General features: G+C 67.8%; 49 protein-coding genes (2 of these 49 only partly in view). 26 read left to right on the top strand and 23 right to left on the bottom strand.

The genetic code is table 11. From position 1 onward, the window contains the following. Window positions 1-151, top strand: partial view of a helix-turn-helix domain-containing protein gene (locus tag ACSVC7_RS13390; protein WP_448204694.1) — the 3' portion only. It extends 89 nt beyond the left edge of the window; only the last 151 of its 240 coding nucleotides appear in the window; the start codon falls outside the window, past its left edge; its stop codon occupies window positions 149-151. An 87-nt stretch (window positions 152-238) separates the two neighbouring features. Next, window positions 239-670, top strand: a complete 432-nt coding sequence (locus ACSVC7_RS13385; RefSeq protein WP_448204695.1) for a DUF29 domain-containing protein — start codon at window positions 239-241, stop codon at window positions 668-670. A 231-nt stretch (window positions 671-901) separates the two neighbouring features. Here the strand turns inward: ACSVC7_RS13385 and ACSVC7_RS13380 are convergent, their stop codons facing one another. Continuing rightward, the gene (locus tag ACSVC7_RS13380; protein WP_448204696.1) at window positions 902-3016 is read right to left on the bottom strand and encodes an ATP-binding protein; all 2115 of its coding nucleotides are present in this window, start codon (window positions 3014-3016) and stop codon (window positions 902-904) included. A gap of 262 nt (window positions 3017-3278) precedes the next feature. Between ACSVC7_RS13380 and ACSVC7_RS13375 the strand changes: the two genes are divergently transcribed. Next, the gene (locus ACSVC7_RS13375; RefSeq protein ID WP_448204697.1) at window positions 3279-3488 is read left to right on the top strand and encodes a cold-shock protein; all 210 of its coding nucleotides are present in this window, start codon (window positions 3279-3281) and stop codon (window positions 3486-3488) included. Window positions 3489-3869: 381 nt separating this feature from the next. Here the strand turns inward: ACSVC7_RS13375 and ACSVC7_RS13370 are convergent, their stop codons facing one another. After that, entirely contained in the window at window positions 3870-4382 is a 513-nt protein-coding gene (locus tag ACSVC7_RS13370) for a MarR family winged helix-turn-helix transcriptional regulator (protein WP_448204698.1), read from the bottom strand. 139 nt (window positions 4383-4521) lie between these two features. Between ACSVC7_RS13370 and ACSVC7_RS13365 the strand changes: the two genes are divergently transcribed. Both ACSVC7_RS13365 and uvrB read left to right on the top strand, forming a co-directional pair. Further along, the gene (locus ACSVC7_RS13365; RefSeq protein ID WP_448204699.1) at window positions 4522-5394 is read left to right on the top strand and encodes a branched-chain amino acid aminotransferase; all 873 of its coding nucleotides are present in this window, start codon (window positions 4522-4524) and stop codon (window positions 5392-5394) included. A gap of 101 nt (window positions 5395-5495) precedes the next feature. Further along, window positions 5496-7634: an excinuclease ABC subunit UvrB gene (gene uvrB / locus ACSVC7_RS13360; protein ID WP_448204700.1), complete on the top strand. Its 2139-nt coding sequence runs from the start codon at window positions 5496-5498 to the stop codon at window positions 7632-7634. A 217-nt stretch (window positions 7635-7851) separates the two neighbouring features. Here the strand turns inward: uvrB and ACSVC7_RS13355 are convergent, their stop codons facing one another. Further along, window positions 7852-8760, bottom strand: a complete 909-nt coding sequence (locus ACSVC7_RS13355) for a LysR family transcriptional regulator (protein WP_448204701.1) — start codon at window positions 8758-8760, stop codon at window positions 7852-7854. A gap of 106 nt (window positions 8761-8866) precedes the next feature. Here ACSVC7_RS13355 and ACSVC7_RS13350 point away from each other — a divergent pair, with 106 nt between their 5' ends. Next, window positions 8867-9547, top strand: coding sequence for an SDR family NAD(P)-dependent oxidoreductase (locus ACSVC7_RS13350; RefSeq protein ID WP_448204702.1), 681 nt, complete (start codon window positions 8867-8869; stop codon window positions 9545-9547). On the opposite strand, the gene ACSVC7_RS13345 is transcribed toward ACSVC7_RS13350, so the two are convergent. Genes ACSVC7_RS13345 through ACSVC7_RS13335 form a run of 3 tightly spaced genes read right to left on the bottom strand, consistent with a single transcriptional unit; the run spans window position 9538 to window position 12521 of the window. Further along, on the bottom strand, window positions 9538-10347 hold the full coding sequence (locus tag ACSVC7_RS13345; protein ID WP_448204703.1) for an aminotransferase class IV: 810 nt from the start codon (window positions 10345-10347) through the stop codon (window positions 9538-9540). The genes ACSVC7_RS13350 and ACSVC7_RS13345 overlap by 10 nt on opposite strands. Before the next feature lie 2 nt (window positions 10348-10349). Beyond that, window positions 10350-11699, bottom strand: coding sequence for an aminodeoxychorismate synthase component I (gene pabB, locus ACSVC7_RS13340; RefSeq protein ID WP_448204704.1), 1350 nt, complete (start codon window positions 11697-11699; stop codon window positions 10350-10352). Window positions 11700-11732: 33 nt separating this feature from the next. Then, window positions 11733-12521 carry an SDR family oxidoreductase gene (locus ACSVC7_RS13335; protein ID WP_448204705.1) on the bottom strand — a complete coding sequence of 263 codons (789 nt, stop codon included), beginning with the start codon at window positions 12519-12521 and terminating at the stop codon, window positions 11733-11735. Window positions 12522-12722: 201 nt separating this feature from the next. On the opposite strand from ACSVC7_RS13335, the gene ACSVC7_RS13330 reads away from it, so the two are divergent. The 6 genes from ACSVC7_RS13330 (at window position 12723) to ACSVC7_RS13305 (ending at window position 19150) form a co-directional block, all read left to right on the top strand. Next, window positions 12723-13982: a GTP cyclohydrolase II gene (locus ACSVC7_RS13330; protein ID WP_448204706.1), complete on the top strand. Its 1260-nt coding sequence runs from the start codon at window positions 12723-12725 to the stop codon at window positions 13980-13982. Continuing rightward, window positions 13979-15181, top strand: coding sequence for a URC4/urg3 family protein (locus ACSVC7_RS13325; protein ID WP_448204707.1), 1203 nt, complete (start codon window positions 13979-13981; stop codon window positions 15179-15181). The genes ACSVC7_RS13330 and ACSVC7_RS13325 overlap by 4 nt, the downstream gene beginning before the upstream one ends. 23 nt (window positions 15182-15204) lie before the next feature. Beyond that, on the top strand, window positions 15205-15840 hold the full coding sequence (gene upp / locus ACSVC7_RS13320; RefSeq protein ID WP_448204708.1) for a uracil phosphoribosyltransferase: 636 nt from the start codon (window positions 15205-15207) through the stop codon (window positions 15838-15840). Between the two features lie 76 nt (window positions 15841-15916). Beyond that, on the top strand, window positions 15917-16105 hold the full coding sequence (locus ACSVC7_RS13315; RefSeq protein ID WP_448204709.1) for a hypothetical protein: 189 nt from the start codon (window positions 15917-15919) through the stop codon (window positions 16103-16105). An 84-nt stretch (window positions 16106-16189) separates the two neighbouring features. Next, entirely contained in the window at window positions 16190-16759 is a 570-nt protein-coding gene (locus tag ACSVC7_RS13310) for a GNAT family N-acetyltransferase (protein WP_448204710.1), read from the top strand. A gap of 51 nt (window positions 16760-16810) precedes the next feature. Further along, window positions 16811-19150, top strand: a complete 2340-nt coding sequence (locus ACSVC7_RS13305) for an Orn/Lys/Arg family decarboxylase (RefSeq protein ID WP_448204711.1) — start codon at window positions 16811-16813, stop codon at window positions 19148-19150. Window positions 19151-19206: 56 nt separating this feature from the next. On the opposite strand, the gene ACSVC7_RS13300 is transcribed toward ACSVC7_RS13305, so the two are convergent. The 3 genes from ACSVC7_RS13300 to ACSVC7_RS13290 all read right to left on the bottom strand — a co-directional run bounded on the left by ACSVC7_RS13300 (window position 19207) and on the right by ACSVC7_RS13290 (window position 20391). Continuing rightward, window positions 19207-19623, bottom strand: coding sequence for a hypothetical protein (locus tag ACSVC7_RS13300; RefSeq protein WP_448204712.1), 417 nt, complete (start codon window positions 19621-19623; stop codon window positions 19207-19209). Further along, window positions 19620-19856 carry a hypothetical protein gene (locus ACSVC7_RS13295; protein WP_448204713.1) on the bottom strand — a complete coding sequence of 79 codons (237 nt, stop codon included), beginning with the start codon at window positions 19854-19856 and terminating at the stop codon, window positions 19620-19622. The genes ACSVC7_RS13300 and ACSVC7_RS13295 overlap by 4 nt, the downstream gene beginning before the upstream one ends. A 124-nt stretch (window positions 19857-19980) precedes the next feature. Then, window positions 19981-20391, bottom strand: a complete 411-nt coding sequence (locus ACSVC7_RS13290; protein ID WP_448204714.1) for a group III truncated hemoglobin — start codon at window positions 20389-20391, stop codon at window positions 19981-19983. Window positions 20392-20566: 175 nt separating this feature from the next. Between ACSVC7_RS13290 and ACSVC7_RS13285 the strand changes: the two genes are divergently transcribed. Both ACSVC7_RS13285 and ACSVC7_RS13280 read left to right on the top strand, forming a co-directional pair. Beyond that, entirely contained in the window at window positions 20567-21421 is an 855-nt protein-coding gene (locus tag ACSVC7_RS13285) for a phosphate/phosphite/phosphonate ABC transporter substrate-binding protein (protein ID WP_448204715.1), read from the top strand. Beyond that, window positions 21418-24045, top strand: coding sequence for a hybrid sensor histidine kinase/response regulator (locus ACSVC7_RS13280; RefSeq protein ID WP_448204716.1), 2628 nt, complete (start codon window positions 21418-21420; stop codon window positions 24043-24045). Before ACSVC7_RS13285 ends, ACSVC7_RS13280 begins: the two co-directional genes overlap by 4 nt. On the opposite strand, the gene ACSVC7_RS13275 is transcribed toward ACSVC7_RS13280, so the two are convergent. Continuing rightward, the gene (locus ACSVC7_RS13275) at window positions 24042-24416 is read right to left on the bottom strand and encodes a response regulator (RefSeq protein WP_448204717.1); all 375 of its coding nucleotides are present in this window, start codon (window positions 24414-24416) and stop codon (window positions 24042-24044) included. The two genes, ACSVC7_RS13280 and ACSVC7_RS13275, sit on opposite strands and share 4 nt — an antisense overlap. Before the next feature lie 304 nt (window positions 24417-24720). Here ACSVC7_RS13275 and rpoH point away from each other — a divergent pair, with 304 nt between their 5' ends. Further along, window positions 24721-25593, top strand: coding sequence for an RNA polymerase sigma factor RpoH (gene rpoH / locus ACSVC7_RS13270; protein WP_448204718.1), 873 nt, complete (start codon window positions 24721-24723; stop codon window positions 25591-25593). Between the two features lie 339 nt (window positions 25594-25932). Further along, a complete protein-coding gene (locus ACSVC7_RS13265) occupies window positions 25933-28062 on the top strand; it encodes a putative bifunctional diguanylate cyclase/phosphodiesterase (protein WP_448204719.1) in 2130 nt (709 codons plus the stop codon). Window positions 28063-28121: 59 nt separating this feature from the next. Here ACSVC7_RS13265 and ACSVC7_RS13260 read toward each other — a convergent pair whose 3' ends face one another. Beyond that, the gene (locus tag ACSVC7_RS13260) at window positions 28122-28361 is read right to left on the bottom strand and encodes a hypothetical protein (RefSeq protein WP_448204720.1); all 240 of its coding nucleotides are present in this window, start codon (window positions 28359-28361) and stop codon (window positions 28122-28124) included. Window positions 28362-28500: 139 nt separating this feature from the next. Continuing rightward, the gene (locus ACSVC7_RS13255; protein WP_448204721.1) at window positions 28501-30396 is read right to left on the bottom strand and encodes a potassium/proton antiporter; all 1896 of its coding nucleotides are present in this window, start codon (window positions 30394-30396) and stop codon (window positions 28501-28503) included. A 271-nt stretch (window positions 30397-30667) separates the two neighbouring features. Here ACSVC7_RS13255 and ACSVC7_RS13250 point away from each other — a divergent pair, with 271 nt between their 5' ends. Next, window positions 30668-30847: a hypothetical protein gene (locus tag ACSVC7_RS13250; RefSeq protein WP_448204722.1), complete on the top strand. Its 180-nt coding sequence runs from the start codon at window positions 30668-30670 to the stop codon at window positions 30845-30847. A 12-nt stretch (window positions 30848-30859) separates the two neighbouring features. Here the strand turns inward: ACSVC7_RS13250 and ACSVC7_RS13245 are convergent, their stop codons facing one another. After that, window positions 30860-31861, bottom strand: a complete 1002-nt coding sequence (locus ACSVC7_RS13245; RefSeq protein WP_448204723.1) for a patatin-like phospholipase family protein — start codon at window positions 31859-31861, stop codon at window positions 30860-30862. Window positions 31862-32007: 146 nt separating this feature from the next. Between ACSVC7_RS13245 and ACSVC7_RS13240 the strand changes: the two genes are divergently transcribed. Continuing rightward, window positions 32008-33801: an ABC transporter ATP-binding protein gene (locus ACSVC7_RS13240; RefSeq protein WP_448204724.1), complete on the top strand. Its 1794-nt coding sequence runs from the start codon at window positions 32008-32010 to the stop codon at window positions 33799-33801. 58 nt (window positions 33802-33859) lie between these two features. Beyond that, entirely contained in the window at window positions 33860-35638 is a 1779-nt protein-coding gene (locus tag ACSVC7_RS13235) for a tetratricopeptide repeat protein (RefSeq protein WP_448204725.1), read from the top strand. A 240-nt stretch (window positions 35639-35878) separates the two neighbouring features. On the opposite strand, the gene ACSVC7_RS13230 is transcribed toward ACSVC7_RS13235, so the two are convergent. The 5 genes from ACSVC7_RS13230 to ACSVC7_RS13210 all read right to left on the bottom strand — a co-directional run bounded on the left by ACSVC7_RS13230 (window position 35879) and on the right by ACSVC7_RS13210 (window position 40373). Further along, window positions 35879-36601 carry a protein tyrosine phosphatase family protein gene (locus ACSVC7_RS13230; RefSeq protein ID WP_448204726.1) on the bottom strand — a complete coding sequence of 241 codons (723 nt, stop codon included), beginning with the start codon at window positions 36599-36601 and terminating at the stop codon, window positions 35879-35881. A gap of 79 nt (window positions 36602-36680) precedes the next feature. Next, the gene (locus tag ACSVC7_RS13225) at window positions 36681-37682 is read right to left on the bottom strand and encodes a hypothetical protein (RefSeq protein WP_448204727.1); all 1002 of its coding nucleotides are present in this window, start codon (window positions 37680-37682) and stop codon (window positions 36681-36683) included. A 32-nt stretch (window positions 37683-37714) separates the two neighbouring features. Further along, window positions 37715-38707 (bottom strand): hypothetical protein, encoded by a 993-nt coding sequence (locus ACSVC7_RS13220; protein WP_448204728.1) that lies wholly within the window; start codon window positions 38705-38707, stop codon window positions 37715-37717. A gap of 87 nt (window positions 38708-38794) precedes the next feature. Continuing rightward, on the bottom strand, window positions 38795-39634 hold the full coding sequence (locus ACSVC7_RS13215) for a 23S rRNA (adenine(2030)-N(6))-methyltransferase RlmJ (RefSeq protein WP_448204729.1): 840 nt from the start codon (window positions 39632-39634) through the stop codon (window positions 38795-38797). A gap of 79 nt (window positions 39635-39713) precedes the next feature. Then, window positions 39714-40373 carry a transglycosylase SLT domain-containing protein gene (locus ACSVC7_RS13210; RefSeq protein WP_448204730.1) on the bottom strand — a complete coding sequence of 220 codons (660 nt, stop codon included), beginning with the start codon at window positions 40371-40373 and terminating at the stop codon, window positions 39714-39716. A 480-nt stretch (window positions 40374-40853) separates the two neighbouring features. On the opposite strand from ACSVC7_RS13210, the gene ACSVC7_RS13205 reads away from it, so the two are divergent. Beyond that, complete coding sequence (locus tag ACSVC7_RS13205) at window positions 40854-42206, top strand: tetratricopeptide repeat protein (RefSeq protein ID WP_448204731.1); 1353 nt, start codon at window positions 40854-40856, stop codon at window positions 42204-42206. On the opposite strand, the gene ACSVC7_RS13200 is transcribed toward ACSVC7_RS13205, so the two are convergent. Then, window positions 42203-43675 (bottom strand): alkaline phosphatase D family protein, encoded by a 1473-nt coding sequence (locus ACSVC7_RS13200; protein ID WP_448204732.1) that lies wholly within the window; start codon window positions 43673-43675, stop codon window positions 42203-42205. The genes ACSVC7_RS13205 and ACSVC7_RS13200 overlap by 4 nt on opposite strands. Window positions 43676-43942: 267 nt before the next feature. Beyond that, window positions 43943-44170, bottom strand: a complete 228-nt coding sequence (locus ACSVC7_RS13195) for an anti-sigma factor family protein (RefSeq protein ID WP_448204733.1) — start codon at window positions 44168-44170, stop codon at window positions 43943-43945. Window positions 44171-44522: 352 nt separating this feature from the next. Between ACSVC7_RS13195 and ACSVC7_RS13190 the strand changes: the two genes are divergently transcribed. Next, entirely contained in the window at window positions 44523-45383 is an 861-nt protein-coding gene (locus ACSVC7_RS13190; RefSeq protein WP_448204734.1) for an SDR family oxidoreductase, read from the top strand. Between the two features lie 62 nt (window positions 45384-45445). Here ACSVC7_RS13190 and ACSVC7_RS13185 read toward each other — a convergent pair whose 3' ends face one another. The 3 genes from ACSVC7_RS13185 to rimI form a co-directional block, all read right to left on the bottom strand. After that, complete coding sequence (locus tag ACSVC7_RS13185; RefSeq protein ID WP_448204735.1) at window positions 45446-45919, bottom strand: sigma-70 family RNA polymerase sigma factor; 474 nt, start codon at window positions 45917-45919, stop codon at window positions 45446-45448. A gap of 419 nt (window positions 45920-46338) precedes the next feature. Further along, on the bottom strand, window positions 46339-47814 hold the full coding sequence (locus ACSVC7_RS13180; protein ID WP_448204736.1) for a RimK family ATP-grasp domain-containing protein: 1476 nt from the start codon (window positions 47812-47814) through the stop codon (window positions 46339-46341). Then, on the bottom strand, window positions 47814-48977 hold the full coding sequence (gene rimI, locus ACSVC7_RS13175) for a ribosomal protein S18-alanine N-acetyltransferase (protein WP_448204737.1): 1164 nt from the start codon (window positions 48975-48977) through the stop codon (window positions 47814-47816). The genes ACSVC7_RS13180 and rimI overlap by 1 nt, the downstream gene beginning before the upstream one ends. Before the next feature lie 207 nt (window positions 48978-49184). Between rimI and ACSVC7_RS13170 the strand changes: the two genes are divergently transcribed. From ACSVC7_RS13170 to ACSVC7_RS13150, 5 genes are all read left to right on the top strand, one after another. Then, window positions 49185-51683, top strand: coding sequence for a glycogen/starch/alpha-glucan phosphorylase (locus tag ACSVC7_RS13170; protein ID WP_448204738.1), 2499 nt, complete (start codon window positions 49185-49187; stop codon window positions 51681-51683). 278 nt (window positions 51684-51961) lie between these two features. Next, window positions 51962-52990 (top strand): aspartate-semialdehyde dehydrogenase, encoded by a 1029-nt coding sequence (locus ACSVC7_RS13165; RefSeq protein ID WP_448204739.1) that lies wholly within the window; start codon window positions 51962-51964, stop codon window positions 52988-52990. Between the two features lie 160 nt (window positions 52991-53150). Beyond that, entirely contained in the window at window positions 53151-54758 is a 1608-nt protein-coding gene (locus tag ACSVC7_RS13160; RefSeq protein WP_448204740.1) for a peptide chain release factor 3, read from the top strand. Window positions 54759-55024: 266 nt separating this feature from the next. After that, the gene (locus ACSVC7_RS13155; RefSeq protein WP_448204741.1) at window positions 55025-56608 is read left to right on the top strand and encodes a sensor histidine kinase; all 1584 of its coding nucleotides are present in this window, start codon (window positions 55025-55027) and stop codon (window positions 56606-56608) included. After that, window positions 56601-56630, top strand: partial view of a response regulator gene (locus ACSVC7_RS13150; protein ID WP_448204742.1) — the beginning only. 366 nt of this gene lie beyond the right edge of the window; only the first 30 of its 396 coding nucleotides appear in the window; it begins with the start codon at window positions 56601-56603; its stop codon lies off the right edge, out of view. The genes ACSVC7_RS13155 and ACSVC7_RS13150 overlap by 8 nt, the downstream gene beginning before the upstream one ends.

Raw genomic sequence — 56630 nt, 5'->3', positions numbered from 1 at the left:
GGTCGCGGAGAGGCTTGGGCTTCCGCAGTCGTACATCAGCAAATACGAATCCGGCGAACGCCGCCTCGACGTGATCGAATTCATCGACCTGTGCGCCGTCCTGGGCGTCGATCCGCGCGAGATCATCGGCCGGCTGCTGGACGGTGAGTGAGCCGACGGCGCGAAGGGTCGTTTGAAGTTCAGGTCCGTGCTAAGTAAAATTTAGTTTTGGTCCGGTGATGACGCCAGGGTGACGGCAATGGCAACCTACGACGGCGATTTCTACGCCTGGGCGATCGAACAGGCGGCTCTGCTGCGAGCCGGCAAGCTGGATGCTGTCGACATTGAGAACATCGCCGAGGAGATCGAGAGCATGGGCCGGAGCGAGAAGCGCGAGTTGGTCAACCGGTTGACCGTGCTTCTTCTGCATTTGTTGAAGTGGCAGTTCCAGCCGGCACTCCGGGGCAGCAGCTGGCGTCTGACCATCAAGGAGCAACGGATTCGGCTGGCAAGCCATCTGGCCGATAACCCGAGCCTGAAAGGCAAGCTTCCGGAGGCGATGACGGATGCGTATCGGCTGGCGCTGATCGAGGCCGAGCGGGAGACGGGGCTGGACGAAAGCACCTTTCCGGCATCCTGCCCCTGGACGTTCGCGGACCTCATGAACAACAACTTCTGGCCGGAGACGTAATACCGCCGAGCCGAAACGCTGAGACCCGCGCTTTCTCTTCACCACCATGCCCTACCATAAAGAGCGTTTAGCGTATCAATTGGTAGGTTGTGTTGAGGCAAAGCCGAAACACAACGATTCGGCACAGGAACGGGCTTCCAGGGCCGTTCCATGCAGCGACGCCTTGCGTATATGGGCGGGCTGCGTTGGGTTTCGCTGCGCTTAACCCAACCTACGGGCGTCGATAGGCGGCTAAGCCACCTCCTCCACCACCGCCAACTCCGCCAGCGCTCCCAGGATTCTTGCGGGTGGGGCGGGCTTGGTCAGCACGGTGCAGCCGGCGGCCTTTGCCGCGCGGGCCACCTCGGCGGACAGTTCGCCGGTCAGCAGCACGGCGGGTAGCGCGGTTCCGAAGGCGCGGCGCAGGCCCTGGATGCCGCTGAGGCCGTCCGTGCCGCCGGGCAGGCGGTAGTCGCTGAGCACCGCCGAGGGCAGGCGCAGGGTCGCCCGCGTCATCGCCAGCGCGGCGTCAAAGCTGTCCGCCGCTACGACCGTCGCGCCGGCGTGCTCCACCAGCAGCGTCAGGGAGCTGCGCTGCAGCGGGTCGTCTTCCACCACCAGGATCAGCCGTCCGCTCAGCGGGCCACCGGTCGTGCCGGGGGCCGAGACGCCCGCGGCCGGGGCGGGGGCGGCCGGCGGGACCGTGCGGGGCAGGCTGACCGCGAAGACGGAGCCACGGCCCACCCGCGACCGCACCTCCAGCGGGTGGTCGAGAAGGCGGGCGGTGCGCTCCACGATGGACAGGCCCAGGCCGGCCCCCCGCGAGCCGTCGCGGGCGGGGTTTCCGATCTGGTAGAACTCCTCCCAGATGGTGGCGAGTTCCGAGTCCGGGATGCCCGGGCCGCTGTCCCACACCTCCACCCGCACCCGGTCGCCGCGCCGGCGCACGCCCACCACGACGCCGCCGCGCGCGGTGTATTTGACCGCGTTGGACAGCAAGTTGCGCAGGATGGGTTGCAGGCGCGCCGGGTCGCTGCGCACCCAGGCGCCGGTCGGCACGACGGTCAGCCGCAGCCCCTTGGCCTCGCCCTCCGCCCGCAGCTCGGCGGCCAACTGCTCCAGCACGGGGCCGAGCGCCAGGGGACCCACCTCCACCGGCATCACCCCCGCCTCCAGCCGGGACAGCGTCAGCAGGTCGTCCAGCAGGCGCTGCCCGGCCTGCAAGGAGGCCGTGGCCATGCCGCCCAGCCGGCGCAACTCCGGGTTGGTCGTGTCCTTCAGCAGCAGCTCGTGGAAGGCCGCCACCCCCTGCAAGGGCTGGCGCAGGTCATGGCTGACGGTCGCCAGCACCTTCATCTTGGCGAGGTTGGCGGTCTCCGCCACGCGCAGGGCCGACTCCAGCTCCTCCGTGCGGCGGCGCACCCGCTCGTCAAGGCTCTGGTTGGCGCGCAGAAGGGCGAACCGCGTGTCCTCCTCCCGGCGCAGGCTGGCCAGGGCGTAGAGGAACAGCAGCAGCGCGCCGCCCAGCAGGCCGCCGCCGATGGCCGCGGTCCAGGCCGTGCGCTCGCGCCAGCCGGCCAGCACCTCGTCCAGAGGGCGGCTCGCCACCACCACGACCGGGTAGGCGGTCAGGCGGCGCGCGGCGGTGATGTGGGTGTCTTCGATGACGGCCGGGGCGTCGGACGGGTCCCAGGGCTGCGGCCAAGCCCCGGCCGGCGGGTTCACGGCGCTGTCCGGAGGCCAGGCGGCAAGCCGTTCCCGGTCGGCGGTGAAGAGGGCGAGCTTCGCTTCCGTCCCCCAGCCCGCTTCGCCGTAGAGGCGGGAGAAATAGGTGCCATGGATCGCGAACACGGCGACGGCCTGGACATGGTCGTCGGCATCGCGCAGCGCGCGGCTGAGCGTGAAGCGCTCCTGCCCCGTCCGGACGCCCATTTCAGCCGGGCTGACGTACAGTCCCCGCGCGCCGCCGCGGTGCGCCCGCACATAGTCGTGCTGCGACAGGTCCAGCGGCTGCGCCGGAAACTCCCTACTGTCGAGCGCGATCCTGCCCTGCGCGTCGACGACCCAGGCGGCCCCCACCTGCGGCATCCGATAAGTGCGGGCGCGCAGCGTGTTCCACAGCGACTGTCCCTTTTCGGGATCCCGCAGGTCCCACGCGCCCAGCATGTCCACGAGCTGTTGCAGGACCGCATCGCCCGATTCGATGGCGCGGCTGGCGTGCTCATCCAGCAGGCGGGCGGTGGCGGTGACCTCGCGCTGCGCCTGAAGGAGCGTGGCGGTGCGGTCGTGCCAGACCGAAAGTGCGGAGACGCCGGAGCAGAGGGCGGCGAACGCCACGAAAGCCGCCACCAGATGGGCGCGCCGCATGCCTCCCGCTCCCAAAACGTTGTAACGCTTCGGAGACTATGGAGCATGCACGGGCAGACGCACAATTCGGCCGAAGGGCAGTCTTTGCCGGCCGGAATCCCGGTCTCGGGTTGTATCCCCGCGCCGTGAGCCCCATGTCATGGGAGTCGAATTTCTTTGGGTCCATGGTCCGCTTGCGGATTGCCGCGCCGGTCTCCCCCTCGGTGATTTGATGCCCAAGGGCACGCCTGCCCTGGGCAACTTGCGTTCAAGGAACTGCTTGATGGCTACTGGAACCGTGAAATGGTTCAACACCACCAAGGGCTACGGCTTCATCCAACCCGATGACGGCACGGAAGACGTGTTCGTCCATGTGTCCGCCGTGGAGCGGTCGGGGATCGGCAACATCCACGAGGGGCAAAAGCTGTCGTACGAGCTGCAGCGCGACCCGAAGAAGGGCAAGAGCGCGGCGGCCAACCTGAAGGCCGTGTGAACGGACGTCTTTCACGATCAGGCTTTTCAAAGCCGCTTTGAAAAAGGCGGCTTTTTTGAACATCCGCCGGACGGCGCAGGGCGTCCCTGGGTACGATGATGATCACAGGAGGCACGCATGACATCCGATAACCGCAACGCGGATCGGAACGAGCTCGACTCCATGACCCGTGAGTTCCTTTCCAGGGGGGGCAAAATCGTCCAATGCCCTCCGGGTTCCTCCGACAGCGTGGTTTACAAGCGGACCTCCTTCCGCCGCCGGGGCGCCCCGGCGGCCGGCGCCAAGACGGACGCGCCGGACACCCCGGCCGCGCCCTCCACAGAGCCCGCCGCTGCCCCTGCTGCTCCGCGAGAGGAATAGGCGGGTTTTGCCGCCCGGCTCCTACCGCTTCACGGCGGCGAGCCGGGCCGGCGCCGGCGGCGCGAACTTCTGCCGGTCCTCTTCGTCCATCATTCCCAGCATGACCTTGCGGAAGCCCTCCACCGCCTCCGCCCCGGCCATGCGGTAGGCGCGGGCGATCCGCTGCCGCTGCGTTTCGGACAGCTGGCGTTCCAACTCCACGCCCTTTTCGGTCAGCTCCAGCAGCCGCTGCCGCCGGTCGCGCACGCCGGTCTGCTGCTGGATGAAGCCCTGCCGCACCAGTTCCCCCAGCACGCGCGACAGGCTCTGCTTGGTGATCTTCAGGATGGCCAGCAGCTCCGACACCGTGATCTTCGGGTAGCGCCCGACGAAGTAGATGACGCGGTGGTGCGCCCGCCCGAAGCCGATTTCCGCGAGGATCTCGTCCGGCTCGGCCGTGAACTCCCTGTATGCATAGAACAGAAGCTCCATGCCCGTGCGCAGCTCTTCCTCACGGAGGAACAGCTGGTTCACGCCTGCTTTTATGTCAGCCATGTTGACGTGATCGGTGCGAATCGTTACAAATGGGTCAGTGACTCAGACATAAACGAACAAACCGCCTGAAACAAGGGCGCTGCGCAACGATTTCCGCAACGAAGTCCCGAAAATGGGATCCCACAAGGTAGGAAACGCCATGTCCATCCTTCCCTTCGACGACCGCGACGGCGTGATCTGGTACGACGGCGCGCTGGTGCCCTGGCGCGAGGCGAACCTGCACGTTCTGACGCACGGCCTGCACTACGCCAGTTGCGTCTTCGAGGGCGAGCGCGTCTACAACGGCAAGGTCTTCAAGCTGACCGAGCATAGCGAGCGCCTTGCCGCCTCCGCGCGCATCCTCGGCTTCGAGCTTCCCTATTCGTTGGCGGAGATCGACGCGGCGACCAACGAGACGGTGAAGGCGATGGGCTTCACCGACGCCTACGTCCGCCCGGTCGCGTGGCGGGGCAGCGAGATGATGGGCGTGGCCGCGCAGTCGTCCAAAATCCACGTCGCCATCGCCGTCTGGCAGTGGCCGAGCTACTTCAGCCCCGAGGCGAAGATGGCCGGCATCAAGCTGATGTGGGCGCCCTGGCGCCGCCCGGCCCCGGACACCGCCCCCACCGCCTCCAAGGCCGCCGGCCTCTACATGATCTGCACCCTGTCCAAGCACGAGGCGGAGGCCAAGGGCTACCAGGACGCGCTGATGCTCGACTACCGCGGCTATCTGGCGGAGGCGACGGGCGCCAACCTGTTCCTGGTGATGGACGGCAAGATCCACACCCCCAAGCCCGACTGCTTCCTGGACGGCATTACCCGCCGCACGGTGATCGACCTTGCGAAGAAGCGCGGGATCGAGGTGATCGAGCGGCACATCCAGCCGGACGAACTCGCCAACACCCAGGAGGTCTTCCTGACCGGCACGGCGGCCGAGGTCACCCCCGTCGGCCAGATCGGCGAGCACCGCTTCACGTCGGGCCAAGTGTGCGAGGTGCTGGTGCGCGATTACGACGCGGCGGTGCGGGCGTAAGCCGCCCTTCAACGGACACGTCCACGCTCGACAGGGGGGTGGGTGCGGGCCATATACTCGGTTCTCGTTCCGTACCCGCCCCCTCCTTGCGCGAGCGCTCCATGGCCAGCCCCGTTCTTTCCGTGATGCCGCAGAAGTCCCTCCCCAAGCTGGAGGCCGGCAAGAGGTTCGAGCTGGTGTCGGAGTTCAAGCCCTCCGGCGACCAGCCGCGCGCCATCGAGGAGTTGATGGCCGGTCTGAAGGCCGGGGAGAAGGATCAGGTGCTGCTGGGCGTCACGGGCTCCGGCAAGACCTTCACGATGGCGCACGTCATCCAGAAGATCCAGCGCCCGACGCTGGTGCTGGCGCCCAACAAGACGTTGGCGGCGCAGCTTTATGGCGAAATGAAGTCCTTCTTTCCGAACAACGCGGTGGAATACTTCGTCTCCTACTACGACTACTACCAGCCGGAAGCCTACGTTCCGCGCACGGACACCTACATCGAGAAGGAATCCTCGATCAACGAGCAGATCGACCGCATGCGCCACTCGGCCACGCGGGCGCTGCTGGAGCGCGACGACGTCATCATCGTGGCGTCCGTGTCCTGCATCTACGGTATCGGCTCGGTCGAGACCTATTCGGAGATGACCGTGGACATCCGCAAGGGCGAGGTCGTCGCCCTGCCGGATCTGCTGCGCAAGCTGACCGAACTGCAATACAAGCGCAACGACGCGGCCTTCGGGCGCGGCCTGTTTCGGGTGCGCGGCGACACGGTGGAGTTGTTCCCCGCCCACATGGAGGACCGCGCCTGGCGCATCTCCCTGTTCGGGGACGAGATCGAGGGCATCCATGAGATCGACCCGCTGACCGGCGAGAAGATCGCCTCGCTGGAGGCCGTGCGCATCTACCCCAACAGCCACTACGTCACGCCCAAGCCGACGCTCAACCAGGCCATCGAGCAGATCAAGCGCGAGTTGAAGCTCCGCCTGGAGGAGTTCAACGCGCAGGGCAAGCTGCTGGAGGCACAGCGGCTGGAGCAGCGCACGACCTTCGACATCGAGATGATGGCAGCCACCGGCGCCTGCGCGGGCATCGAGAACTATTCGCGCTACCTCACCGGCCGGGCGCCGGGCGAGCCGCCGCCGACGCTGTTCGAATATCTGCCGGGCGACGCGCTGCTGATCGTGGACGAAAGCCACGTCATGGTGCCGCAGATCGGCGGCATGTACCGCGGCGACCGCATGCGCAAGGAAACCCTGTCCGAATACGGCTTCCGCCTGCCCAGCGCCATGGACAACCGTCCCCTGAAGTTCGAGGAGTGGGAGGGCATGCGCCCGCAGACGGTCTTCGTCTCCGCCACTCCCGGCAACTGGGAGATGGAGCGCACCGGCGGCGTCTTCGCCGAGCAGGTGGTCCGCCCCACTGGCCTGATCGACCCCGAGGTCATCATCCGTCCCACCGAAACCCAGGTGGACGACCTGATCCACGAGTGCAAGCAGGTGGTCGCCAAGGGCAACCGCGTGCTGGTCACCACCCTGACCAAGAAGATGGCCGAGGCGCTGACCGAGTACATGCACGAGGCGGGCTTGCGCGTCCGCTACATCCACTCCGACGTGGAGACGCTGGAGCGCATCGAGATCATTCGCGACCTGCGGTTGGGCGCCTACGACGTGCTGGTCGGCATCAACCTGCTGCGCGAGGGCCTGGACATCCCCGAATGCTCGCTGGTCGCCATTCTCGACGCGGACAAGGAAGGCTACCTGCGCTCCAAGACCTCGCTGATCCAGACCATCGGCCGCGCCGCCCGCAACGTGGAGGGTCGCGCGATCCTCTACGCCGATCGGGTCACCGGCAGCATGCAGTACGCCATCGACGAGACGGCGCGCCGCCGCGAGAAGCAGCAAGCCTACAACCTGGAGCACGGTATCACGCCGGAATCCGTGAAGAAGGCCATCGGCGACATTCTGGAGAGCGTCTACGAGCGCGGCGACCACGTCACCGTCAAGACCGGCCTGAACGCCAACGAACTGGTTGGCCACAACCTGAAGTCCGTCATGGCCGACATGGAAAAGCGCATGAAGGCCGCCGCCGCCGACCTGGAGTTCGAGGAGGCCGCGCGCCTGCGCGACGAACTGCGCCGGCTGGAAGCCATGGACCTCGGGTTGGAGCAACCCGGCAGGATCGGCATCAGCACCGCCCGCCAGGGTCGCGGCATCCCGGAAGGCGCACCCAAGAAGCAGGGCCGCCGGGCGAGGCGCTGAGTGGTTCGCTGATAAATCTTGCAAGCACGGCAAGTGACTGAATCGGCGCTAGAAAGCCCCTCTCCCTTGAGGGGAGAGGGGTTGGGGTGAGGGTGGCGCCGGCGAACGCCGGCCGGAAATCAATATCCGCCCTCCGGGCGTAACGACCCCTCATCCCAACCCTTCTCCCCCAAGGGGAGAAGGGCCACAAACCAATAGGTGTGCATGCCCTAGCACGTCAGCGGCCGGCCAGATCCAGCCCGGCGATCAGCGACCGCACCCAGGCCAGCGGCGGGTACTTGTCGGTGGAGGCGTGCCAGAACATCCGGGCCGTGAAGGTCGGCATGGAAAAGGGCAGGGGCGACACGCGCAGGTTTAGGTTGGCGCTTGCCGTCTCCGCCACCCGGCGTCCGATGACCAACACCAGATCGCTGCCGGCGACGAGCTGCGGCGCCAGCAGGAAATGGGCGACGGTCACGGCCACACGCCGCTTCAGCCCCAGCCGCGCGAGACATTCGTCGGCGACGCCGGTCCCGTCGCCGGCCTGGGAGACGAGCAGGCCCGGATGCTCCGTGAAGCGTTCCGGCGTCGGCGGGCCGTCGTGGTACGGGTGGCCGGGGCGGGTCACCATGGCGAACTCCTCCTCGAACAGCGGAAGGCTCTGCACCTCGGGCGCGCGGTCGTCCGTCACGGCCAGCGACAGGTCGGCTTTGCCTTCCCGCAGCAGCGCGATGGCCGAATGCCGGTCGGCCGCGACGACGCGCAGGTCAATTCCCGGCGCGACCGGGCCGAGCGTGGCGATCAGCCGCGGCATCAGCACGGCCGCCAGATAGTCGCTGGCGGCGATGCGGACGACCATCTCCGCCGTCGCCGGGTCGAAATCCTCGTGGCCCTGGAAGGTGGCCGTCAGCGCGGCCAAGGCGCGCGCCGCGTGCACGCGCACCTCCTCCGCGCGCGGGGTCAGGCGGTAGCCTTTGCCGTCGCGCACCAACAGCGGGTCGTCGAAGATCTCGCGCAGGCGGGCGAGCGCGCTGCTGGTCGCCGGCTGACTGCGCCCGATCCGGTCCGCCGCGCGCGAGACGTTGCGTTCCTCCAGCAGGGCGGCCAGAGCGATGATCAGGTTCAGGTCGATGGACCGTATATTCATAGTATGAATAGTCGTTATACAGAATGCCGCTTAGACAAATACCTCCGCCCGGCCGCACTGTCCACGGGTGTTCGGCGCGACGCCGAGTTTGCAGGAGGAAGCAACCATGACCACCAAGCAGATGACCACAAAGCAGTCGGCCATCGTCATCGGCGCCGGTCCCGGCCTCGGGCAGGCGCTCGCCCGGAAGTTCGGGCGTGAATTGGGCGAGGTGGCGCTGATCGCGCGTTCCGCCGATCACCTCGCGCCGCTCGTCAAGGAGTTGACGGACCTCGGGGTCACCGCGCACGGTTTCGCCGCCGACGCGGCAGACCTCGACGGGCTGCGCGCCACGATCCGGCAGGCCGTTTCGGCGATCTCCCCGCTGAAGGCGCTGATCTACAACGCGGCCGCGATCCGGCCGAGCCGTCCGTTGCAGCTTGACCCGCAGGGCTTCGCGCAGGAACTGGTGGTGGACGTGGTGGCGCCCCTGGCGGCGGCCCAGGCCGTGGCGCCGGTTCTGGAGGCCAACGGGGGCGGCAGCGTCCTGTTCACCGGCGGCGGTTTCGCGCTCTACCCCTATGCGGAGATGGCGGCCCTCAGCGCTGGCAAGGCGGCCTTGCGCAACCTCACCGCGACGCTGGCCGAGGAGCTGGAGCCCAAAAGCATCCGCACGGCCATCGTCACCATCTGCGGTTATCTGGCCGAGGAAGGCCGCTTCGCCCCGGCGACGGTCGCGGACGCCTATTGGGAGCTGCACGTCAACCCGCATGCGGAGGACCGCAAGCCGGAACTCACCTACGCGTGATGGTCCTCTCTGGCGAGGGCGGCGGTCACCGGGCCGGTCTCCCCGAACCCGATGGGCCGCCCATCGACCGACAGGAGAGGGCGCAGGCCGAGGCTGTTCGACAGGAAGGCCTCGTCCGCCCGCATCAGATCCTCGACGGTGACGGGCCGCTCCTCGGCCCCGCACCGCTCCAGGATCAGGGCGCGGCGGATGCCCGGCAGGGCGCCTTCCGACACCGGCGGGGTCAGCAGGTGGCCGTTCATGACCAGGAACAGGTTGGCAACGCTGGCCTCAGCGAGGCGTCCCGCGGTGTTGAGCAGCAACGCCTCTCCAGCACTCCGCTTCGCCGCCTCCTGCCGGGCCAGGATGGCGTCCAGGTAGTTCAGCGTCTTCAGCCGCGACAGGGGCGAGTGCTCGTTGCGTCGCGTGGATCGGGCGATCACCGCCTCGACCGGACCGGCGGGCGGTGCCGCCGGGGCGAGCGTCATCAGCACCGTCGGATGCGGTTCGGCGGGGGGAAGCACGCCGCGCGCCCCGACGCCGCGCGAGAGCGTCAGCCGCAGCGTGCCCTCGGCCAAGCCTCGCGCGGCGATGAGGTCCGCAACCGCCCCGGCCAGGACCGCCACCCCGTAGGGGATCGGCAGGTCGAGCACCGCCGCGCTCGCCTCCAGACGGGCGAGGTGCCGGTCGAGATGGCGCGCCTGTCCGCCGCCGACACGGATCGTTTCGAACAGGCCATCGCCCAGCGTGAAGCCCCGGTCGGCCGGGTCGATCCGCGCCTCGTCGGCGGGCAGCAGGCGCCCGTTCAGCCACACCACCATGCTTAGCTCCCCTCCAGCGCGCGCAGCAGCGGGCGCACTTTGACCAGCATTTCCTCATGTTCGGCGGCCGAGTCGGAATCGGCGACGATGCCGCCACCGGCCTGCGCGACCACCGCGTCCGGCGTGATGGAGAGCGTGCGGATGACGATGCTGCTGTCCATCGCGCCGTCGAAGCCGATCCAGGCGACCGACCCGCAATAGGCGCCCCGGCGCGCGGGCTCAAGCTCGTCGATGATTTCCATGGCGCGGATCTTCGGGGCGCCGGTGATGGACCCGCCAGGACAGGCGGCGCGCAGCAGATCCACGGGGCCAAGCCCCGTCCGCAGCCGCGCCGTGACGACGGAGACGAGGTGGTGGACGCTGGCGAAGCTCTCCAGCCCATAGAGGACCGGGACCTTCACGCTGCCGACCTCCGCGACGCGGGCGAGGTCGTTGCGCAGCAGGTCGGTGATCATCAGATTTTCCGCGCGGTCCTTCTCGCTGGCCCGCAGGTCGGCGGCGGCGGCGGCGTCCTGGATCGGGTCGGCGTGGCGGGGGCGGGTGCCCTTGATCGGGCGCGTCTCGATCTCTCCCGTCGCGGCCAGTTGGATGAACCGCTCCGGCGAGGCGCTGGCGATGCGCAGGCGGGGGCCGCAGTTCAGGAAGGCCGCGAAGGGGGCGGGGCTCAGCGCGCGCAGCCGCTCGTACAGGGCGTAGTCGTCGAGGCTGGTGGGGCGATCGGCCAGGAAACGCTGCGTGAAATTGGCCTGATAGATGTCCCCGGCCCTGATGTAGTCCAGCACGCGTCCGACCCGTTCCAGATAGTCGGCGCGCGACAGTTCCGAATGCCAGGAGGACGGCGCGAGACCGCCCGGCGGGGGTGGAGCCTCGGACAGGTGCCGGGCCATCGCGCGGGCGCGGCCTTCGGCCTCCGGTCGGGCGGCGATCACCCAGGCGCGGCGCTCCGCATGATCGAAGGCGGCCACCACGTCGTGAAAGCCGAAGGCCATGTCCGGCTGCCCGCCGGGATTTCCGTGCCGGGACCGCAGGCGCTCCAGCCGCAGCCCCGCCTCGTAGCCGATGAAGCCGACCGCGCCTCCGGTGAAGGGGACCGGCCCGGGCGTCCCAAGCTCCGCGTGACGGGCGAGTTCGCGGGCCAGAACGTCGAAGGGATCGCCCGCCGTCTCCGCGCCGTCGACGAACACCCGCCCGTCCACAGACTCCACCGTTCGGAACGGCTCGGCGACGATATAGCTGAAGCGCCCGTGCCGTGGATGGCCGGCAGCGCTGTCCAGCAGCATGGCCCAGGGCTGGGCGGCCCAGCGGCGGAAGGCGGCGGCGGGGTCGGAGCAGGAAATGGGAATCGCCAGCATGGCGCCGGATCGTCCTGAAAAGCGCGCGCTGCGTTACATCTGGATCGTCGCGCCGCCATCGACCACCAGAACGTGGCCGTTGACGTAGGACGCGGCGTCGGAGGCCAGGAACACGGCGGCTCCGGCGATCTCCTCCGGACGGCCCCAGCGGCGGAGCGGGGTGCGGCCCTCGAAATAGGCCGACAGCGTGGGATCGCCGACGATGCCGGCGTTGGTCTCGGTGGCGAAGAAGCCGGGGGCGATGGCGTTGCTGGTCAGGCCGTGGGGGCCGTACTCGACGGCGAGCGCCCGCACCATGCCGGTCAGGCCGGCCTTGGCGGCGCTGTAGACGGCGTCGTTGGCCTTGGCGACATGGCCCCCGGCGATGGAGGTGACGGCGATCAGGCGGCCGGTCCCACGGGGCAGCATCAGCCGCGCCGCCTCCCGCGCCAGCACCAGCCCCGACGCCAGATCGACGTCGAGCAGTGAGGAAATCTCGTCGTCGGAGAAGTCGGCCAGGGGCTTGCGGTTGCGCTGGCCGACGTTCTGGACGAGCACGTCGAGGCGCCCGTACTCCCGCCCGATGCGGGCGAAGGCGTCGCGCACCGCCGCGCGGTCGGCCACGTCGAAGGCCAGGATGGAGGCACGCCCGCCGGCCGCCACGATGCGCTCCGCCTGTTCGTCCAGCCGCGCCGTGTCGCGGCCGTTCAGCAGGACATGCGCGCCGGCCCCGCTGAGCGCGCGGGCGATCTCCAGGCCAAGGCCCCGCCCGGAGCCGGTGACCAGGGCGACTTTGCCCTCCAGGGAGAAGGCGGACAGAGAGGGAAGGGACGAGCCAGTCATGATCACCCCAGTCATGGTCACCAATGCGCAAAGGACCGGCCCCTTCATACAGGCTTCGCGCACGCCGGGGAACCGGCCGTCATAGGCCGGCACGCCGGTTCGGCCGAGGGTGCCCATCCGGAGTCGGCCCATTGTTCGGTGTTCCCGCGCGATGAAGCTGTGTCAGACTGTCGCAGTGGAGAGGCATCGAGAGGCGTCCGCATGGAAAGCCGTCGCAACCAGCCGCAAAGACACATCGTCCTCGCCTCGCACCCCGGCGGCGCCAAGCCGCGCTACACGCCGGTGCACTGGGGGGCGGGCACGGCCGCGGAGCGGGGGCCGGTGGTGGCGTCGCTCTCCGACCCCACCCACCGCAACGCCATCGGCGCGCACGCCGGCAGCTACGCCGTCTATCGGGCGCTGGCGGTGGCGGCCGGGCAGCTCAGCGCCTATCACGTTCCGGACCTGACCAACACCGCGCCGGCCGAGACGGTGGCGCCGCAGCCGCAATGGTTCGACCCGGAGAAGATCGTCTCCCTCGACCCCTTCGGCCACATGGTCAGCGAGGTCTTCGGCGAGCATCTGGACCGCGGCGTCGACGTGCGCCCAACCATCGCCGTCACCAAGGCCCGCATCAAGATGCCGGAGTTGGCCGATGCCATGGCCGCCGGCCGGCTGTCCGCCGACGGGCAAATCCTGCTGCCGGGCGGCGACGCGCGGGTCACCAAAATCGCCATCGAACCGGTGTGGTTCCTGCCTGGCATCGCCAAGCGCTTCGGCATCACCGAAAACGCGCTGCGCCGCGGCCTGTTCGAGCACACCGGCGGCATGTTCCCGGAACTGGTGACGCGGACCGACCTGAAGGTCTTTCTGCCGCCGATCAATGGGCTGACCGTCTACATCTTCGGCGACATCGCCGCCATAGCCGACCCGGCGCGCAAGGTCGCCTGCCGGGTGCATGACGAGTGCAACGGGTCGGACGTGTTCGGCTCCGACATCTGCACATGCCGCCCCTACCTGACGCACGGCATCGAGGAGTGCATCCGCACCGCCCAGGACAACGGCGTCGGCCTCGTCATCTACAACCGCAAGGAAGGGCGCGCGTTGGGCGAGGTGACGAAGTTCCTTGTCTACAACGCCCGCAAGCGGCAGCCCGGCGGCGATCGTGCCGACGCCTATTTCGAGCGGACGGAGTGCGTGGCCGGCGTGCAGGACATGCGCTTTCAGGAGCTGATGCCCGACGTCTTCCACTGGCTGGGCGTGACGCGCATCGACCGCATGGTCTCCATGAGCAACATGAAGTCCGACGCCATCCGCCGCGCCGGGATCGAAATCGTCGATCAGATCCCCATCCCCGACGATCTGATCCCCGACGACGCCAAGGTGGAGATGGACGCCAAGAAGGCCGCCGGCTATTTCACCCCGATCGTGCCGACGGCGGAGGAGTTGGCGACCGCCAAGGGCCGGGGGCTGAAGGATTGAGCGCGGCGTCCGACAACGTTGCGTGGCTGCTGTCCGCCGACGCGGTGCGGGAGCGCGCGCACGCGCTGCTCGCCGAAGCCGAACGGGGTGCACTCGCCTATTTCGAGGTCCGGCCGGACCGGTTGGGCGCCGCCGCCGACCTCGTGGCGGAGGTGACGCGGGAGGCCTATCCGGATCTGGAGGTTCCCTACCACAGCCGCTGGCGGCACTTCGTCGTGGCGGGGGACGACCGCTGGGCGACGCTGGCGGCGGGGCTGGACGCCGATCGGGACGAGGTGGCGCGCATCCGCTTCGACCTTGTCGTGACCAGCGTGCTGCTGGACGCCGGGGCCGGGGAGCGCTGGCGCTACCGCGAGGCGGGCGGGGTGGAGCTGGCACGGTCGGAAGGGCTCGCCATCGCCAGCTTCGACCTGTTCCGGGCGGGGGCTTTTTCCAAAGAGCCCGGCCAGCCCTTGCGGGCGGACGCGGCGGCGCTGGCCAGCGTCGGCGCGGACGACCTCGCGCAGGGATTCCAGGTGACGGCGGACAACCCGCTCGTGGGGCTGGAGGGGCGGGCGGCGCTGCTGCGCCGGCTGGGCGACGCGCTGAGAGCAATGCCGGAATTGTTCGGCGCTCCGGGGCGGGTCGGCAACCTCTACGACGCGCTGAAGGCCCAGGCCGTGGACGGGATGCTGGCGGCCTCCGTGATTCTCGACGCGGTGCTGCGGGGGCTGGGGCCGATCTGGCCGGGGCGGATCGTGCTGGAGGGCGTCAATCTGGGCGACGTCTGGCGGCATTCGGTCGGTGGGCTGGTACCCTTTCACAAGCTGTCGCAGTGGCTGAGCTATTCGCTGGTGGAGCCGCTGGAGGACGCCGGCATCCGCGTCACCGGGCTGGACCGGCTGACCGGGCTGCCGGAATACCGCAACGGCGGACTGCTGGTGGACACCGGCGTTCTAGTCCCAAAGCAGCCCCGAATCCTCGCTGAACCGCTGGAGGTCGGCGACGAGGCGGTGGTGGAGTGGCGGGCGCTGACCGTGGCCTTGCTCGACCGGCTGGCCGACGAGGTGCGCGCGCGCCTCGGCGTGCCGGCGGAGGACTTTCCGCTCGCCAAGGTCCTGCAAGGCGGGACCTGGACGGCAGGGCGCGTCATCGCCCGGCGGCTGCGCCCCGACGGCGGCCCGCCGATCCGCATCCGCAGCGACGGCACCGTGTTCTGACTTGCGCGGAGGAAACGACCCTCATGCCCATCCCGACGCTGACCCTGATCGACCACCCGCTGGTCCAGCACAAGCTGACCCTGCTGCGGCGGAAGGACACGCCCACCGCCCGCTTCAACGAGGTGATGCGGGAGCTGTCGCAGCTGATGGGCTATGAACTGACGCGCGACCTGCCGCTGGAACACCGCCCGGTGGAAACGCCGCTGACCAGCTTCGACGCGCCGATCTTGACCGGAAAGAAGCTGTGCCTCGTGGCGATCATGCGGGCGGGCCAGGGGATGCTGGACGGCATGCGCACCTTGCTGCCCTCCGCCCGCATCGGCCACATCGGCCTCTACCGCGACCAGGAGACACTGACCCCCGTCGAGTATTTCTTCAAGGTTCCCGAGGACATCGAAGAGCGGCTGGTCATCCTGGTCGATCCCATCCTGGCGACGGGGCATACGGCGACGGCAGCGGTGCATCGGCTGAAGGACGCGGGTGCCGCCTCCATCAAGCTGGCCGTGCTGGTGGCGGCACCCGAGGGCCTGCGCAGCTTTTACGACGAGCATCCCGACGTGCCCGTCTACGCCGCGTCGGTGGACGAGGGACTGAACGAGCACGGCTACATTCTGCCCGGCATCGGGGATGCCGGCGACCGGCTGTACGGGACGCGCTAACCGGCGCGGAACGTTTCCCCTTTCCGTTGTGTTGCCGCTTCGTTGTGTTTCCGCTGTGTCTGAAGAGGGGACAGACATGGTCACCGCCACGTACCGCATCATCCGTCATGCCGACGGCCGCTCTTTCTATGACGGCGAGCCCATCACGCTCGCCGACGCGCAGATCATGATCAACGACGCCATCGCCCGCGGCGACCTGGAGGTGGGATCCTTCCTCCATGTCGACGAGGACATGCTGCTGATCGAACGCGAGGCGACAGCTTAGGTCACCGTCATACGCCTGTCATGGCTGTCGGGTAAGGTCCCGCTCCGGCGCGTTGCCGTTTCTTCAGGCGCGAGGAAGGACCCGGTGCTCGACACGTTCCCGACCATCAGCATTCGCCCCTCCACGGAGGAGGATGTGCCGGCGATGCTGGAGATCTACAGCTATCACATCCAGCACGGCCTCGGTCCCTTCGACATCGAACCCCTGCACCCGGAGGAGCTGAAGCGGCGGCGCAAGGCGATGCTGAAGCGCCGGCTGCCGCACCTCGTCGCCGACATCGGCGGAACGGTCGTCGGCTACGCCTACGCCGCGCAGTTCCGCAAGCGCCCGGCCTACCGCTACACGGTCGAGCATTCGATCTACGTCCACAAGGACCACCACGGGAAGGGGATCGGGCGCCGCCTGCTGCCCGCGCTGATCGACGCCTGCGCCGCCGCCGGCTGCCGGCAGATGATCGCCGTGGTGGACAGCGCCAACACCCCCTCGCTGCGCCTGCACGAGGCCTGCGGCTTCACGCGGTCCGGCATCCTGAAGTCGGTCGGATTCAAGTTCGGGCGCTGGACCGACAGCGTCTTCATGCAGCGCGCCCTCGGCCCCTCCGACACGATCCTGCCCGACGACCATCTGGGCGGCCTCGTCATGGCCGGCGACTGACCCGCGCTTTCCCCTTCCTTTCCTCACGCCATTCGAACCTGGAGACCAGGCATGGAGTTCTTTCGCCGTTTCACCTTCCTGGTCTGCGCGCCGGCCTTCGACGCCGATGAGCTGGAAGGGGTCCGTCTTCAGCAGATCACCGCCGAGATGGAGCGGCTGGGCTTCGAGGTGATCCGGGCGCGCCGGGTGGAGGACGCCGAACTCGCCATCCGCACGGACGCGGCCATCGGCTGCATGGTCGTGGATTGGGGCAAGCGCGGCATGGACGGCAAGACCGCCTCCCTGATCGCGCTGGCCCGCCGCCGCGGGCTGGAAATGCCGATCATCCTGCTGGTGCGCCGCCAGCGGCTGGAGAACATCCCGGTGGACGTGCTGAACCAGGTGGACGGCTACGTCTTCCTGGCGGAAGAAACGCCGGAGTTCATCGCCAAGAATCTCGTCAGCCGGCTGAAGCAGTATGCCGACACGCTGAAGACGCCCTTTTTCGGCGCGTTGGTCGATTACGCGGAAGAGGGCAACCAGCTGTGGACCTGCCCCGGCCACAACGGCGGCATCTTCTACAGCCGCAGCCCCATCGGCCGCATCTTCGTGGAGCATCTGGGCGAAGCCGTCTTCCGCGACGACATCGACAACTCCGTGCTGGAGATGGGCGACCTGCTGGTCCATGAGGGGCCGGCGCTCCAGGCGCAGAAGGAGGCGGCGCGCATCTTTGGCGCGGAGCGGACCTACTTCGTGCTGAACGGCACCTCGGCCTCCAACAAGATCGTGCTGTCGGCGCTGGTGGCGGAAGACGATCTCGTGCTGTTCGACCGCAACAACCACAAGGCCGCCCACCACGGCAGCCTGTTCCTGGGCGGCGGCATCCCGATCTTTCTGGAAACCGACCGCAACGCCTACGGCCTGATCGGCCCCATCGATCCCAAGGCGCTGGACGAGGAACGCATCCGCGAGAAGATCCGCCGCAACCCGCTGGTCCGGGATCCGAACGCCTGGAAGCGGGAGCGGCCCTTCCGCGCCGCGGTGATCCAGCAGTGCAGCTATGACGGCACGATCTACAGCGCGGAGGCGATCCTGGCCAAGATCGGCCACCTCTGCGACTACATCCTGTTCGACGAGGCCTGGGCGGGCTTCCTGAAGTTCCACCCGCTGTTCAAGGGCCGATTCGCCATGGGGCTGGAGGGCCTGCACGACGGGCATCCGGGCATCATCGCCACCCAGTCCACGCACAAGCAGCTCGCCAGCTTTTCCCAGGCGTCGCAGATCCATGTGAAGGACAGCCACATCAAGGGACAGCGCCGCCGCGTGGAGCATCGCCGCTTCAACGAGACCTTTCTGCTGCACGCCTCCACCTCGCCCTTCTACCCGCTGTTCGCGTCGCTGGACGTGGGCGCGCAGATGATGAAGGGCCGCTCCGGCGAGGTGCTGTGGGACGACACGATCAGGCTGGGCATCGAACTGCGCAAGAAGCTCCGCGCCATCCGCAAGGAGTTCGAGGAGCGCGAGGCCGATCCCGCCCGCCGCTGGTTCTTCGACCCCTTCGTCCCCGACCGCGTGACGGTGGACGACGAAGACATGGCCTGGGAGGACGCGCCGACCGACGAGCTGGCCGCCAATGTCCGCCATTGGGAGTTCCAGCCCGGCGCTTATTGGCACGGCTTCCGCCGGGTCGAGGCGGGCTACGCCATGACCGACCCGAACAAGCTGACCCTGCTGACTCCCGGCTTCGACCGGCGGACTGGAGCCTACGAGGATCACGGCATTCCGGCGCCGGTTCTCGCCCAGTATCTGCGCGAAAACCGGATCGTGCCGGAGAAGAACGACCTGAACTCCATCCTCTTCCTGCTGACGCCGGGCGTGGAATCGAGCAAGGCCGGCACGCTGCTCAGCGCGCTGGTCGCCTTCAAGCGGCTGCACGACGACAACGCGCCGCTGGAGGACGTGATTCCAGAGTTCGTGAACCGCCGGCCCAAGCGCTACGCCGGCCGTCGCCTGCGCGACCTGTGCAACGCGATGCACGCCTTCTACCGCGAGCGCGGGACCAGCGAGCTTCAGCGCCGCATTTTCCAGCCGGAGCATCTGCCGGAGATGGTCATGCCCCCGCGTGAGGCGGTGCGGCATCTGGTGCGCAACAACGTCGATTACCTGCCCATCGACCGGGTGGCCGGCCGGATCGCCACGACCCTGTTCGTGGTCTACCCGCCGGGCATCGCGACCATCGTACCGGGCGAGCGGCTGGACGAGCGCGCGAAGCCGATGATCGACTACCTGAAGGTCTTCCAGGACGGCGCCAACCGCTTCCCCGGATTCGACAACGAGATCCAGGGCCTGTACCGCGAGGTCGAAGCCGATGGCTCGACCCGCTTCTACACCTATGTGGTCCGGGAGGAGTGAGGGACGCCGACTCCAGCCCCTCTCCCATCACCGATGGGAGAGGGGGCTTTAACACATCACCGCGGCGTGTGCAGGGCCGAGGCGGCGATGGACGGGGGCACGGGGACCTTCGGTCCGTCGTCGCAGCGGAGCTGGCGGGCGACGGCGTGCAGGGTGCCGTGATGGACGCGGCACAGGGTGCCGGTCGCGTCGCGGTGATAGAGGCGGACGAACTGCGCCGGCGGCGCGCCGGGTTCGGCATGGACCTCCACCTCGACCAGGGTGGAGCAGTGGGGGCAGGCCGTCGCCGGATCGGTGGAGTCGAAGTCGATCCCCGCTTCCAGGCAGCGTTGCGCGAAAGCTTCCAGCAGCACCGACGCGTTGCCGGTCTCCTCAAGCCCGCGCAGGACGCGGACGACCTCGTGCGTGTGGCGGAAGCCGCGGAGCAACAGGCCGGCTGCGGAGTTCCGGTCGTGGATGACCAGCTTCATCATGACGCGAGCGCCATCGAATAGGCCGCGCCTTCGGCATTGGCGTTGGCGGGGACATTGGCGGCGTTGCCGTTGGCGGCGGCGCGGCCGTTCCACACGCGCTGGCGGATGCGCATCTGCGCGCGGCAGTCGGTGGAACAATACAGCGGCGCCGGACCGCGGTGCGACGTCCGCGCAAAGGGGCGGGCGCAGCAGGCGCAGTGCAGACGGGAACCGTGGTGTGCAGACATGTGCATGACGTGTTCGTGGCCCATTTCAAAGATTGGCCGCACTATACGGATGCACTGTTACAGTTTTAGGCGCGGCGAGGAGCTAACCCTTCTGCGCCGAAGTGTTCGCGCCCCCCTTGCGTCGTGGATATTACCCGACGTTTGGCGTCTGGTACTTTCGGCCGGGCACGGCGAACAGGCCGGCCGTCAGGCTCTTCGCCATGTGGTTGGCCTTCGCCACGGCCTGCTCCGCGTAAGGCGCTGGCAGCACCTCCGTTGCGGTTTCCTGGAACAGGGCCAGCCAGCGCGTGAAGGACTCCGGCGTCAGGTCCAGATCGACGTGCGCCATGAAGGGGTGGCCCTTGTAGCTTTTCGCGCCGAGCAGATGGGAGGCCCAGAACCGCTCGATTACCTCGAAATGCTCCTCCCAGTCGGTGACGCCGGTGAAGGTGTGGCCGATCACCGGGTCGCGCAGCGCCTTGTCATAGAAGCGCCGGACGAGCGTGGCGATGTCGCGGTCGGTGATCGGGCTGCCCGTGGGGGTGGAGGCTGGCTGGTGCATCGGCATTCTCCGGTTGAGGTATTTTCCGGTTGGAGCAGTCTACGCTGCGATGCGGCAATAAGGCCCGCGTCAAAAGGTAACTGGGTAAAATTAGCGAACATTTTATATTATGACGAACAGAGTATGACCCGCATCGTCGCACCGGCCCGGCGCGCGTTCCCCGAGGGATCGTTCCATGTTCAAGACGTTCTTTGCCGCCGCCTCCCTGATCGGAGCCCTGCTGGGCGCGACCGTGCCGACGGCGGCCCAGACGGCCACCGGAGCCAGCGCCGGAACCACGCCGTTCCGAATCGGGATCGCGCCGCACACCAGCGCGCGGGTGATCATCGAACAGTACCAGCCGGTCCGCCACGCGGTGGAAAAGGCGCTTGGCCAGCCGGTGGAGATCGTCACCGCCCCCGACTTTACCGCCTTTGCCCGCCGCGCCATCGACCAGGAATACGACATGGCGGTGACCACCGGGCATCAGGCGCAGCTGCTGCGCAAGGACGCCGGCTATCGCCCGCTGCTGACCTACAAGGCGGACTTCAAGTCGGTGGTCGTCGCCGCCAACACCGCGCCTTACACCGACGCGGCGTCGCTGCGCGGGACCACGGTGCTTGGCCTGAACCCGTCCTCGCTGGTGACGCTCTGGGGCCAGCACTGGCTGAAGGACAACAAGGTCGAAACGCAGATCCGCTACGTCAGCGCCGCCGACAGCGTGGCGCAGCTCCTGCTGTCCGGCGACGGCTCGGCGGGGTTCATGTCGCTCGCCAACCTGCAGAAGCTGGCGCCCGACGTGCAGGCGCGGCTGAAGATCATCGCGGAAAGCCGGCCGATGGCCGGGCGGGTCTATCTGGTCAACGCCCGCGAGACCGGGCGCTGGAAGACGATCCATGACGCCCTGCTGGCCTTCGGTGAGACCGCGGATGGCCGCGCCTATTTCGACGCCAACACGCTGGGCGGCTACCGCGAGGTGAGCGACGAGGAGCTTGCGTCCATGGACCCCCTGGCCGACGAAGTGCGGCAGGTCCTGAAGGCCCCCAAATGAGCGGGCGGCGCGTCGCGCCCTGGCGGACCCTGCGCGGCCGGCTGCTGTTCGCCGCCGTCTGCGTGGAAGCGGTGATGCTGACCCTGCTGGTCGCCAACAGCGTCCGCCTGCTGTACGGAAGCTTGGCGGAACAGGCGCAGTTGCACGCCAACCAAGTGACCCCGGTGCTGAACGCCGCGCTGGTGGCGCCGCTGGCACAGCGCGACTACGCCACCCTGCAGGCGGTGCTGGACGAAAGCCGGTCCGTGGGGGGCGTTGAGTATCTGGCCGTGCAGGACAGCATGGGGAAGCTGGTCGCCATCAGCGGCTGGCCGCGCGACCGCGCCCTGCCGGAACCGGACGAGGGGCTGACGCTGGACGACAAGAACGGCGGCGCGCGCTTCGACGTGCGGGCGCCGGTGGCGCTGGCCGGGCAGGCGCTCGGGTCGGTGCAGTTCGGCCTTGGTCTCGGCCACATCATCGCGGCGCGGAAACTCCTCGTCACGCAGGGCGTCGCCATCGCGCTGGTGGAGGTCCTGCTGTCCGCCGGCCTGCTGACGATGATCGGCTTCTTCCTCACGCGGCACCTGACGGCGCTGACCCGGGCGAGCGAGGCGGTGGCGGGCGGCAACTACGCCCCCGATGCCCTGGCGGAGGGGGAGGACGACATCGGCCGTCTGGGCGCCGCCTTCAACGCCATGTCGCGGGCCATCAAGGAGCGCGTGGACCAGCTGACCCTGGCGCTGGACGAGCAGGAAAAGCTGGCGCGCGATGTGGAGCAGGAGCGCGCGCGCCTGTCGGCGCTGCTGGCCGCGATGGACATCGGCATCCTGTTCGTCGGTCCGGACGGCCGCATCGCCTACACGAATCCGGCCTTCTGCCGCCTGTTCGGGCTGGAGGGCGTGACCGTCGGCGCCAGCCTCACCGATGTCATGGCGGCGGCCGGCAACGCCGCGGCGCTTGCCGCGGTGGAGGAGGACGAACTGCGGGAGATGGCGCTGGACAACGGGCGTGTCGTCACCTGGCACAACGTCCCGGTGCGCAGCGCCGCGGGCGCCCGGATCGGCAAGCTGTGGATCAGCATCGACGTCACGGAAACCCGTCAGGCCTCCCAACAGCTCCTTCAGGCCAAGGAGGCCGCGGAGGCTGCGAGCCGCGCCAAGACCGAGTTCCTGGCGACCGTCAGCCACGAGCTGCGCACGCCCATGAACGGCGTGCTGGGCAACCTCGCCCTCCTCGCCGACAGCAACCTCGCCACCGAAGAACAGCGGCTCGCCCTGGTGGCGCGGCAGTCGGCGGAAAGCCTGCTGCGGCTGCTGGACGACATCCTCGACCTGTCCAAGCTGGAATCCCGGCGGTTCGAGCTGGAGGAGGCGGACTGCGCGCCCGAGGACATCGTGGAGACGGTGCTGGAGGTGATGCGCCCGCGCGCCTTCGAGAAGGGGCTGGTCCTGACCTCCCGCATGATGCCGACCGTGCCCGACGTGGTGGTGACGGACCCGGCGCGGCTGCGGCAGATCCTGTTCAACCTCGTCGGCAACGCGGTCAAGTTCACCCATTCCGGCCATGTCGCGGTGCGCGTCCGGCGAGGCCGGGACCTGAGCGACGACCGGTTCCTGCTGGAATTCGAGGTGGAAGACACCGGCATCGGCATCGCCGCCGACGCCGTGTCCCACCTGTTCGAGCGCTTCACCCAGGCCGACAGTTCCATCACCCGGCGCTACGGCGGCACGGGCCTTGGGCTCGCCATCTGCAAGGAGCTGTGCAAGGCGCTCGGCGGGACGATCGAGGTGGACACGGCACCCGGGCGGGGCAGCGTCTTCCGCTTCTCCGTGGCCAGCCGGCCCGGCGACCCGTCCGCCCTGCGCAAGAACGCCTTGGCCGCCCCGGCGGAGGCGGTGGACCTGCCGAACCTGCGGATCCTCGCCGCCGACGACAACCAGATCAACCGCGACATCGTGCGCGGCATCCTGGAGCGGGCCGGGCACCATGTGACCCTGGCGGAGGACGGCGGCGAGGCGGTGCGGCTCGCCAAGGCGCAGCCCTTCGACCTCGTGCTGATGGACATTCAGATGCCGGACATGGACGGCCTGACCGCCACGCGCCTGATCCGGCAACTGGGAACACCGAACAGCCGGATTCCGGTCATCGCTCTGACGGCCCACGCGTCGGGCAGTTCGCGGCCGGAATGCATCGACGCCGGCATGAACGGCTTCGTCGCCAAGCCCCTGCGCCCGGCCGAGCTGTTCCGCGAAATGGCCGCCGTGCTGCACGCCGCCCCGCCGGCCGGGACGGCGCTTCCGGCCGGTGGGCCGGTTACGACGCCGGCGCAAGACCTGATCGACACGGAGCAGATGCAGGCTCTGGTCGATGCCCTGGGCGCGGAGGGCTGGCAGGAAACGCTGGCCGCCTTCTCCGACAGCGCGCGCAATTACATCGAGCAGCTCGGCGCCTGCCTCGCGGCCGGGGAGGAGCACAAGCGCGCCGCGCACACCTTGAAGGGCTTGGCCTGGAACGTCGGCGCCAAGCGGCTGGGGGATCAGGCTCTGGCCCTGGAGGATGCGCCGCCGGGCGAGGCCGCAGGACTCGCCGCCGCCCTCGACGGCATCCTCGGTGAGACGCTGGAGGCTTTCGAGGTTGCTTAGCCGGTGACGAGCACGGCGAGCACTTCGGAGGCCAGGACGGTCGGCTTGATCGGCTTGCGCACCACGCGGCAGACGCCGAGCCGCTGGAAGGCCGCCATGCTGAGTTCCTGGGGCACGCGCTCGTCGATGCCGGACAGGACGATGACCTTCAGGTTGGGGCGGAGGTTTCGCGCCGCCTGGATGACCTCGAACCCGTCATGCTCCGGCATGATGATGTCGGTGACCAGCAGGTCGAAGTCCGTGAAAGTCAGTGCTTCGATGGCTTGCTGCGCGCTCCCGCAGGCGGTCACCACATGCTCGTCCTTCTCCAGGATTTTGGAGACGATGTTGCGGGACACTGGATCGTCGTCGACCACGAGAATCTTTGCCATTGCCGTCAACCAGTGCTCTGTGGGCTGAAGGAAAGCCCCTGTTTCGTTTCGCGCTCTTCCGGAGGCCGATGCCGGTCCCTAGCGATGCCTGTGCGATATTTTACGCCGAAAGTCTTAACGACCCGTCGAAGGGCGGGCGTGTTCCGCGCTTTCGGCACCGCAATGCCGCCAATGGAGAGCGTTGTGGCGAGCATTGACTTGAGGATTCGCCCGCGTAAACTGAGGGCGCTTTCAAACCGAAGGCACCCGGCTGCCCAGTCAGGGGGCCGGGGTTGGCGTCATATCGCTTGCTTGAGGATGTGACATGAGCACCGCCCTTGCGCTGTCCGCGCCGCTGTCCGGCGAGTCCCTGTCCCGCTACATCGAACAGGTCCACCGCTTCCCGGTCCTGGGGGCGGAGGAGGAGTATGTCCTCGCCACCGCATGGCGCCAGCATGGCGACATGGAAGCCGCCCGCAAGCTGGTCACCAGCCATCTGCGGCTGGTCGTGAAGATCGCGACGGGGTTCCGCGGCTACGGCCTTCCCATGACCGATCTGATCGGCGAGGGGAACCTGGGCCTGATGACCGCCGTCCGCAAGTTCGAGCCGGACCGGGGCTTCCGCCTGTCCACCTATGCGATGTGGTGGATCAAGGCCGCGATCCAGGAATACATCCTGCGCTCCTGGAGTCTGGTGAAGCTGGGCACGACCACCGCCCAGAAGAAGCTGTTTTTCGGGCTGTCCCGCCTGAAGCGCAAGCTGGGCGAATTCGGCAGCGGCGACCTGAAGCCGGAGAGCGTCAGCACCATCGCGCGGGAACTCGACGTGCCGGAATCGGACGTCGTCGAGGTCAACCGCCGCTTCGTCCAGCCGGTCGCCTCCTTGAACGCGCCTCTGTCGGAGGACGGCGGCGGCGAGGTAATGGACCTGCTGCCCGATGAACGCCCGACCGTCGAAGACGCGCTGCTGGACCGCAGCGAGGCTGAGCATCGCCGCGCCATGCTGCATGAGGCGCTGGAGGTGCTGAACGAACGCGAACGCACCATCCTGATGGAGCGGCGCCTCAACCCGCAGCCGAAAACGCTGGAGGATCTGGCCGGCGTTTTCGGCGTCAGCCGCGAGCGCATCCGCCAGATCGAGGAGCGCGCCTTCCAGAAGGTGGCGCAACGGGTGCTCGCCCTGTCCGCCGCGGCCTGAGCCGAATTCTCCATTGGACCACGCATCCCGCCGGCGCATGCCCGGCGGGGCGTGACAAACGGCCCCGGTGCCCGCTCCGGTGGGTTGATCCGCCCCAGCCCGTCGTCTATACCGAAGGAATTAGGACTTTGAGGCGGCGGCATCCATCGGGGCCGAGGCGACCACATTCCGTCCGTTGGTTGTGCAAACGGAAGTGGTTGTGTGCGATAAATGGTGCGGACGCGCTTCGAAATCTTGGAAAACGATTCGCAAGCGGTCATAATGACAACCCGTCAGGCGCGACCATCGGTATAGTCGCATCCGGCGATGTCTTGAAAAGCGGGTACGGTTTTGTCGAACGTGGCTCCGGCACAGCAACAGGACTCCGACGGTTCGCCTGTCCCGGCGCTGTCGCGCGCGCCGGAATTCCTGGCGTCGCTGGCGGCCAGCTTCCTCGACCACGCGGCCTTCGCGCTCGTCTACATGGACGGCGAACACCGTTGCGTGCATGTCGATGAGCGTTTTGCCACCGCCATGAAGGACGTCCCGGCCGCGCTGGTCGGGCAGCGACTCGCCGACCTTGATCACACTGTGGCCCGTGCCGTGGCACGGGCGCTGGAGCAGGCGGCCCGCACGGGGTCGGCAGCACCGGTGGACTGCGAGGTCGAACGGCCGGGGGGCGGCCGGGCGCTGCTGACGGGCTGCGTCGTGCCGCACCTCGATGGGGACGGAACGATCAACGGCTTCCTCGGCGTGTTCCAGGACGTGACCGATCCGGAGCGCATCGCGGACTATGTCATGCGCCGCGATCCCTTCGTCACGACGCTGCTCGACGCCGCGGTGGACGGAGTCGTCGTTTCGGATCGCAGCGGTATCATCCGCACCATCAACAAGGCTTGCTGCACCCTGTTCGGTTACGAGGAGGCGGAGCTGATCGGGCGGAACGTCTCCGTTCTGATGCCGTCGCCCTTCTCGCGCGATCACGACAAGTACGTCCAAACCTACCTGGAAACCGACCGCAAGAAGATCATCGGCATCGGGCGCGACTCGCTGGGCAAGCGCAAGGACGGGACCGTTTTTCCCATCCACCTCAGCGTCGGCCAGGCGCGGGTGGGCGACGAGGTCACCTTCGTCGGCATCATCCGCGACATTTCCGAACGTCTGGCGGCGGAGCAGCGCGCCTCCTACCTCGCGCGGCACGACCCGCTGACCGGCGTGCTGACCCGCACCGCCTTCCTGGAAGAGTGCGAGGCGGTGCTGGCCCAGGCGCCGGCGGGCGACGGGCAGGGGCTCTACGCGCTCTACGCCCTGGACGTGGACCAGTTCAGCGACATCAACGAGGCTTTCGGCTTCCATGTCGGCGACGCCGCGCTGAAGGCGATGGTCAGCCGCGTGACGGAGGTGCTGCCGCCGCAAACCTACGTTTGCCGCATCGCCGCCGACGAGTTCGCCGCCCTGTCGCGGGTGGATAATGCGGACCATGCGCAAACCCTGGCGGACCTGCTGCACGACCGCCTGACCGCGTCGATCTACGCCGACCGCCATTGGGTGCGCCTGCGCCTGTCCATCGGCGCCGCCGTGCAGGACGACGACGTGCGCACGCTGGAGGAGCTGAACGCCAAGGCCAAGCTGGCGCTTCAGGCCGCTCAGCACAACGGCGGCAACTCCGTCTGCTTCTACACGCCGGAAATGGCCGCTGCCGCGACGCGGCGCATGTTCCTGACCATGCATCTCGCCCACGCCATCGAGCGGAACGAGCTGCACATGGTCTACCAACCCATCGTTGAGGCCAAATCCGGCCAGGTGGTCAGCGCCGAGGCGCTGCTGCGCTGGACCCATCACACGCTGGGGCCGGTGTCCCCGGGCGAATTCATCCCGGTGGCGGAGGAAAGCGGCCTGATCGTCCCGATCACCGACTGGGTGCTGTCCACGGTTGTGGCGCAGATGGCCGCGTGGGACAAGGAGGGCGTGCTGCCCGACCGCGTCTTCGTCAACATCTCCGGCCAGCAGTTCCTGCGCGGCAACCTCGTCGGCCGGCTGGAAGAGCTGCTGGGTCAGCATCCCTCGCTGCACAAAAGGCTGGGGCTGGAGATCACCGAGCAGGCGGCCGTCCGCGACCTGAAGGCGGCCGTCCGGACCCTAACGGAGCTGGAGGCCATCGACGTTCAGGTTGCCATCGACGATTTCGGGTCGGGCTATTCGTCGCTCAGCTACGTGCAGCAGCTGCCGGTTGCCAAGCTGAAGATCGACCGCGCCTTCATCATCGACGTTCCGGAAAACACCAAGAACGGCGCCCTCGTCCGCGCCGCGGTCGGCATGGCGCACGGCCTCGGACTCGTCACCGTGGCGGAGGGCGTGGAGACCGAAGAGCAGCGGGAGTTTCTGGTGTCGATCGGCTGCGACCTGCTGCAGGGCTACCTGTTCGGCCGCCCGCTGCCGCCCGACACCCTGTCGGAGATGGTCCGCAAACAGCTCGCCTCGGCGGCGTAGCCAAAGCGGCGGATCCCCTTGGCCGGGGAGGCGCATGTGCGCCTCCGGGTAAGGCCGCGTCAGGCGGCGTGGGGCAGGGTTTCGGCGGTGAAGTCAAGAATGGTGAATTCCAGAATGGTGTCCAGGCGTTCAGGGGTCAGCGCCTCGATCCCTTCGTGCCACATGACCTCGCCGAACAGGTCGCAGGCCGCGGCCACGCGGTCGGCCGGCAGGCCGGCGAGACGCTCGCCATAATATTCCTTGAACATCTGTTCCGTGTAGTCCCGGTCGTCGTTCTGCTGGCCGTTCTGCTGGCTCATGACCGCCTTCTCCTTGGCTGCGGGAGCGTCCGCACCGGACGCCCGTCATGGACGTCTTGTACGACCGCTCCGCCCGACGGCGATTGAGGCGGATCAAAGCGACCCAGGAAGATCACAGATGGCAGGGTTGCGGGAGTGTTCACCCCACCTGTCTTTCCGGCTCCTTTTCTTCGGCGGCGGAGGACGAGGAGGGCTTTTCCGGGGCCGGCAGCCGCTCGCGCCGGTGTTCGCGGCGCTGCCAGCGCCGGAAGGACTGGCGCGTCCACCAGGACATGACGCGCTCCCACAGTTGGCGGGGGCGCAGGAACAGGGGCACACGCGGCTTGGTGACCGGCGTCGGCTCCAGCGCGAGGCCCACGGAGAGGATCCGGCCGTCCTCCATGTCGCGGACGATCAGCTCCACCCCGCCCATGCGCACGCGGTCGCCCGGCTCGCAGGCGCTGCCGAACTCGTTGCGCATCAGGTCGCGCAGCGTCAGGCCGGCGTTGGAGAGCGACATCGGCAGGCCGTACATCTCGGCGATCTGGCCCACCGTGGCGTCGGGGCTCAGCACGAGGTCGCCGTAGAACTCCCGGTCGTCCTGGTCCAGTGCGCGGCTGCCGGCGAACAGCTTGTCGATCAGCGGAATCTGCTCGGGCGGGGTGAACAGATAGACCATGTCGCCGGCCTGGAGAGGACGGGCCTTGTGCAGCGGCACCACCTTGCCTTCGCGGATCACCAGCGACGGGCGGGCGAAGCGCGGCAGCCGCTGGCCACGCGCGGCCGGGCTCTTGGCGTGGACGGTGTAGGCGACCAACTCCTGGTCGGCCCCGCCCGGCAACTCCAGCTCCACGCGCTCCACCGGGCCGCGCCGGGGCGGCACGATCAGCTTCAGCCAGCGCGCCATCGGCCCGATGGTCCAGCCCTGAACCAGCAGGGACACGATCACCACCAGGAAGGCCGTGTTGAAGATGATCTGCCCGCCGGGAAGGTTGCCCAGCACCGGCACCAGCGCCAGCAGCATGGACACGGCCCCGCGCAGCCCCACCCAGGCGACGAAGGTGGTCTCGTTGGCGGTGAAGCGGAAGGGCAGCAGGCACAGCCACACGGCCAGCGGGCGCGCCACCAGGATCAGCAGGAAGGCCAGACCGATGGCCGGCAGGGCGATGGTCCCGAACTCGCGCGGGGTGGCCAGCAGGCCCAGCATCACGAACATCACGATTTGGCTGAGCCAGGTCAGGCCGGAATGGAAGCGCCGCAGGTCCACGGCCCCGCGCAGCTTCACGTTGCCGGCCACCAGACCGGCGATGTAGACGGCCAGGAAACCGCTGCCGCCCAGCACGTTCGTCCCGGCGAAGACGAACAGCGCGAAGGTCAGCGTCACCACCGGGGCGAGGCCGGGGTCGAGCTTCGCCTTGTTGATGAAGGCCGCCAGAACCGCGCCGCCCAGAAGGCCCAGCGCGGCGCCCTCGACGATCTGCATCAGCAGGAAGCCGCCCAGCTCCAGCGGCGTGCCCCAGCCGTGAAGGGCGGCCTCCACCAGCATGATGGTCAGCAGGATCGCCATCGGGTCGTTGCTGCCCGACTCGATCTCCAGCGTGGAGCGCACGCGGTCGCGGATGGTGATGCCGCCGACGCGCAGCAGGAAGAACACCGCCGCCGCGTCGGTGGAGCTGACCACGGCACCGACCAGCATCGATTCAATCCAGGGAAGCGCCAGAAGGTAATGCGCAGCACCGCCGACCACCCCGGTCGTGACCGCAACCCCGACCGTCGCGAGGCTCAGGGCCGGCCAGGCAGCCGCCCGATAGCTGGACAGCTTGGTGTCCAGCCCGCTTTCGAACAGAATGACGGCGAGCGCCATGGATCCGATCAGGAAGGCGCTGTCGGGATCGTTGAAGGAGATGCCGCCGATGCCGTCCTCGCCGGCCAGCAGACCGACCGACAGGAAGATCAACAGCAGTGGCGTACCGATCCTGAGGGCGAGGTAACTCGTCAGGATGCTGACGATCAGCAGCGTCGATCCGATCAGGATGATGTAGCTCGTCGCCTCCATGTGCCTCGCGCCGGGTTTGTGGGGCCGCGGGGACGCGGAACCCTTTGATTTTGACGATTTTGCGACGGCTCCGCAACGTGGCCGGGGGGTGCAGTTGCGGGTTTGCGCCATTAAAGCAGAAAGGGTTGCCGCACCGCACCATAGCCAAAGGTACGGTGCCGCCCCGGGGCCGGGCCGCGGTGCCCGTCCGGTTCGATTATGGAAAGTTCGGAAGCAAATCGCCCCCTCGCGTGTTTAAGGAGATAACAAACACCACGAGGAGGGTTTAGCGATGTCTCGTTTGCGCCTGATTGGGGCTGCCATTGCGCTCTTGACGCTGGCTGCCTGCAACACGGGCACAGTGCTCGGCGGTGGCGCCGGGGCCGCGGGCGGCTATGCGCTCGGCGGCAAGCGCGGTGCCCTGATCGGTGGCCTCGGCGGCGCGGCCGTAGGGACCGCTCTCGACCACTAAAAACTCCATTTCTCAACCGCGCAACGGCTCACGCGTGCCGTTGCCAAAGACGGCGAGCGCGTCGTGCAGATCGGGCAGGGCGCGCTCGACCGCTGCCTCGCCCTCGCGGATGCAGTCCTCGGCGCGGTCGAATTCCGACAGGCCGATGTGGCCGAGGCGCGGGGTGATGTGAACGTCCGGCGGTTCACCCGCCAGCCGGGACCGCGCGATCCGGTCGGTGACGATCCCCAGTGAGGACACCATGACGCCGAACAGGCTCGGCCCCTCGTAGTCGCGGCGGAAGATGCGCCGCGCCAGCGCCCCGATGGGTGACCGCTGCCGGGCGGCGGGGCTCTGTTCCTCCATCATGCTCAGAATGTCGAAGCCGGCCGCTGTGGGCACGGCGGCGCCGGGCTTGCGCGCCTTGCCCAGAATGTCGGCGGCGAGGTTGACCGCGATGACCATCTGCGCGCCCAGAGCCCGGCAGGCCGACACCGGCACCGGGTTGACCAGCGCGCCGTCCACCATCCAGCGCCCCTCCACCGGTACCGGCGGGAACACGCCGGGCAGGGAGAAGGACGCGCGCATGGCGTCCACCAGGGGGCCGGTCCGGATCCAGACCTCGTGCCCGGTCACGAGGTCGGTGGCGATGGCGACGAAAGGGGCGGGCAACTCCTCGATCCGCACGTCGCCCAGGTGATGGCGCATTTCCGCGACCAGCCGGTCTCCGCCGATCAGCCCGCCGCCCTGGCGCAGCCGCAGGTCCAGATACCCGACGATCTTCAGGCGGGTCAGCCCGCGCACCCAGTCCTCCAGCGCATCGAGCCGCCCGGCGAGGTGGATGCCCCCGACCAGCGCGCCGACCGACGTGCCGCAGACGATGTCCGCCTCGATGCCGTAGCGCTCCAGCGCCCGCAGCACGCCGATGTGCGCCCACCCGCGCGCCACCCCGGCGCCCAGCGCCAGTCCGATGCGCGGCCTGTGCCGCCCGCTGCCCCCGGCATTGCCCCCAGCATTGCCGCCTTCCACCGTCATGGCGTCTCCTTCGCACAGGGAAAGGGACCATATTGCCGGTAGTATGGCCCCAGCCCGGTTAAGGAAGGTTGATCGGCCCGCTCCGGTGGACAAGCACGGGCGGCATCGGCTAAGCCATCGGGACCCCGGTACAGGATATTCGGCTCGTGACAAAGAAAAGCGGTGAGCGGCTGCGCCTCGACGCGGCGACGGAGCGGCTGATGGGCCGCATGCTGCGGGAATGGGTGCGCCCCTACACGGGCAAGCTGCTGCTGTCCTTCCTGCTGATGGGCGTGGTGGCGGCGACCACCGGCGCCTATCCGCTGCTGATCGACCAGGCCTACGCCATGTTCTCGGCGCAGGATCGGTCGATGGCGCTGCTGATTCCCGTGGTGATCGTGCTGGTGACCGCGGTGAAGGCCGTGTCCATGTATGCCCAGACCGTGGTGACCACGGACATTGTGCAGCGCATCGTCACCGACGTGCGGCTGTCCATGTTCGCCCATCTGTTGACTGCCGACACCGCGCAGCTCCACGCCGCCCCGACGGGCACGCTGACCTCGCGCTTCATCAGCGACGTGGACATGATCCGCAACGCCCTGTCGCGGACGCTGACGGGCCTCGTGCGCGACATCCTGACGGTGGTGGCGCTGGTCGGCTCCATGTTCTACCTGGACTGGGTGCTGTCGCTGATCGTCTTCATCATCTATCCCATCGCCGCCGTTCCCATCGTGAACATCGGCAAGCGCCTGCGCCGCGTGTCGCGCGACACCCAGGCGCAGATGGGCGACATGACGGCGCTGCTGACGGAAAGCCTGGCCGGCGCGCGCATGGTCAAGACCTATTGCCTGGAGGATTACGAGCGCGCCCGCGCCGCCCGCGCCTTCGAGGACAACTACGCCCTCACCATGAAGGCGACGCGCGCCCGTTCCCGCATCGACCCGATGATGGAGGTGCTGGGCGGGGCCGCCGTGGCGGGCGTCATCGCCTTCGCCGGCTACCGCATGGCAACGGGCGAGGGCTCGGTCGGGGCCTTTTCGGGTTTCGTCGGTGCGCTCCTGATGGCCGCCCAGCCGGTGCGGGCCATCGGCACGCTGAACGCCGTGCTGCAGGAGGGGCTCGCCGCCACCCAGCGCATCTTCGAGCTGGTCGACGAGAAGCCGACGATCACCGAACGGCCGGGCGCCGCCCCGCTGACGGTGGAGCGCGCCGCCGTGAGCCTGCGCGACGTCCGCTTCGCCTATGAAGAGGGGGCGGAGACGCTGAAGGGCATCGACCTCGACGTGCCGGCGGGCGCCACGGTGGCGCTGGTCGGGCGCAGCGGGGCCGGCAAGTCCACGGTCTTCAACCTGATCCCGCGCCTCTACGACGCCACCGGCGGGCAGGTGCTGATCGACGGCCAGGACGTGCGGTTGGTGACGCTGAGCAGTCTGCGCGGGGTGATCTCGCTGGTCAGCCAGGACACGGTGCTGTTCAACGACACGGTGCGCGCCAACATCGCCTTCGGGCGGCTGGACGCCTCCTTCGATGACATCGTGGCCGCCGCGAAGGCCGCCGCCGCGCACGACTTCATCGCCCGGCTGCCGGAAGGCTACGACACGGTCATCGGCGACCGCGGCGTGAAGCTGTCGGGCGGCGAGCGACAGCGGCTGGCGCTCGCCCGCGCCTTCCTGAAGGACGCGCCGATCCTGCTGCTGGACGAGGCGACCAGCGCGCTCGACAGCGAATCCGAACGGCTGGTGCAGGGGGCGCTGGAGCGCCTGACCGAGGGGCGCACGACGCTGGTCATCGCCCACCGCCTCGCCACCGTGCGCAACGCCGACCGGATCGTCGTGATGGAAGGCGGCCGCATCGTCGAACAGGGCACCCACGACGCCCTGATCGAGCAGAACGGCACCTACGCGCGGCTGTGCAAGCTGCAGTTCGGTGAGGACGGCGAGGCCGCGCTTCTGGCCCCCTGAGGTCGGGGCTGGGAGATCGGGTTGGCGGTTGCGCGCATTGGGGGTATGGTTCCGGACCATGGATATTTCCCTCGACGCGGCCATCCGCCACCACCAAGCCGGGCGCCACTCCGACGCTGAACCGATCTACCGCGCGATTCTGGAGCGGGAGCCGGACAACCGCAACGCGCTGCAGATGTTCGCGATGCTGCTGGTGCAGACCGGGCGCGCGGATCAGGCGGTCGAACCGTTCCGGACGGTGACCCGGCTGGCCCCCGATGGGGTGGCGGGCTACAGCAACCTCGCCGCGGCACTGCGCACGGCCGGCCGGGGTGCGGAGGCGGTGGGCAGCCTCCACCGCGCGCTCGCCCTGGATCCGGCCCATGCCGGGTCGTGGTTCAACCTCGGGAACGCGCTGAAGCAGTTGGACAAGCCGGCCGCCGCGGCCCGCGGCTATGGCCGGGCGCTGACGCTCGACCCGAACCACGGCGGGGCGGCGACCAACCTGTCGGCGCTGCGCGGCCAATGGGGGGACCGCCTGGACGAGGCGGCGCGGCGTCTGGCGGCGTCCCGGAGCCCGGCGGCGGACGCCGCCGCCCACGCAGCCGCCGCCAACGCGCTGTACGCGGTCAAGGATCCGGCGGCGGCGGAGGCGTCGGCGCGCGCCGCCCTTGAGCGGGATCTCCACAACGCGCCAGCCAACCGGCTGCTTGGCCGCCTGCTCCTGGAGCGCAGCGGCGCCATGGGCGTGGCCGACGGCAAGCCGTTCGCGGTCGATGGAGCCTTGGCGGAGGAGGCCATCGCAGCGCTCCGCCGCGCCGTAGCCGCCCGTCCGGACGATGAGGAGTCCGAATGGCTCCACGTCGCTGCCGTGATGACGCTGGTCCAGGTGGGGTTGGCGACGGCGGACCTGTTGCATGAGGGCGCGCGGGCCGCGTGGCGCCGCCTGCGGCGTCACCCGAAGGACGTGGTGTCTGCCTGCGTCGTGGGCTTCCACCTGTACCGCAGCGACCGCCTGGACATCGCGAGCTGGCTGCTCCAGCGCTTCCGCAGGCGCTTCACCGCCGAAGAGGTGGCGCGCGAGCACGAGTTCGGAATCTGGACCATGCTGCGCGCGGACGACGCCTTCTTCCGGTCCCTGCCCCCGGTGGAGGCGGTGCTGGAGCGCTTGGCGCCGCTGGAGGTCGTCTTCGACCCCGCGCGCAAGGGCGGGACCGAACCGGCGGTCTATTTCTGCTGCGACGACGTCTATTACCGGCGGTTCGCCCCGACGCTTCTGGACTCCCTGGCCCAGCGCATGCCCGGAGCGACGGTCGTCGTCCATGTGGTGGCGCCGACGCCGGAGACCGTGCAGGACATGGAGCGCCGGCGGAGCGACGGGCGCCTGGACCTGGGCTTCTCGCGCGATGACCCGGAGATGGGCGGCTGGCCCGACATCAAGCGCTTTTCCTATTACGCTTCGTCCCGCTTCATCCGGACCCTGCAATGGTTGCGGCGGCTGGATCGCCCGGTGATCGTGGTGGACACCGACGCTCAGGTCGTCGCGGACCTGCGGACCCTGCAGGCGGAGATGGACGGGAACGACGTCGGCCTGCTGTTCGACCCGCGCCGGCGCGGTCCGGCGCGCGAAATCACCGTCTGCTTCAACTATTACAAAAACACGGCGGGCGGCGACCGCTACCTCGCCCTGGTCGCCGCCTACATCGGCCATTTCCTGGCCCAGCCGGAGGTCTACTGGCTGCTGGACCAGATGGCCCACTACGCGGTGTTCGACTGGATGAACCGGTACGAGCCGATCCGCGTCCACCGCTATGACTTCCTGAACTTCCCCTATTGCCACTTCGTCGGGGCGAAGTAGGGGTGAATGGCTGCGGCTGTTGGGTTTTACTACGCCGGTTCAAAAGCCCTTCTCCCCTTGGGGGAGAAGGGTTGGGATGAGGGGGCGTTACCGCTCGAAGAGCGGGAAAAGACCGGCCGGCAGAGCCGGCTACCACCCTCACCCCAACCCCTCTCCCCTCAAGGGAGAGGGGCTTGAATGTCTGATCCGCTATGGATCGCCACGCCGGCAAACGCTCAACGCAACATCGTCCACCCTTGACTACTCGCGGCGCAGCACCCGGTCCACGACGGTGTCGGCCCATTCGCGGGTGCGGAAGCTGGCCTTGGCCTCCACGGGGTCGTAGATGCGCTCCACCCAATCCCAGAAAGGGGTCGGGCGCTTCTCGTTGTAGGCGGCGTACAGCTCGAAGAAGTAGTCGAGGATGCCAGTCTTGGCCTGCTTGAAGTGGCCGTATTTCCAGTGGAGCTGCTTGGTCGCCTGCTCCAGCGGCACGCCCTCATGGATGTAGAGGTACAGAGCGGCCATGAAGCCGGCGCGGTCGGCGCCCGACTTGCAGTGCAGCAGGGCCGGATACTCTATGCGCTCGAACAGCTCGCGCGCCTTCAGGAGCGTTTCCTTCTTCGGCATGTCGCGGGAGCTGACGGGGAAGTCCACCAGCGTCAGCCCGTGCCGCCGACAGGCCTCCGCCTCCAGGAAATAGGAGGCGCAGTCGCGGTTGCCGCGCAGGTTCAGGATCGTCTTCACGCCCTGCTTCGCCGCCTCGCGGATGTGCGAGGGGGACGGCTGGCTCGCCCGGAACATGTTGGGCGAGATGCGGAAGGTGTTCGAATAGATCAGCCGGAAGCAGGCGTGGTCGATGAACACGCTTTCCAGATGGCCGAGCGCGCGCTGCCACGGGGACCGCATATGGCCGCGGGCGCGCTTGATGCCGTCGGCCATCGCGGTCGTGGTGTAACGGCGCAGGATCCACTTCTTGGCCACGCGGCACCTTCCAATTGGACAAGGCCGCCAACATAGGCACGCCTCGCCCCACGTCAAGACCATCGGTTGATGGAAAGGCTCAACCGGCGCGCAGGATGCGACCGTAGATGTCGAACCGCGCGGCCACCGACAGCACGATCTCCATGTACAGGTTGATCAGGCCGTTGGCGTAGAAGGCCGGGCAGCCGGTGTAATGGCGCTCCCCCGGCTGGGCGGTCGGCTCGATCAGGTCGGGGTTCAGCACGATCATGCCGCCCGGCGCGTCGGCGTCGTAGACGAAGGCGGTCTGGTGGCGCGGCAGGGGGTGGATGGCCTGATGGTCGTCGGCCTCGATGGCGCCGGCCCCCATGAACTGGCAGAGCATGCCGAGGCTGCCCATGGCGAGCGGAAGCACCTGCTTCAGGCTGCGGCGGGAGAGGTCGTCGTATTCCGCCAGCCCCAGGCCGGGTTTCAGCATCGGCGCCGATTCGCACAGGTTCCAGCAGACGTGCAGCGCCGTGTGGCTGCCGGTCTTGGTGATCGACAGCATGTCGTAGCCCGACGGCGCGTGCAGCACCGACGCGGCCAGCGTGTTGGCGAGCACGAAGCTGGCCGCGGCCAACGGGGTGATCTCGCCCTCAGCCCGGCAGCGCTCCTCCTCCAGCATCACCTTGACCGCCCAGTCCTTGATGATGGCGTCCAGCAGGTGGCACACGCTGTCGCGCAGGAAGCCGATCAGCGTCTCCACCGGTGCGGCGTCCAGGCCGGCGGGGGCGTCGATGTCCAGTTGGTGCGGCGACTCTGGCGGGGTGAACAGCTTCAGGTGCCCATTCTCGTCCAGTGGCATGCGGTTGGCGATGTGCTCGCGCAGGTCGGTGTAGAGGAAGGCGAGCAGGGCGTTGATGGCGACCTTCTCGTAATCCTCCTTGCGCGTGTCGGCGTGCGCGGGGCAGTGGCCGGCAAGCTTCTGAAGCTCGTCGGAGAACAGGAAGTTCGGATCCTCCGCCATCTGGTGCAGGACCGGCGCCAGATTGATCCGGGCCATCCCGGCCTTTTCATGCGCGTCGAGGTAGGTCAGGGCGAAATCGTTGGAGCGGGCCATGGCTGCACGGATCGGATGTGGGGGAGGATCGGTTACCGGTCGCGGAGCCGGTCGTAAACACCATAGTCCATGGCGATGCGGGCCACGATGTCCAGGTACAATTTGATGAAACCGGGCGTGTAGAAGGCCGGACAGCCGGTGTAGTGCTTCTCCTCCGGCTTGGCGAAGCGGGTGATCGGCTCCGGGTTCAGGCTGATCAGGCCATTTTCGTCCAGGACGAAGGCCGTCTGGTCCTTGGGCAGCATGTGGATGGCGAGGCCGTCCTTCGGCTCGATCCCCGACGCTTCCATGTAATGGACCAGCATGCCCAGGCTCGCCATCGACAGCGGCACGACCTGCTTCAGGCTGCGCCGGATGAGGTCGTCGTAGCCGGCGTCGTCCAGGCCGGGTTTCAGCAGCGGGGCGGCCTCCACCATGGCCCAGCAGATGTGGATGGCGGTGTGGCTGCCGGTCTTGGTGATCGACAGCATGTCGTAACCGGCACGCTGGTAGAGCGCTGAATTCTCCAGCACCGTGCGCAGGACGAAGGTGGCCGCCGCTTCGGCGGAGATTTCTCCCGTCCCCTTGGACCGGTAATAGTCCTCCTCCGCCAGCAGTTCCGCCGTCCAGCCGCTGATCAGCGTGTCGAGCAGGTGGCAGGTGGCATCGCGCAGGAGCGAGGCCATCACCTCCAGCGGGGCCGCCCGCACCGCCGCCCGGTTCGCCGGATTGATGCCGTGGGGGGAGAGCGGCGGAATCGGCAGGATCACCTGCCCCCGTTCGTCCACCGGCAGGGACTTCGCCACATGGTCGCGCAGCCGCTCGAACAGGAAGGCCAGCAGGGTGTTGACGGCCACCTTGTCGGAATCTTCCTTGTTGGTCGCGTGCATCGGACATTGCCCGCCGCCCTGGCGCAACTCCGTGCTGAACAGGAACAGCGGGTCCTTCTGGATCGTCTGGAGGATGTGCGCGACCGACACGCGCGTCAGACCAGCCTCGCTGTGGGCCTTGGTGAAGGCGGCGGCAAAATCATTGGAACGGGACATCGGGGCCTGCGCGGACGGAAGCGAACACTGCACCCTAGGGCGAGAAAAACCCAGGCGCAACGTCAACGTCTGTGACCGGTGGTCGCTTCAGCCCTCCGGAACCAGCCAATCGACCTTCACGCCGCCGCCCGTGGAGGGAAGGACCGCGTGCAGGGCCGGCAGCATGTCGCGCAGCGTCTCGTCCAGCTTCCAGGGCGGGTTGACGATCAGCAAGCCGGAGCCGTTCAGGCGCAGGTGCGTGTCCTCCGGGTGCCAGGTCAGCTCCACCGTCAGGATCTTGCGGATGCCGGTGTTCTCCACCGCCTCCTGGAAGCGCCAGACGGCCGCCTGCTCCTTGACCGGGTACCACAGGGCGTAGACGCCGGTCGGCCAGCGCTTGTGCGCGGCCTTCAGCCCCTCGGCCATGCGGGTGAACTCGTCGGCTTTCTCGAAGGGCGGGTCGATCAGGGCGAGGCCGCGCTTCTCCTTCGGCGGCAGGTTAACCTTCAAGGCGTGATAGGCGTCGGCCTGCTGCACCGAAACGCGGCGGTCGCCGGCGAACTCGGCCTTCAGGGTCTGGACATCCTCCGGGTGCAGCTCATTCAGCACCAGCCGGTCCTGGTCGCGCAGCAGCGCGCGCGCCAGCCGGGGGGAGCCGGGATACCAGCGCAGGCGCCTGTCCGGGTTCAGGGCGGCAACCGCGTCCAGATAGGGTTGCAGCGCCGGGTGCGGCAGCGGGTGGCCGAACAGCCGGCCGATGCCGTCCTCGAATTCCAGCGTCTTGCGGGCCTGTTCGGAATCGAGGTCGTAGCGGCCGATTCCGGCGTGGGCGTCCAGCACGCAGAAGGGCGTCGGCTTGGCGCGCAGGTGATCGATGATCAGCGCCAGCACCGCGTGCTTCATCACGTCGGCCGGGTTGCCGGCGTGGAAAATGTGACGGTAGTTCATGGCCCAGAGATTTAGCCCAAGACCGGCCTTTGCGCCATCCCCGCAGCGCCGCCAGTCTGGCGTCGCCAGTACAGCGCCATCAATCGATGGCGGCGACCTGCTGGGCGTTGCGGAAGGTGCGGCGGGTGCCCGGCGCGATGGTCGCGGGCTCGTCGTTGCCGCAGCGGGGCGATTCCAGCAGCTTGGCGCTCTTTGCGTCCAGTTCGTTCAGGTGCTGCCAGATCTTGCAGACATAGGCCTGGGCCTGCCGGGTGGAACCGCCGTTGTAGCGGGCCACGGCGGTTTTCCAGCTGCCTTCCTCGCCGTGCAGGCGGACCAGCAGGCGACCGGCGTAGTAGACGTTCTCCTTCGGCTCGACGATGCGCTCCACCGGCTGGAACTGGCCGCGATGGGTGGCGAGCGAGAGCTGCATGCAGCCGACGTAGACGTTGGATTTCAGTTGGCCGCGCCGGTCGCGCAGGTGGCGGGCGGCGTCGTTGGCGCTGCGGGCGTAGACCGCGCGGCCTTCCACGCTCATCACGAAGGGGTTGGGAGTTCCGTCCTGGCCGCTTTCGACCAGGGAGATGGCGACCAGCAGGCCGGCGGGAATGTTGAGCTTGCGTTCCGCCTCGACGGCGTGGGTGACGCAGCTTTCCTGGGCGAGGACCGGCTTCGCGAAGAGCGGTGCGGTGCAGAGTCCGATGGCTAGAGCGATCCAGCCGCCTCGCGTGCCACGCACGCGCTCTTGTCGTTCCCGCATGTTCTTCCCCCTATCCGGTGCCGGCCTTGTCGCCTGGCGTCGTTTTGGCCCCCCGCGCGGGGCCGTCGTTCCGGTCACCGAGTCGCTTACGGTGACCGCCTCCTACCCAAAAGTCAGCGCCGCCAACCGGGCGCCGCGGTCACAGTTCCAAAAATTTTAGGCACCGTCAATCAAATTGCATCCCGGTAATACCACGCAAAACGTTCGTGCAATGTCACAACGGGACGGGGCATAGGCGTCATATGCGGAGCCGTTTGACAAATAAGGTACTGATTTTAAACAAGTCTGAAAAATCGGCGCGGTGCACCCCACTTGCGGCTTCAACCCTTCTTCCTTTATGGGTACTGCGACGGTGTGTCACCGGAATCACAGGCTGCGGGGATTTGCCAAAGGCCCCTTGCGCGGCGCAGCAAGGTGAGGCACTACACTGCGCCTCCTTGCGACCCTTAGATTCGCTGACCCCATCAGGACTGCGAGAGCGTGTCACTCGATCCGACGGCTTCGGCCGACAAGGCGGCAACCCCGGCGCCCGTTGAGCCCGGTTCCATCCCCGACATCCTGTTTCAGACCGGCTACGACCGCCTCTACGCCGACGACCCGGCGGGAGCCGCGCGGGCCTTCCGTGCGGCCTGCGTCGCCGATCCGGTGTCGGCGGAGGCCTGGGCCGCCCTGGCGGACAGCGCGCGGGACGCGGCGGACGTCGCCCTTGCGGTAGCGGCCTACGACCGGGCGGTGACGCTGGAGTCCGGCGTGTGGCCATGGCGGGTCGGCCGGGCCGACGCCCTGTTCCAATCCGGCCGGACGGCGGATGCCGTTCAGGCCTATCAGACCCTGGCGGCGGAGCGGCCCGATTCCGCGACCGTGCGCCTCGGCCTCGCCCGCGCGCTCGCCGCCGAAGGACAGCCGGCGGAGGCGCTGGAAGAATATCGGGAGGCGGTGACCCTGCGCCCGGACGACCGCGATGCCGCGCTGGAACTGTCCGCGCTGCTGGTCGAGTCGGGTGACGCGCTCGGCGCCGTCGAACTGTTGCAGCCGCTGTCCCGCCGCGAGCCGGATGACGCGACCCTACACCTATATATAGGGCGTGCCTGGATCGCCCTGCGGGAACCGGAAAAGGCCCTGGCGTCGCTCCGCCGCGCGCGTGACCTCGACTCCGACGACACGCTCGGCGCCGGACCGCTGATCGCCGCGTTGGAGGCCGGGGAGGGGGCGGACCTGTCGGCGGCCTATGTCCGCGCGCTGTTCGACCGCTACGCCGACCGCTTCGACCAGGATCTGCTCGGCAAGCTCGGCTACGCGGCGCCGGACCTGCTGCGGTCGGCAATGGACCGGCTGGGCGGCGGTGCGGGCATGCGCGTTCTGGATCTCGGCTGCGGAACCGGGCTGGCCGGGGTGACCTTCCGGTCGCTGGCCGGGCACCTCGCCGGCGTGGACCTGTCGCCGCGCATGGTGGACAAGGCCCGCGCCCGTGCGCTGTACGACGACCTTCAGGTCGGCGACGTGGTCGCGGCCATGGAGGCGGCGCCGGAGGCCTGGGACCTGCTGGTCGCCGCCGACGTGCTGGTCTACATCGGCGACCTCGCCCCGGTGTTCCGGGCGGCGGCCGACGCGCTCGTTCCCGGCGGGCGCTTCGCCGCCACGGTCGAGCGGCTGGAGGGGGACGGCTTCGCGCTCGGCCCCGCGCGACGCTACGCCCACGCCGAGTCGTACCTGCGCCGGACGGCGGCGGAGCACGGACTGACCGTGCTTTTGCTGGAGCCCTGCGCCCCCCGCCGCGAGAAGGGCAAGGAGGTTCCCGGTCTGCTGTTCGTTCTGGAGAAACCAGTCGGCTAAATCACCTGCACGTAGCGGTTTGGCTGGCCTTCCGCCGACCAACGGGCGTGGAGCTGGCCTTTGCCGTCGAAGATCAGGGACAGCCAGTTGCGCTGCCGGATGATCCGCTTGCCCGACTCGGCGAAGGGCGGCATCTCCAGGCTGTAGCCGTCGAAAGGTGTCTCCTTCCGCCCCGCCAGCCACTCCAGCGCCGTGACGGTGGCCGTGTGCGGCGGCGGGTGGACGATGCCCGACGCGATGAGCTGCCACATCTCCACCCCACCGCCGCGCAGCAGCGCCCGGCCGCCAGCGTGGATTTCGCCCGACACGGCGGTGATCCGGCAGCCGCTGCGCAGGGAGAAGCCTGCCAGCAGCTCGATCAGCCGCTGCCATTCCTCCGCGTGGGCGTGGCTGCGCCACTGGTCGCGCAGGTCGTCCTCGATCCCGATGCGCAGGGGCAACGCGCCGAGCGCACGCTCCACGGGGGCGGTGTCGAGGAACAGCAGCGGCACGCTGGACATCAGGACGAGGTGCCGGCAGCCGTCGAAACGCTCCAGCCATTCGGGCAGCAGCGACCAGCTCCGGTCCGACAGCACGCGGCGGGGCGTGCGCTCCGTGCGCAGATCCAGGGCCAGGATGCCGACCTCGCCGACGCGGAAGCCCTGGGTGAAGGTGGAGCGCTGGGCGCCCCAGACGCATTCCGGCATCGCCTCCACCACCGCGCCGATCTGGAACAGCGCGAAATGGCGGCGAGCGGTCATGTAGACGCCGCGCCAGATCTGCGACTGCATCTCCTCCTCGGGGTGGGAGCCCCAGCCGTCGAAGATGTCGTGGTCGTCCCACATCATCACGGAGGGGATGCGCGCCAGCACGGCGGCGGTCTCCGGCTGGCTCCAGACGCTCAGATACAGGTCGAAGTAGAAGGCCATCGCCTCCTCGGCCATGGCCGGAGTGAAGGTCTGGCTGAAGCGCGCCTTGTCGGTGCGCGCCTTCCATTCCGACAGCAGAGGCCCCTTGCGCCACACCCCGTCCGCGTAGAGCTGGTCGCCGCCTTGCAGCAGCAGGTGGAACCGCTCCGCCTGATGGCGGTGGTAGAGGTCCGACCACAGCGCGTTGCGCGAGGCGGGCAGTGCCGCGAGTCGCGATTCGTCCTCGACCCCGTTGCAGGACACATAGGCAAGGCGCGGGTGCGTCAGGCGTCCGGGGACGATCAGGCTCCAGGACGGGCCAGCCTCGAAGCCATAGCCGATCTCCACGTCCCGCAGGCCGCGCGGCACGGCGAAATCGAACCGCCAGACATGGCGGCGGCGCCACATCAGCAGATGGCGCGGCGGGACGGGCAGGGTGACGCCGTCCACGCGGAGGTCGTCGGGCTCCGCATCGCCCTCCAGCACGAACAGGGCGGACAGCCACCAGCGGTCGCCCTGCTCCCCCCGGAAATAGAGGATGGGACCCAGTATGATGTTCGGTTCAGCCCTGCCGCGCGCCATCCGCCCGTTCCGACCCTGCCGTCTTCGTTGAAGGCCTGCCGCCAAGCCTCTGTTTATGCTGAACGCGTTTATGGGGAAAGTTTCGCAGGTTCGAAAGAGGGCAGTGCAGCATGGCAGGTCGGACCTGCACTGCGCGGCCCCGTGCGGCAGGCCGGCGCAGCCGGGGATGGACGCAGCTGGTGGGGGCGCTTCCCCAAAATAAAGAAAAAGGCGGCCGGTTCGCCCGGTCGCCCACAGATGTGACGATGGAACGCGGAAGGGGGGCCGTTAACTCGAGCGGCGCTGCCTCAGAAGTTCGAGCATGCGCGCCGGCACCGGCTCTTCGAGCACGGGGTCGTACAATCGGTGCAACTCCTCCACATGGCTCCTGTGGAAGGTCAGCACCGCCTTGGCGTCGGCGTCGTCCTGGATGGACTGCTCGAACTCCTGACGCTCCTTATCATCCAAGGCGCCGTCAAGATATGCGTTGATATGGTTCATCGTCACACGCTTCATATCTTTTCGATCCCGGAACGTCGCCTGGGGCCTGCCCCTGAGGCGGAAACGGTCCGCGACACAGTGATCAATATAGTACGGCTCTGCGGTCAACGGGAGTGGTGCCTTACCTCTTCTTATGGGGAACGCATCGGGCACCACCAAGTGATTAGAACGGTGGATGCGATGGCACAACCCAGGTCTTGGCAAAGGTCTTGGCCGCTCCGTCAAAGCCGAACTCGTCTCGCACGCCCGATGTAACAGCGGCTCCCAGCGGTTGTTCCAGCGGCGAATTGTCCGGAACGCAAGGAATTTCCGACTGTTGTCCGCCGGCATCCCCCGCACGCGACATCTCAGCCGGAAGGAGACGCCTATGGCTCAGCAGGAGGGCCGGCAGCCGCCGCAGCACCAGAACACCCAGCCCGGCCACCAGGACGCGATGACCCCGCAGCCCGCGACGACGCGGCCGGAGCACCGCGGCACCGGCAAGCTGCGCGACAAGGTCGCGCTGATCACCGGCGGCGACAGCGGCATCGGCCGGGCCATCGCCGTGCTGTTCGCCCGCGAGGGGGCCAAGGTGGGCTTCGTCTACCTGAACGAGGACGCCGACGCCGAGGAGACCCGCCGACTGGTGACCCGGGAGGGGCAGCCCTGCACCGTCCTGCGCGGCGATCTCGGCGACGAGGATATGTGCCGCCGCGCCGTCGCCCGCATGGTCGAGGAGCACGGCCGCATCGACATTCTGGTCAACAACGCCGCCGAACAGCATCCCCAGAAGAAGCTGGAGGACATCACCGCGGAGCAGCTGGAGCGCACCTTCCGCACCAACATCTTCGCCTGTTTCTTCATGGCCAAGGCCGCGCTGCCGCACATGAAGGAGGGTGGGGCGATCATCAACACCACCTCCGTCACGGCCTACAAGGGCAGCCCGATGCTTCTGGACTATTCGTCCACGAAGGGCGCCATCGTGGCCTTCACGCGGTCGCTGGCGTTGGCTCTGGCCGAGCGGGGCATCCGGGTGAACGGTGTGGCGCCGGGGCCGATCTGGACCCCGCTGATCCCCTCCACCTTCCCGGAGGACAAGGTCGAGACGTTCGGCAGCGACGTGCCCTTGAAGCGCGCCGGCCAGCCGGAGGAGGTGGCGCCCTGCTACCTGTTCCTGGCGTCGGGCGACTCCTCCTACATGTCGGGGCAGGTGCTGCACCCGAACGGCGGGAGTGTGGTGAACGGGTGATGTCTTCTTTTCCCGCCCGGCACTCGCGGGGCGGGAAAAGGGCGGGGCGGGAAAAGGAATGTCTACGCCGCCATCAGCGTGTTCAGACGTTCCCGCGCGCGGCACAGGCGGGAGCGGATGGTGCCGATGGAGACGTTCAGCTTTTCGGCGGCTTCCTGGTAGGGGCGGCCTTCAATCGCGACCAGCTTGACGACCTTGCGCTGGCTGGGGGTCAGGGCGCCGAAGGCGCGATCCACGTCGCGGAACACGAGGCGGGCGATCTGGGACGCCTCGACGGACATGGCGCCGTCCCACAGTTCAACCTTCGTGACGTGCTTTTCGCGCTGGAGATTGTTGAAATGCAGGTTCTTCAGCATGGTGGTCAGCCAAGCCTGCATGTTGGTGCCGGGTTCGAAGCGATGTTGGCGTGACAGGGCACGGGCAAGGCAATCCTGTGTGAGGTCTTCGGCGGCGCTGACGTCGCGGGTCAGCTTGCAGGCGTAGCGCTGCAGGTTCGGCATGCAGCGGATCAGTTCGGCTTCGAACGAGTACGCCATGATCTCTCTTCCTCCACATTCTCTTCGTTCAGGGAGGCGGCCTTTGCTGCGGCGCCCCTAAGGAGACCTTGCGCGGAGACGACAAATCCCTTCCGGCGCGCACGGCTGTGCCGCGCCGGTTCCGTGGTGCTCTTGGCGGTGTCGCTAAATCGGTGTGCCGCCTACCTGGTCCCGGGTGTCGGGCCGGCGATGCAAGCGGTACAGGGTGTCGTCATCAACGGTCTCCCGCTCTCCAACTGGGCAATCCATCGGCGTTTGGACGCTTCCGGGTTGCTCCCGTTCGTGGTGACGTTGAGGACATAACGCGGGGGAAAAGGGGTTGTTCCCCAGTCGAAACAACCGATTGAGGCTTCCGGGACCGAAATTCACCGGATTTGGCTACGCCCGAGTAGGTATTGCGGTTGCAAGTACCTCAAGCACTATTTCTTGGGCCGATTTTCCAGCCGGCGCAAAAATTCCCGCATCACGGTGCGGTACAGCTCGTCCTTGAGCTTCGCATCTTCGACGCCGAGGTCGATGCTGGGGTTGTCGTTGATCTCGATGACGAAGACGCCGCGGTCGTTCTGCTTCAGGTCCACGCCGTAAAGCCCGTCGCCGATCAGGCCGGCCGCCTTGACCGCGGTGTCGATCACCTCCGGCGGCGCCTCATCCACGGCCAACGTGCGCGAGGAGCCTTGCTCGGCCCGGCCGTTGCCGCCGTGCTTCACGATCTGCCAGTGCTTCTTCGCCATCAGATACTGGCAGACATAGATGGGCTGGCGGTTCAGCACGCCGACGCGCCAGTCGAATTCCGTGTACATGAACTCCTGGGCGAGGATGACGTCGGACTGCTCGAACAGCCCTTCGGCGGTCGCCTCAAGCTCGCTGCGGTTCTGCACCTTGAACACCCCGCGCGAAAAGGACCCGTCCGGAATCTTCAGCACGATGGGGTAGGGGATCTCCTGGTCCAGCGCGGCAAGGCCCCGCTTGTCGAAGATCACGGTCTTGGGCGCCGGGATGCGGTTGGCCTTCAGCAGTTCCGCCAGATAGACCTTGTTGGTGCATTTCAGGATCGAGTTCGGATCGTCGATCACCGGCATGCCCTCCGCCGCCGCCTTGCGGGCGAAGCGGTAGGTGTGGTGGTCGAGGTTCGTCGTCTCGCGGATGAACAGCGCGTCGAATTCGGCGAGGCGCAGATAGTCCTTCTTCTCGATCAGCTCGACGGCGATGCCCAGGCTTTCGCCGGCCTTCACGAACTTCTGGAGCGCGCGCGGGCTGGAGGGCGGCAGCTCCTCCTTCGGGTTGTGAAGGATGGCGAGCGTGTAGCGCGGCGAGGCCTTGGTGGCCGTCGGCTCCCGCCAGGAGGCGCGGGTGTAGGCGTCCAGCGCCGTTTCGAACAAGGCTTCCTGGTCGGGGCGCAGGTCCGCCAGCGACAGCGGCTCCAGCGTGTGGACCGTCCAGCTGTCCTTCAGCCGCACCTGGGCCTTGAGAAGGGGGCAGCGGAACAGGTCGAAAATCTGCCTGGCGATGTCCTGGAAGCGCGGGTCGTCGGCGTGGCCGAAGAAGATGCACAGGTTGAAGGAGGCGCCGGGCGCGTCGGGCATCCGCTTGATGGTCCGGCGTAGCGCCTCGTTCACCTCCGCCAGCCGGGGGCGGTAGAAATCCTTCTGCGACAGGTCGAGGATCGTCTTGACCGTTGGGATCACCCGCTCCCCGCGCGCCTCCGCCAGCAGGGAGCAGTAGTAGCCCGTGCCGAGGTAGCGGTAGCTGCGCGACAGATTCAGCACCCGCACGCTGCGCTGTGCCTTCACCGTCTCCGGCTTGGCGATGTAGTCGCGGGCGCTGACGACCTGAAGGGTGTCCTTCGCCCATTTGACGTCGGCCCGCCGGTCGACGATGAGGATGTGGCCGGGCATCAGGCGGCGGGCTGCCCGCGCAGCAGGATGGTGGCTTTGAGCTGCGCCTTGCCGTAGCGGGCCATGCGCTCGAAGTCGGCCTTGGGGATTGGCATGTTCATCCGGTCAATGTGCGCGTGGTGCCGATCATACACCAACGGGTCGTGAACATACAGGAAACGGTCGTCGGCCCCGGTCACCACGACCCAGTGCGGGAATTTTTCGTGGTAGATCCGGTAGGAGCTGATCAGCACGATCGGAATGGCGCCCTTGCTCACCGCGTCGGCCATGTCCTCCGCCGTCAGCGTCGTGTGGTGCACGGTTACGCCGGAGCCCTCCAGCTCGTCCAGGAAGTCGTCGTGGACGATGCGCATGACCTCCTTTTTGTCATCGCTGCGCACGCTGTCCAGAAAGGGGGTGCTGCTGTCCTTCACGTAGATGTCCACCGTCAGCCCGCGCTTGGCGGCGGCCAGCGCCAGCCCGAACGGCCCGCAGCCGCCGTGGCCGGAGGTCATGAACACCGTCGTGGATTCGCGCCACAGGCGAATTTCCAGCTTGCGGCCCAACTCGATCTCGGTCGGCTTCAGGGCCTTCATCCCCATCATCAGGGCCGACGGGCCGCAAGTGAAGTCGAGCGTCTGCTGGTAGTAGGGGACCATCGGGCCGCCGAGCGGCGCGCTCGGCCCCACGTTGCCCAGGCGCTTTTCCAGCCGCAGCGCCTCCATGTGGTCTTCGTAGTAATCGGTGTAGACGCCGAACTCGCGGTAGCCGCTTTTTTTGTAGAGGTCGATGGCCGGAACGTTGTCCCGCCGCACTTCCAAGCGAAGATAGATACAGTCGCGCGAACGCGCGGCCTGCTCCGCCGCCGCCAGAAGGCGCTTGGCGACCCCTTGCCCCCGGTGGTCCGGGTCCACGGCGAAGGAATAGAGCCGAGCCAGCGAGGTACCGGAATGGAAGGACACCAGCGCGTACCCGACCACTTTGTCGCTGTGAACCTCCACAAGACCTGTGGCCTTGGCCTTCGTCAGCAGGTATTGAAAACTGCGACGGGTCAGCCGGTCGGTGGCGAAGCACCGCTCCTCGATGGCCAGCAGCGCCGGGATGTCTCCCGGCTGCGCCTGGCGAAGCTGGATGCGGTCGTCGCCGGTGTGGCCGGTCCTGTCGGGATGAAGTTCGTCGAGCATCTGGAGGTTCAAAGAGGCTGGCGCGGATGCCATCTTACTCCCTTCGACCGGGCTTGAAAGCGGTCACGGCGGTGGAGCGTGTGACGACGGATGGACGGCCATCAGCCTTAAAAGTTGCTTAACCATAGTTCCGGAAACTGCCGCCAACTGGTAGGACGGCCCCGAACCGCCCGCTCCAGTTGGCCCTTGAAGGAAGAAAGTCAAGACATGGACGCTCGGTATAAGTCCCGCGAGATCGAACGCCGCAGTCTGGATGTCGACGGGCTCAAGCGCTCGTTTCTGGAATGGTTGGTCTATTCCGTCGGCAAGGACGCGCGCGCGGCGACCCGGCGCGACTGGTTCCACACGGTGGCGCTCGCCGTGCGTGACCGGCTGGTCGACCGCTGGATGGACACGACGCGGACTTATTACCAGCAGGACGCCAAGCGCGTTTATTACTTGTCGCTGGAATTCCTCATCGGCCGACTGCTGAGCAACAGCCTGGCGAACCTGGGCATCACCGACCAGTGCCGGCAGGCGCTGGACCGCATCGGCCTGAACCTGGACGACGTGGTGGAGGCGGAGCCGGACGCCGCACTCGGCAACGGCGGTCTCGGGCGCCTCGCCGCCTGCTTCCTGGACAGCATGGCGAGCGAAGCGCTGCCCGGCTACGGCTACGGCATCCGCTACGAGTTTGGCCTGTTCGAGCAGCGCTTCGAGCACGGCTGGCAGGTCGAGTATCCGGAGCAGTGGCTCCAGTTCGGCAACCCGTGGGAATTCCCGCGGCCGGAGGTTCTGTACCCCGTGCAGTTCTACGGCCGCGTCGAGGAGTTCCGGGATTCCGTGGGCGAGAAGGCCTACCGCTGGGTGGACGCCGAACGCGTGCTGGCCATGGCCTACGACACGCCGGTGGTCGGATTCGGCGGGAACACGATCAACACGCTGCGCCTGTGGTCGGCGCGCGCCACGCGCGACTTCAACTTCGGCCACTTCAACGACGGCGCCTACATGAAGGCCGTCGAGCAGAAGGTGCTGTCGGAGAACCTGAGCCGCGTGCTCTACCCCAACGACGCGACCGAGACGGGCAAGGAACTCCGCCTGAAGCAGGAGTATTTCTTCACCTCCGCCTCGCTGCAGGACATCCTGCGCCGCTATCTGCAGCACCATTCCGACTTCGACAACCTGCCGAACAAGGCGGCGATCCAGCTCAACGACACGCACCCGGCCATCGGCATCGCCGAGCTGATGCGGCTGCTGGTCGACCAGCACGGCGTGCTGTGGGACAAGGCGTGGGAGATCACCCAGGCGACCTTCTCCTACACCAACCACACGCTGCTGCCGGAAGCGCTGGAGGCATGGCCGGTCCGCATGCTGGAGCGCGTGCTGCCGCGCCACATGCAGATCATCTACGAGATCAACGCCAAGTTCCTGAACCGCTCCAAGGCGCGGGCGGCCGGCGACAACGGGCGCCTGTCGCGCCTGTCGCTGATCGACGAGCGCGGCGACCGCCGCGTGCGCATGGGCAATCTGGCCTTTCTCGGCTCGCACAAGGTCAACGGCGTGTCGGCGCTGCACACCGACCTGATGAAGCAGACGGTGTTCGCCGACTTCCACGCGGAGTTCCCGGACCGCATCAACAACAAGACCAACGGCATCACGCCGCGCCGCTGGCTGCATCAGGCCAACCCGCCGCTGGCCCAGTTGATCACCAGCCGGATCGGCGACGGCTGGATCAAGGATCTCGGCCAGCTGAAGACGCTGGTGGAGAAGGCCGACGACGTGGTCTTCCGTGAGGAGTTCCGCCGGGCCAAGCGCAAGAACAAGAAGCGGCTTGCCGCCTACATCGCGCGCCAGACCGGGGTCGAGGTGCAGGTGGACAGCCTGTTCGACGTGCAGGTCAAGCGCATGCACGAGTACAAGCGTCAGCTCCTGAACATCCTGCAGGCCATCGCGCTGTACAACGAGATGCGCGACAACCCGACCGTTTCCTGGGTGCCGGTCACCAAGATCTTCGCCGGCAAGGCGGCGCCGAGCTATCACATGGCCAAGCTGATCATCAAGCTGATCAACGACGTGGCCAAGGTGGTGAACCACGACCCGTCGCTGCACGACAACCTGAAGATCGTGCTGCTGCCGAACTACAACGTCACGGCGGCGGAGATCATCATGCCGGCGGCCGACCTGTCGGAGCAGATCTCCACGGCCGGCATGGAGGCGTCGGGCACCGGCAACATGAAGCTGGCGCTCAACGGCGCCCTGACCATCGGCACGCTGGACGGCGCCAACGTCGAAATCCGCGAGCATGTGGGCGAGGACAACATCTTCATCTTCGGCCTGACCGCTGACGAGGTGAACGACCTGCGCGCCAGCGGCGGTTTCAACCCGCGGGAGGTGATCGCGTCGAACCCCAGCCTGAAGCGGGCGCTCGACATGATCTCGACCGGCGTCTTCTCGCCGGACGACCCCAACCGCTACCACCCGATCCTGCAGGCGCTGACCGACGGCGGCGACCATTTCCTGGTCACGGCGGATTTCGCGGCCTATTGCGAGGCCCAGGAACAGGCGATGGAGCTGTATCGCGACCAGGAGGAATGGACCCGCAAGGCCATCCTGAACACCGCGAACATGGGCTGGTTCTCGTCCGACCGCACCATCATGGAATACGCGACGGAGATCTGGAACGTCCACCCGGTCAAGCCGGAACACGGCGGCGACGGTTTCCGGTAAGCACGTTTCGAATAAAATTGAGGCGCGAAGGCGCGGGTGCTTTACAAGCCCCGCGCCTTTCGTTTATCAAGCGTTCCATGAATCGCTCGCTCGCCATCACCACCACCACTACCAAAACGACCCGCTCCGGCGGGCCGTCGGCTGGTGGCGTGCGTTGATCGAGTAGAGACGCTTCACCCACCACGAAGGCCCCGCCGGACACGGACGGGGCCTCGGTGTATCTGGGGGCCGCCGTCCGACGCTCGATCCGGGCATGCACAAAGGACGGAACCCGAAAGATGAGCACCCCCTCTGCCTCTCCCCGCCGCGTCGCTGTCGTCGGAGCCACCGGTGCCGTCGGCCGTGAAATGGTCGATGTCCTCCACCGCCGCGCGTTCCCGGTCGCGGAACTCGGCCTGTTCGCGTCGGAGCGCAGCGCCGGCCGCACCGTCGAGACCCCGTTCGGCGAGAAGACCCTCGTGGCGTTCGACGTCGAGAAGGTGAAGGGCTATGACATCGTCCTGCTCGCCGTGTCCGGCGACTTCGCCAAGCAGCACGCCCCGGCCATCGCGGCGGGCGGTGCGCTGGTGATCGACAACTCCTCGGCCTTCCGCTACGACGACAACATCCCGCTGATCGTGCCGGAGATCAACGCGCACGTCTTCAAGGATGGCGCCAAGAGCGGTGGCCGCCTGATCGCCAACCCGAACTGCACCACGGCCATCGCCGTCGTGGCGCTCGGCCCGCTGCACAAGGCCTTCGGCCTGAAGCGCGTCATCGTCTCCACCTATCAGGCGACCAGCGGCGCCGGTGCGGAAGGCATGGCCGAGCTGGAGGAGCAGACCCGCAACCAGCTTGAGGGCAAGCCGGTCACCAACAGCGTGTTCCGCCACCCGATCCCCTTCAACCTGATCCCCCAGATCGACGCCTTCCAGGAGAACGGCTACACGAAGGAGGAGATGAAGGTGACCTGGGAGACGCGGAAGATTCTGGAGATCCCGGACCTGCCGCTGAGCTGCACCGCCGTGCGCATCCCGACCTACCGCGCCCACTCCGAGGCGATCACCATCGAGACGCTGTCGCCGGTGACGCCGGACGCGGCCCGCGCCGTGCTGGCCGACGCGCCGGGCGTGAAGCTGACCGACGATCCCGCCAACGGCGTCTACCCGATGCCGCTGAACGCCACCGGCCAGTTCGACGTCGAGGTCGGCCGCATCCGCACCAACCTGGTGTTCGGCGACCACGGCCTGGACATCTTCGTCTGCGGCGACCAGCTGCTGAAGGGTGCGGCCCTGAACGCGGTGCAGATCGCCGAGCTGGCGCTGTAAGATGGAAAGTTCCCTCTCCCGTCTCCGGGCGGGAGAGGGATCAAGACTGGAACGGCGGCCTCCACGCTGCTATCTATACGCCTGAACGAAGAGGGTCGCGGAGCGCCAGCGCTTCCGGCCCTCTTCGCCGTTATCGTTGCTCAAGTTACGGGATTCGCGCATGTCCGAGCTTCTGGACGCTGTTTCCCGGCGTCGAACCTTCGCGATCATCGCGCACCCGGACGCCGGTAAGACCACCCTCACCGAAAAGCTGCTGCTGTTCGGCGGCGCCATTCAGATGGCCGGCGCGGTGAAGGCGCGCGGCGAGCAGCGGCGCGCCAAGTCGGACTGGATGAAGGTGGAGCGCGAGCGCGGCATCTCCGTGACGGCCTCCGTCATGACCTTCGACTTCGACGGACGCACCTTCAATCTGCTGGACACGCCGGGCCACGAGGACTTCTCGGAGGACACCTATCGCACGCTGACCGCGGTGGACAGCGCGGTGATGGTCATCGACGGCGCGAAGGGCATCGAGAGCCAGACCCTGAAGCTGTTCGAGGTCTGCCGCCTGCGCGACGTGCCCATCATGACCTTCTGCAACAAGATGGACCGCGAGGCGCGCGACCCCTTCGACCTCATTTCGGAGATCGAAAGCTCGCTCGCGCTGGAGGTCACGCCGGCCAGCTGGCCCATCGGCATGGGGCGCGACTTCCTCGGCTGCTACGACCTGATCCGCGACCGCCTGATCCTGATGGACCGCACCAAGGGCGACGAGATCGACGACGGCATCGAGTGCCACGGCCTCGACGACCCGAAGCTGGACGAGCTGCTGCCCGCCCACGCCGTCGCCAAGCTGCGCGAGGACGTGGAGATGGCGCGCGGCCTGATGCCGCCCTTCGACTTGGAAGCCTACCGCGCCGGCCATCTGACGCCGATCTATTTCGGCTCGGCCATCAACAACTTCGGCGTTCGTGAACTGCTGACGGGCCTCGCCGAGAGCGCTCCGCCGCCGCGCCCGCAGCCGGCCGAGCAGCGCGCCGTGCAGCCGGATGAGGGCAAGTTCAGCGGCTTCGTGTTCAAGGTCCAGGCCAACATGGACCCGAACCACCGCGACCGCATCGCCTTCGTGCGCATCTGCTCCGGCAAGTTCAAGCGCGGGGCGAAGCTGAAGCATGTCCGCTCCGGCAAGCTGATGGCGGTCAACAACGCCGTGCTGTTCCTGGCCCGCGACCGCGAGCTGGCCGAGGAGGCCTGGCCGGGCGACATCATGGGCATCCCCAACCACGGCAGCCTTCGCATTGGCGACACGCTGACCGAGGGCGAGGACCTGCGCTTCACCGGCGTGCCGAGCTTCGCGCCGGAGCTGTTGCAGCGCGTCCGGCTGGACGACCCGATGCGGGTGAAGCACCTGCGCAAGGCCCTGGAGCATTTCGCGGAGGAAGGCGCCTCCCAGGTGTTCAAGCCGCTGACCGGCGCGGATTGGGTGGTCGGCGTCGTCGGCCAGCTGCAGTTCGAGGTGCTGGCCGCCCGCATCGAGGCGGAGTACGGCCTCACCGCCCGCTTCGAAGGGGCCGGCGTGGACGCCGCGCGCTGGATTGAGACGGACGACGACGCCCAGCTCAAGAAGTTCCTCGACCTGAACCGCTCCGCGGCGGCCGAGGACCACGACGGCGCGCTCGTCTTCCTGGCGCGCAACGCCTGGCACCTGAACCGCACGCAGGAGGATTTCCCCAACCTGCGGTTCCTCAAGACGCGCGAGCAGAACCGAAAGGTGCACACCGCCGCTTGAGTCTTCGGTGGCGCGGCTCCTCGACCGAGGGCCGCGCCATAGTTTTGCCCGCACCTGTCCGTTTCGAGTAGCGACTTTTCCGGAAAGTCAGATTGACTTTCCTCCAGGGGTCATTGACCTTTGACTGCATAACGGCGGGGGATGGCGGCTGTCCTCCAGGCCGGCCTGGACCTCCTCGCGTCGGTGGCGGAACGGTTCACAAGCAACGGTTCACGACGGCTACGCGCGCGGGACGATCCGTGCGCGCACAGGGACGAGAGGGCGGCATGTTCGGTGGCCTTGGTGCTTTTTTCGACACCAGCGGTTTCATACCCCATGGCGTGTGCCTGCTCTGGAACCCGGATGTCCTGGCGCTGCACGTCGGCGCCGACGTGCTGACGGGCCTGTCCTACTATTCGATTCCCATCGCCCTCGTCTATTTCGTGCTGAGGCGGCGCGACGTGGCCTTCAGCTGGGTGTTCTGGCTGTTCGCCGCCTTCATCCTGGCCTGCGGCACCACCCATTTCTTCAGCATCTGGACCTTGTGGCATCCCGACTACGCCCTTGAGGGCGTGATCAAGGGCATCACGGCGGTGGCCTCGCTGCTGACCGCCGTGGCGCTTTGGCTGCTCATGCCCAAGGCGCTCGCCCTGCCGAGCCCCAGCCAACTTGCCGCCGCCAACGACGCGCTCCAGCGCGAGATCGAGGTGCGGCGTCAGGCGGAGATGCGGTACGCGGGCTTCTTCAACAATCTGGTGGAGGGGCTGTTCGTCGTGACGGTCCTGCCGGACGGGCAATTCGCCTTCGATACGCTGAACCCCGCGCACGCCAAGGCGACGGGCATCGATCCGGACGCCATTCGCGGCCGTCTGGTCCGCGAGGCGCTGCCGCCCGCGACCGCCGACGCGGTGATCGCGCGGTACAGCGCCTGCATCGCGGCGGACGAACCCATCGATTACGAGGAGACGCTGGATCTGCCCATCGGGCGGCGCGTCTGGCACACGGTGCTGGCGCCGGTGCGCGACGACAGCGGCCGGATCGTCCAGATCCTCGGCAGCGGCCGCGACATCACCGAGCGCAAGCGCCTCGACGAGGAACTGGTCCAGACATCGAAGCTTGCCACGCTCGGGACGCTCGCCGCCGGCATGGCGCACGAGATGAGCCAGCCGCTGAACATCATCCGTATCTGGGCGGAAAACGCCCTGTCGCGCTTGCGCGACGGCGATGCGGACACCGGACGTTTGGAGAAGGTGCTGTCCATCGTGTCCGACCAGACGGACCGCATGGGGAAGATCATCGACCACATGCGCACTTTCAGCCGGCGGGACACCAGCGACCTGCAATTCTTCGATCCGGCCCCGAACGTGCGCTCGGCCGTCGATCTGGTCGCCCATCAGTTCGCGCTGGAGAACATCACGGTTTCCGCGGACATCGACAGTGGCGGCTGGGTCGCGCGTGGCCGTCCGCTGCAGTTGGAGCAGGTGATCGTCAACCTCCTCTCCAACGCGCACGACGCGATCGTGGAGCGCCGCGCGTCGGCGCCGGACGATGCGCCGCCCGAGGGGCGCATCGACGTGTCGCTTCGGTGCGACGAGGGGCTTGGCCAGACGGTGATCACGGTCACCGACGACGGCGGCGGCATCAACCCGGAACTGCTGCCCCGCATCTTCGACCCCTTCTTTACGACGAAGGAGGTCGGCAAGGGCTCCGGCCTTGGCCTCTCCATCGGCTACGGCATCATCGATTCGATGAGCGGGCGCATCGAAGCCGCCAACGTTGAGCACGGCGGCGGTCGCCGCGGCGTGCGTTTCACCATCACCCTCCCGGTTTCCCGTCCCTCCGCGCAGTCAGTGGAACGTGCCCATGCCTGACCCCGCCCACATCCTGGTGGCC

Source organism: Azospirillum mesophilum (assembly GCF_053470405.2).
Note: the sequence above shows the minus strand (reverse complement) of the source record. Positions and strands in the feature narration are given on the sequence as shown.

Excerpts from the sequence above, each read along its gene's own strand:
- ACSVC7_RS13385 (WP_448204695.1), top strand. The coding sequence starts at position 239 with ATGGCAACCTACGACGGCGATTTCTACGCCTGGGCGATCGAACAGGCG.
- ACSVC7_RS13380 (WP_448204696.1), bottom strand. The coding sequence starts at position 3,016 with ATGCGGCGCGCCCATCTGGTGGCGGCTTTCGTGGCGTTCGCCGCCCTC.
- ACSVC7_RS13375 (WP_448204697.1), top strand. The coding sequence starts at position 3,279 with ATGGCTACTGGAACCGTGAAATGGTTCAACACCACCAAGGGCTACGGC.
- ACSVC7_RS13370 (WP_448204698.1), bottom strand. The coding sequence starts at position 4,382 with ATGGCTGACATAAAAGCAGGCGTGAACCAGCTGTTCCTCCGTGAGGAA.
- ACSVC7_RS13365 (WP_448204699.1), top strand. The coding sequence starts at position 4,522 with ATGTCCATCCTTCCCTTCGACGACCGCGACGGCGTGATCTGGTACGAC.
- uvrB (WP_448204700.1), top strand. The coding sequence starts at position 5,496 with ATGGCCAGCCCCGTTCTTTCCGTGATGCCGCAGAAGTCCCTCCCCAAG.
- ACSVC7_RS13355 (WP_448204701.1), bottom strand. The coding sequence starts at position 8,760 with ATGAATATACGGTCCATCGACCTGAACCTGATCATCGCTCTGGCCGCC.
- ACSVC7_RS13350 (WP_448204702.1), top strand. The coding sequence starts at position 8,867 with ATGACCACCAAGCAGATGACCACAAAGCAGTCGGCCATCGTCATCGGC.
- ACSVC7_RS13345 (WP_448204703.1), bottom strand. The coding sequence starts at position 10,347 with ATGGTGGTGTGGCTGAACGGGCGCCTGCTGCCCGCCGACGAGGCGCGG.
- pabB (WP_448204704.1), bottom strand. The coding sequence starts at position 11,699 with ATGCTGGCGATTCCCATTTCCTGCTCCGACCCCGCCGCCGCCTTCCGC.
- ACSVC7_RS13335 (WP_448204705.1), bottom strand. The coding sequence starts at position 12,521 with ATGACTGGCTCGTCCCTTCCCTCTCTGTCCGCCTTCTCCCTGGAGGGC.
- ACSVC7_RS13330 (WP_448204706.1), top strand. The coding sequence starts at position 12,723 with ATGGAAAGCCGTCGCAACCAGCCGCAAAGACACATCGTCCTCGCCTCG.
- upp (WP_448204708.1), top strand. The coding sequence starts at position 15,205 with ATGCCCATCCCGACGCTGACCCTGATCGACCACCCGCTGGTCCAGCAC.
- ACSVC7_RS13315 (WP_448204709.1), top strand. The coding sequence starts at position 15,917 with ATGGTCACCGCCACGTACCGCATCATCCGTCATGCCGACGGCCGCTCT.
- ACSVC7_RS13305 (WP_448204711.1), top strand. The coding sequence starts at position 16,811 with ATGGAGTTCTTTCGCCGTTTCACCTTCCTGGTCTGCGCGCCGGCCTTC.
- ACSVC7_RS13300 (WP_448204712.1), bottom strand. The coding sequence starts at position 19,623 with ATGATGAAGCTGGTCATCCACGACCGGAACTCCGCAGCCGGCCTGTTG.
- ACSVC7_RS13295 (WP_448204713.1), bottom strand. The coding sequence starts at position 19,856 with ATGCACATGTCTGCACACCACGGTTCCCGTCTGCACTGCGCCTGCTGC.
- ACSVC7_RS13290 (WP_448204714.1), bottom strand. The coding sequence starts at position 20,391 with ATGCACCAGCCAGCCTCCACCCCCACGGGCAGCCCGATCACCGACCGC.
- ACSVC7_RS13285 (WP_448204715.1), top strand. The coding sequence starts at position 20,567 with ATGTTCAAGACGTTCTTTGCCGCCGCCTCCCTGATCGGAGCCCTGCTG.
- ACSVC7_RS13280 (WP_448204716.1), top strand. The coding sequence starts at position 21,418 with ATGAGCGGGCGGCGCGTCGCGCCCTGGCGGACCCTGCGCGGCCGGCTG.
- ACSVC7_RS13275 (WP_448204717.1), bottom strand. The coding sequence starts at position 24,416 with ATGGCAAAGATTCTCGTGGTCGACGACGATCCAGTGTCCCGCAACATC.
- rpoH (WP_448204718.1), top strand. The coding sequence starts at position 24,721 with ATGAGCACCGCCCTTGCGCTGTCCGCGCCGCTGTCCGGCGAGTCCCTG.
- ACSVC7_RS13260 (WP_448204720.1), bottom strand. The coding sequence starts at position 28,361 with ATGAGCCAGCAGAACGGCCAGCAGAACGACGACCGGGACTACACGGAA.
- ACSVC7_RS13255 (WP_448204721.1), bottom strand. The coding sequence starts at position 30,396 with ATGGAGGCGACGAGCTACATCATCCTGATCGGATCGACGCTGCTGATC.
- ACSVC7_RS13250 (WP_448204722.1), top strand. The coding sequence starts at position 30,668 with ATGTCTCGTTTGCGCCTGATTGGGGCTGCCATTGCGCTCTTGACGCTG.
- ACSVC7_RS13245 (WP_448204723.1), bottom strand. The coding sequence starts at position 31,861 with ATGACGGTGGAAGGCGGCAATGCTGGGGGCAATGCCGGGGGCAGCGGG.
- ACSVC7_RS13235 (WP_448204725.1), top strand. The coding sequence starts at position 33,860 with ATGGATATTTCCCTCGACGCGGCCATCCGCCACCACCAAGCCGGGCGC.
- ACSVC7_RS13225 (WP_448204727.1), bottom strand. The coding sequence starts at position 37,682 with ATGGCCCGCTCCAACGATTTCGCCCTGACCTACCTCGACGCGCATGAA.
- ACSVC7_RS13220 (WP_448204728.1), bottom strand. The coding sequence starts at position 38,707 with ATGTCCCGTTCCAATGATTTTGCCGCCGCCTTCACCAAGGCCCACAGC.
- ACSVC7_RS13215 (WP_448204729.1), bottom strand. The coding sequence starts at position 39,634 with ATGAACTACCGTCACATTTTCCACGCCGGCAACCCGGCCGACGTGATG.
- ACSVC7_RS13210 (WP_448204730.1), bottom strand. The coding sequence starts at position 40,373 with ATGCGGGAACGACAAGAGCGCGTGCGTGGCACGCGAGGCGGCTGGATC.
- ACSVC7_RS13200 (WP_448204732.1), bottom strand. The coding sequence starts at position 43,675 with ATGGCGCGCGGCAGGGCTGAACCGAACATCATACTGGGTCCCATCCTC.
- ACSVC7_RS13195 (WP_448204733.1), bottom strand. The coding sequence starts at position 44,170 with ATGAAGCGTGTGACGATGAACCATATCAACGCATATCTTGACGGCGCC.
- ACSVC7_RS13190 (WP_448204734.1), top strand. The coding sequence starts at position 44,523 with ATGGCTCAGCAGGAGGGCCGGCAGCCGCCGCAGCACCAGAACACCCAG.
- ACSVC7_RS13185 (WP_448204735.1), bottom strand. The coding sequence starts at position 45,919 with ATGGCGTACTCGTTCGAAGCCGAACTGATCCGCTGCATGCCGAACCTG.
- ACSVC7_RS13180 (WP_448204736.1), bottom strand. The coding sequence starts at position 47,814 with ATGCCCGGCCACATCCTCATCGTCGACCGGCGGGCCGACGTCAAATGG.
- rimI (WP_448204737.1), bottom strand. The coding sequence starts at position 48,977 with ATGCTCGACGAACTTCATCCCGACAGGACCGGCCACACCGGCGACGAC.
- ACSVC7_RS13170 (WP_448204738.1), top strand. The coding sequence starts at position 49,185 with ATGGACGCTCGGTATAAGTCCCGCGAGATCGAACGCCGCAGTCTGGAT.
- ACSVC7_RS13165 (WP_448204739.1), top strand. The coding sequence starts at position 51,962 with ATGAGCACCCCCTCTGCCTCTCCCCGCCGCGTCGCTGTCGTCGGAGCC.
- ACSVC7_RS13160 (WP_448204740.1), top strand. The coding sequence starts at position 53,151 with ATGTCCGAGCTTCTGGACGCTGTTTCCCGGCGTCGAACCTTCGCGATC.
- ACSVC7_RS13155 (WP_448204741.1), top strand. The coding sequence starts at position 55,025 with ATGTTCGGTGGCCTTGGTGCTTTTTTCGACACCAGCGGTTTCATACCC.